Genomic DNA, 57,671 nt, shown 5'->3' with positions numbered 1-57,671 from the left:
CGTTGGCCTGCAGTGCCGAGGACACGCCGTTGCCACGACGCTCGCCCAGGGCCTGGTTGTACGCGCGCGAACCGCGCTCGTCGGTGTGGCCCTGCAGGGTCATGCGCGAGGACGGACGGTCGCGCAGGTACTTGGCGTGGCAAGCCATGATGGCCTGGAATTCCGGCTTCACGTCTTCCTTGTCCAGGTCGAAGTACACCACGCGCTGGCGCAGGCAGGAATCGGTATCCAGGTCGCCCGGGCCGTACAGGCCGGAGGTCGACGGACCGGTCGGGGTGGTGGTCGAGGAGCCGGAATCGACCGGGGCGACCGGCGTTTCCTTCACCTTCTTTGCGCAACCGGCCAGGGCGGCCACGGACAGCAGGGAGACAAGCAGAACTCGGGTGGACTTGTTCATGGCGATACCTTTGAGGCTCCTAAAGCCGGATGTGGGATGAATACGTTGGAAATCTTAACACTCTGTTAGCGCTTTGTACGGTAAGGCGACCAAGAAGGCTCGCGGACGTCACCGTCTGCCAGTACCAGCCGCTGGCGCACGCGCGCATCGGCCGAGACGGCATACAACACTCCACGGCCACCCTCGCGGGCGGCATACAGCACCATGCTTGCGTTGGGCGCAAAGCTCGGCGACTCGTCCAGCGAACCCGGCGACAGCGTGCTCCAGCGGGCCGAGCCCAGGCTGCTGTCCATCATCGCGATCTTGTAGGTATTGCCGCTGCCCTGGGCCACCACCAGCTTCTTGCCGTCATAGGACAGGCTCGGAGTGGCGTTGTAGTTGCCCTGGAAGGTCACCCGCGAGGCGCTGCCGCCACTGGCCGGCACCTGGTAGATCTGCGGGCGGCCGCCGCGGTCGGAGGTGAAGTAGATGCTGCCGCCATCGGCGTTCCAGGTCGGCTCGGTATCGATGGCGAAGTGGTTGGTCAGCTGGGTCAGCTGCTTGCTGCCCAAGTCCATCACGTAGATTTCCGGGTTGCCGCTGCGCGACAGCGACAGCGCCAGGCGGCGGCCGTCCGGGGAGAACGAGGGGGCGCTGTTGATGCCGCGGAAGCTGGTGACCAGCTCACGGGCGCCGGTGGAGATGTTCTGGATGTAGATGGCCGAATTGCCACGCTCGAAGCTGACGTAGGCCAGGCGGTTGCCGTCCGGGCTCCACGACGGCGACAGCAGCGGCTCGGCCGAACGCACGATGGTCTGCGGGTTGAAGCCGTCCGAATCGGCCACCATCAGCGCATAGCGCATGGCATCGCCCTTGCCGCTGGCGGTGACATAGGCGATGCGGGTCCAGAAGGCGCCGCGCACCCCGGTGATCTTCTCGTAGATGGCATCGGCCATCTGGTGGGCGACATCGCGCATGGCAGTGCCACGGGCGGTCATCGCCAGGCCCAGCAGGCGCTCGCCCTTGGGCACGTCATACAGTTCGTACTCCACCCGGTAGGCGCCGGCGCCGGCGTCCATGACCCGGCCGACCACGATGTAGTTCTGCTTCAGCGCGCGCCAGGTGGCGAACTGGATCTCGCTGCCACGGGCGGGCTTTTCGACGATCTGCGCTTCGGGCAGGGTGCGGAACTGGCCGGACCGCTCCAGGTCGGCGCGGACCACAGCGGCCACGTCGGTCTGCGGCGCAGCGGCCGAGCCCTGGTACGGCATCGGCACCACGGTAATGGGCGTGGCCGAGGCGTTGCCGCCGATGATGTCGATATCCAAGCCCTTCTGCTGCGCCATGGCAGCAAAGGGCAGCAACAGAGCCGCAAACACGGCAAGCCAGCGAGGCATCTTCTTCATGGAGCACTCAATAGGGGGAAAACCGGAACGAGGGATAACAGCACTGTGGTGAACAGTTTCGCAATCATGAACCAACGGTGCGTGAAAGCAGAGTCACCGCGCAATCAAAACTCACAGACCGTTAACGAATTAGTCGGGCAGCCGCACCCCCGCCGGCAGCCCTCGCAGCGAGGGGCCGGCCGGCCGCCGATCAGTCCTGGGCGGTGAAGGTGAAATTGATGGTGCGCTGGTAAACCGACTCGAAGCCGCGATACGGCAGCGGCTGGGCATTGAGCACGGCCGCCTCGATGGACCGCTTGCCAGCCTCATCGAAGGCACAGCTGCCCACCACTTTGGCCTGGATCACCTGGCCACCCGGAATCTGGGTGATGGAGACCTGACACTTCTGGCCCAACGGCACCGAATCCGGACGCGTCCACTGCCCCTTCACCTTCTGCTGGATCGCCGCGGCGTACTTGGCGCTGAGGTCGTCGCTGGTGCCACCGGCACCGGCGGCCGGCCTGGCCGCTCCGGTGGCGCCGGCGGTGGAGGCGGTGGCGCTGGCGGCACGGGCGGCGCTGACCTGGCGCAGCTTCTGCTCGGCCAGCTTGGCCTCGTTTTCGGCCTGGGCGCGCTGGCGGCGGATCTCGGCGATCTTCTTCTGGCGCTCGGCCTCGGCCTTGGTGTCGTTGGCCTTCTGTTCCTGTTCGGCCAGCTTCTTCTTCTGCTCGTCCGCTTCCTGCTGCTTGGCCAGGCGCAGCTTCTGCTCGGCCTGCTCCTGGCGCTGGCGCTCGGTCAGGTCGATCTGTTCCTGGCGGCGCTTGGCTTCCTGTTCCTGCTTGGCCCTCTCGGCCGAGATCGCCAGCGCGCTGACCGCGTCCTGGTCGATCTTGTCCGGCTGGGCGACGCGCTCCTGGGCCTGTTGCTGCTGCGGGGTAGGCGCATCCTGCGGGCGCGGCTCCTCGATCGGCTGCGGCGGCGGCACGGTGTCTTCGGGGACCGGCTCGGGCTGGGCAACAGGTTCGGGCAGGTCGGGCAGCTTTTCCGCGGCGCGCAGCGCCTGGCGCGCCGCGGCCGCCTCGGAGGCGGACAACTGCAGGCTGGCCTCGATCGCCGGGTCGCCGGCGGCGGCCTCGGTACTGCGCTGCGGCGACCACAGCCAGGCGGCGATGAACACCAGCGCCAACAACAGGTGCACGCCCAGCGCCAGCGCGATCGGCAGACCCCACTTCTCTTCCGGCTGGCGCTGCGGTGGCAGGGCGTCAGTGTGCATCGGTCGCCAGGCCCACCTTTTCCACGTTGGCGCGCTTGATCACGTCCATCGCCGCGATCACCTTGTCATAGGCCACGGCGCGGTCGGCCGCGACGATCACGCGCAGGTTCTTGTCCTGCGCCGAAAGCGCGCCCAGGCGGGCCTCCAGCTCGGCCGCCGGCATCGCCACCGGCTCCTTCGCCTCGGGCAGGGTGAGCGCGAGCTGGCCGTCCAGGCGCACCGAGACCACCACCGGGTCCTGTTTGCTCTCCAGCGCCTTGGCCCGGGAGTTGGGCAGGTCCACATCGAAGCTCAGGGTGAGCAGCGGCGCGGTGACCATGAAGATGATCAGCAGCACCAGCATCACGTCGATGTAGGGCACCACGTTGATTTCGGATTTGAGCTTGCGGCGCTTGCGGCGGCCGATGGCAGCAGTCATGGCAGTGTCCTTGTGCTGGGCGCTTACTCGTCGCCCGCGGTCTGGCGCTGCAGGATCGAGCTGAACTCTTCTGCGAAGGTTTCAAAACGGACCGACATGCGCTCCACGCGGGTGGTGAAGCGGTTGTAGGCCCATACCGCCGGGATCGCCACGAACAGGCCGATCGCGGTGGCGAACAGGGCTTCGGAGATGCCCGGGGCCACCGAGGCGATGCCGGCCTGCTCGCCGCTGTTGATCATGTCGTGCATGGTCACCATGATGCCGAACACGGTACCGACCAGGCCCACGTACGGGGCGGTCGAGCCGATGTTGGCCAGCAGCTCCAGGCTGCGCTCCATCTGGTCCACTTCGCGGGTGTAGGTGGTGCGCATGGCGCGCTGGGCGCCTTCGAGCTGGGCGCGGCCGTCCAGCCGGCGCTTGTCGCGCAGGCGGGTGAATTCGCGGAAGCCGGCTTCGAAGATCGCCTCCAGGCCGCCCACCTTGCGGTTGCGGTCGGTGGCCGCGCTGTACAGCTTGCCCAGGTCGGCGCCGGACCAGAAGCGGCTTTCGAACTCGTCGGCCTCGCGGTTGGCCGCGTTGAACACGCGCGCCTTGCGGAAGATGATCACCCAGCTGATGAACGAGCCGGCCAGCAGCAGCAGCACGATGATCTTCACCGGGATGCTGGCCTTGATCATCAGGTCCAGGTAGTTGATGCCACCGCCATGGGCGGCCTGCGCCACCGTCTGCGCCGCGGCGCTGGTGACTTCCTGCGGCAGCGCCTCGGTCACCGTGGCCTGCAGGGCCAGGAGCATTGCGATCATCCGTTGTTCCTCATTGTGCCGATACTTGAAGTTCGTAGGGTTTCAACGCGGCCAGCAGTGCATCGCCCATGCCGCGCGGTTTGAAAGTGGCCGCATCCAATGCGGCGATCCTGACCTGGGCCGTCAGCAGCGTTTCATCGCCGCGACACACCCGTTGGTCGAACACCATGCTGGCGCGCTTGCACTGCACCAGCGTGGCGGTCACATCCAGCGCATCGTCCAGTCGCGCCGGCTTGAGAAAGTCCATGGTCATCGCGCGGACCGCGAATACCAGGCCGTGCTCGCTGCGCATGCGTTCCTGGCCATGGCCCAGGGCCCGCATCCATTCGGTCCGTGCCCGTTCCATGAAGGCCACGTAGCGGGCGTGGTAGACCACCCCGCCAGCGTCGGTATCTTCCCAGTAAATGCGTGTCGGCCAACTGAACCGGGGCTCAATTTCCATCGATCGCCTCGGCAAACAGGTCCGCAGGCGGGTTCTTCGGCTTCAGGCCCATGTGCCGGTAGGCCTTGTGCGTGCACATCCGGCCACGCGCGGTGCGGATCAGGAAGCCCTGCTGGATCAGGTACGGCTCGACCACGTCTTCCAGCGTGCCGCGCTCTTCGGACAGTGCCGCGGCCAGCGACTCGATGCCCACCGGGCCGCCGTCGAAGTAGTCGACCATGGTCCGCAGCATGCGCCGGTCCAGCTCGTCGAAGCCTTCCGGGTCGACCTTGAGCATCTGCATGGCCGCCTGCGCCACGTCCTGGTCGATATGCCCGGCGGCCTTGACCTGGGCATAGTCGCGCACCCGCCGCAGCAGCCGGTTGGCGATCCGCGGGGTGCCGCGCGAGCGCCGCGCGATCTCGGCCGCGCCCTCGGCGGTGCAGTCGATGTTGAGGATGGCCGCCGAACGGCGGACGATCTTCGTCAGTTCTTCGGGGGTATAGAACTCCAGCCGGTGCACGATGCCGAAGCGGTCGCGCAGCGGCGCGGTCAGCAGGCCGGCCCGGGTGGTGGCCCCGATCAGGGTGAACGGCGGCAGGTCGATCTTGATCGAGCGGGCCGCCGGGCCCTCGCCGATCATGATGTCGATCTGGAAATCCTCCATCGCCGGGTACAGCACTTCCTCGACCACCGGCGAGAGGCGGTGGATTTCGTCGATGAACAGCACATCGTGCGGCTGCAGGTTGGTCAGCAGCGCGGCCAGGTCGCCGGCCTTCTCGATCACCGGGCCGGAGGTGACCCGCAGCGCCACCCCCAGTTCGTTGGCAATCACATGGCTCAGGGTGGTCTTGCCCAGCCCGGGCGGGCCGAAGATCAGCACGTGGTCCAGGGCGTCGCCGCGGGCCTTGGTCGCCTCGATATAGATCGACAGCTGCTCGCGCACCGGCGCCTGGCCCAGGTAATCGGCCATGCGCTTGGGGCGGATGCTGGCGTCGGTGCCCTCGTCTTCACGGGTGGCACCGGCGGCGATGATGCGGTCGTCGGTCATCCCGCGATTATGCGGCAAAAGCGTGACGACCAACGGTCGTCACCTACTACCCTTCCGGCGCCGCCTGGTTGCCGGCCAGCGGCCGGCACTACCGCTCCGTGCATGCCGACCCGGTGTCGAGGGTCGGGGTGCATGGGTTGGCGGGACCCTCCACCGCATGGATGCGGTGGCGGAGCCTACAAGGACGTACTTGCGGCGTGTCCCGACGGCCCATGCGCCCCGACCCACCCCGCAGCAATCGTCGAGCGCTCCGGCTTTTGCATGGTTGCTAGCCAGCGGCCGCCCCTACTGCACCCGGGGGCCACGATTTGCGCAGCAAACCGTGGGCCGGAGCCCAGGTAGAGAGCTGACGCAGTCAGATCTCTACCTGGGCGCCCAGTTCTACCAGCCGGTTACCCGGAATCCGGAAGAACCCGGTCGCCGGCGCCGCATTGCGGTGCATCAGCGCGAACAGCTTGTCGCGCCAGATCGGCATGCCGCGGTTGGCGGTGGCCACGATGGTCTCGCGGCTGGCGAAGAAGGTGGTGTCCATCGGGTCGAAATAGATCCCGCCGTGGTCGCACGAGCGCATCAGCGCCAACGGCACGTCCGGGGTCTCCATGAAGCCGAAGCGCACGTAGATGCGGTAGAACTCATCGCCCACCGACTCGATCTTCAGGCGCTGGCCCTCCGGCGCATACGGCACCGGCAGGGTCACCACGTGCAGGAACACATTGCGCTCATGCAGCACCTTGTTGTGCTTGAGGTTGTGCATCAGCGCATGCGGGGCCACCGAGGGGTCGGCGGTCAGGAACACCGCCGTGCCCGGCACCCGCACCGGCGGGGCCAGCATCAGCCCGGGCAGGAAGGTGTCGATACGGATACCATCCTTGCGGATCTCGTCGCGCAGCAGCTCGCGGCCACGCCGCCAGGTGCGCATCATGGTGAACAGCACCAGGCCCAGCACCACCGGGAACCACGCGCCCTGCATCAGTTTGGCGCCGTTGGCGATCACAAAGCCCAGGTCGATCACGAAGAAGACCGCGCACAGCGGAATGATCCAGTAGCGCGAAGTCGGCCACAGCGCGCGCGCCACCAGGGCCAGCAGCAGGGTATCGATGAGCATCGTCGCCGACACCGAGATGCCATAGGCCACCGCCAGGTTGGACGAGCTGCGGAACGCCAGCACCAGCCCGATCACCATCACCGCGATGCCCCAGTTGATGCCGGGGATGTAGATCTGGCCGATGGTGTCGTGCGAGGTATGGGTGATGCGCATGCGCGGGATATAGCCCAGCTGCATGGCCTGGCGCGACACCGAGAACGCACCGGTGATCACCGACTGCGAGGCGATCACCGCGGCCATCGTGGCCAGGATGATCATCGGGTACAGCGCCCACTCCGGCACCGCCTCGAAGAACGGGTTCTTGACCGCCTCGGGGTGGTTGAGCACCAGCGCGCCCTGCCCCAGGTAGTTCAGCACCAGGCACGGCAACACGAAGAAGTACCAGGCGTGGCGGATCGGCTTGGCCCCGAAGTGGCCCATGTCCGCGTACAGCGCCTCGCCGCCGGTGACCGCCAGCACCACCGCACCGAGGATGAACACCCCGTGCCAGCCGTGCTCCATGAAGAAGCGCAACGCCCACATCGGGTTGAAGGCCTTGAGCACTTCGGGGGCATCGACGATGTTCCAGATGCCGATCGCGGCCAGCGAAATGAACCAGATCGAGGTGATCGGGCCGAACAGCTTGCCGATCTTCTCGGTGCCAAAACGCTGCACGGCAAACACCGCCAGCAGCACCACCACCGTGATCGGCACGATGAAGGCATGCAGGCCCGGCGCGGCCACCTCCAGGCCCTCGACCGCACCCAGCACCGAGATGGCCGGGGTGATCACCCCGTCGCCGAAGAACAGCGAAGCGCCGAAGATGCCCAGGATGCCCACCACGTAGGCCGAGCGCGAGCCGTGGCGCAGGGTGCGCTGGGTCAGCGCCATCAGCGCCATGATGCCGCCTTCGCCTTCGTTGTCGGCACGCATGATGATGGTGACGTACTTGAGCGTGACCACGATGTTCAGCGCCCAGAACGCCAGCGACAGCACGCCCAGCACCGTGTCATGATCGCTGTTGAGGCCGTAGTGCGGCGAGAACGCTTCCTTGAGCGTGTACAGCGGGCTGGTGCCGATGTCGCCGAACACCACGCCGATGGCGCCGATCATCAACGCCATGCCGCCGGCCGCCGGGGCGTGGCCGTGCGCGGAATGGCCGTTGTCGTGCGGGGTGGAAGAAGTGGACATGGGGCTCCGGGGCAACGCGGTCGGTATCAGTGGGCAGGCAGCGCGCGGGTCAGCGCAGCGCGGCCTGCAGGGCCTTGCGGATCACGATGGCGACATCGTCGCCCTCGGCATTGGCCTCGCGCGCCATACGCGCGGCCTCGGCCGGCTTGTAGCCCAGCTGCTGCAGCGCCACGGTGGCCTCCGACACCGGGTCGGTGGCCGGCGCGGCACCGGCGATCGCCGCCCCGCCGCCGCCGAAGTTGGCCGCGCGGTCGCGCAGTTCCAGCACCATGCGCTCGGCGGTCTTCTTGCCGATCCCGGGGATGCGGGTCAGCGCGGTGATGTCGCCGGCCTGCAGCATCCGCGCGAACTCGTCCACGCTCACGCCGGACAGCACCGCCAGCGCGATCTTGGCGCCGATCCCGCTGACCTTCTGCACATCGCGGAACAGCCGGCGCTCGCCCTCGCGCAGGAAGCCGTACAGCGACACGCTGTCTTCCTTCTGCGCGTAATGGGTGAACAGGGTGACCTCGCGGCCCAGCTCGGGCAGGTCGTAGAAGGTGCTCATCGGCGCCTCCAGTTCGTAACCGACGCCATTGACGTCGATCAGCAGCCACGGCGGCGCCTTGTAGGCCACGATCCCGCGCAGACGACCAATCATGCTGTTTTCCTCATTTCCGGCTCCAGGCCATGCGGGCGTTGACGCCGAGGCGCTGCGCCGTGGCCCGTACATGGGCGTGGGTGATGGCCACCGCCAACGCGTCGGCGGCGTCGGCCTGCAGCTTGGTTTTCAGGTTGAGCATAAGCCCGACCATGTGTTGCACCTGTTGCTTTTCCGCGCCACCGCGGCCGACCACGGCCAGCTTGATCTCGGTGGCCGCGTACTCGCTGACCGGCAGGTCGCGCATCACCACCGCCGAGATCGCCGCGCCACGGGCCTGGCCCAGCTTCAGCGCCGAATCCGGGTTGCGCGCCATGAACACCTTTTCGATGGCGACCTCGTCGGGCCGGTACTCCTCCACCAGCGCGTTCAGGCCCAGCACCAGCAGCTTCATCCGCTGCGGGAAGTCGTCGGCGCCCAGCAGTATCAGCGGCAGGTGGTGGACGTGCACCACCTTGCCGGCGGCGTCCACATCGATGATGCCCACCCCGGTGCGCTGCGAACCGGGGTCGATGCCGAGGATGCGGGTCATGCGGCACACGCGCGGCCGGGCAGAGCCCGGGACGGACGGCTGCGGCGACGAGGGCGGGGAACGGCTGGAGTCATCATGGTCCGCATTGTCCGCCCACCGGTCGCGCAAAGCGACCGGCCAGGCGTACCTCAGGCGTAGGCGTCCGCGCCGAGGTCGGCATTGGAGAACACATCCTGCACATCGTCCAGGTCTTCGAGCATGTCCAGCAGCTTCTTGACCTGGGCGGCGGTGTCGCCCTCGACCTTGATGTCGTTGTCGGCGCGGAAAGTGAGCTCGGCATGGTCCGGGACGAACCCGGCCGCGGCCATCGCATCCTTGACCGCGTGGTAGCTGTCGGCGGCGGTGAGCACGTCGATCGCGCCGTCCTCCGGGTACACCACGATATCGTCGGCGCCGGCCTCGATGGCCGCCTCGGTGACGGCTTCCTCGTTGGCGCCGGCGGCGAAGTGCAGCACGCCCACGCGCTTGAACATGAACGACACCGAGCCTTCGGTGCCCATGTTGCCGCCGCATTTGCTGAACGCATGGCGGACATCGGCCACGGTGCGCACCCGGTTGTCGGTCAGGCAGTCCACGATCACGGCCACGCCACCGGGGGCATAGCCCTCGTAGCGGATCTCTTCGTATTCCACCCCTTCCAGTTCACCGGTGGCCTTCTTGATGGCGCGCTCGATCACGTCCTTGGACATGTTCGAGGACAGCCCCTTGTCCATGGCCACGCGCAGCCGCGGGTTGTTGTTGGGGTCGCCTCCACCGCCGCGCGCGGCAACGCCGATCTCGCGGATGATCTTGGTGAAAATCTTGCCGCGCTTCGCGTCGGACGCGTTTTTGCGGTTCTCGATCGAGGGACCTCTACCCATGGGTGTTTCCGTGCTTGCGTCAGGAACAGGGCGCGGATTCTACCTGATCGGCCGCCGCGACCGTGTTAGTCGCGTCCGGGCCGGTGGCCGGTGGCCGGGGCTCCGGCGGCCAGGCTCAGGCGGCATGGGCGGCGCGGTCGTCGCGGAAGCGGCCTTCGCGCAGGAACGCGGCGGTCTGCCGGGCCGCCTCCGGCGAAAACACCAGCCCGCTGTGGCTGGCCGGAACCACGCAATGGTCGGCCAGGCCGGGCAGCTGGGTCTCATCCAGCGCCACGGTGCCGTCGGAAGCCTCGCCGATCGCGCCGAGCAGGCTGCCCAGCCCGTGCGGCACCGAGCCGGCGATCAGGCCGACCCGGGCCCTGCCCTCCCAGGCCGGCAGGCCATCGCGCAGCAGCTCGCCGCTGCGGCCCAGCGCCAGCGCCCAGCCATGTTCGGCCAGCGAACGGGCGGTGCCGCTGCCGCGCAGCGGCGAGCCCAGGCAGACCACCCGCGACACCGGCAGCTCCGGCTGCCGGCGCAGGGCCTCCAACGCCACCAGGCCGCCCAGGCTGTGCCCGACCAGCGACACCGGGCCGCTGCCCTGCAGCCGCTCCAGCAGCTGCGGCACGGCCACGTCCGGGCCGCCGAACACGCTGGAATAGCCGAAGGTATCGACCGTGAAGCCACGGGCGCGCAGCCGCCAGGCCAGCGGGCCGACCCAGGCGCGCGCATTCCAGATGCCGTGTAGCAGTAAAACGGGGGGATTCATGCACTCAGCCTAGCGGGTTGGCTTGGGACCTGCGGTAAAAAGCGGCTTCATTAGACAAATAGACCGGCCAACGGCGGGTGAAGCCGCCGTTGCCGATCCATGTCAATGAAGGGGATGCCCGGTGGCTCAGCGCGCCGGGCCGGCAGGACGGCGCAGGATGAATTCCAGGTCGCGCACGCCGCCGACCGGGAACTCGTAGGTGCCCACCTTGCTGAACCCGTAGCGGGCGTAGAACCGCTGCGCGCCGAAGTTCTCCGACCACACGCCCAGCCACAGCGTGCGCGGGCCGTCACGTTCCAGCCAGTCCAGCGCGGTTTCCAGCAGGCGGCTGCCCCAACCGCAGCTCTGTTCGTCCTTGATCAGGTACAGGCGCTTGAGTTCGCCGTCGCCGGGCTGGACGTCGGCATGCGGCAGGCCGCAGGGGCCGGCCGCGGCATGGCCGACGGCCACCCCGTCGCGCTCCAGCAGCCACACCGCGTACTCGGGGTGGGCCAGGATGATGCGCTGGCGGTCCACGGCATAGGCTTCATCGAGGAAGCCCCGCAGGTCGGCGGCCGGGTACAGGTGGCCGAAGGTTTCCACGAAGGTACGCGTGGCCAGCACCGACAGGGTCGGTGCATCCTCCACGCCGGCACGGCGGATGGTGTACATGGGCAGGTACGCGGCAGGCCTCAGGCCTGCCCTCCGCGGGGGGCGTCGGCTTCCTCGTCGCCCTCCTCTTCTTCCTCGTCCTCGTCCTCGTACTCTTCCTCGTCGTCCTCGTCGCCGTCTTCGTCTTCTTCCTCGTCCTCGTCGAGCTCTTCCTCGTCGTCTTCGTAGTCTTCCACGCCGAAGTCCTCGCCATCCCAGCGGCCTTCGCCATCCTGGACGAAGGTCAGCGCCATCGCGGCCGGGTTGGTGCCCACCCGCACCAGCCAGCCACCGAACACGCGCGCGCGTTCGGTCACCAGGTTGGCATCGGCGCCTTCATTGCCCAGCTTTTCCCACTCCAGCGAAAACGCAAACTCGGTCATTGCCTGGATCTCCTGGTTGGTGTGTATGGATCAGTTCTTGCGCGGGCGTACCTGGACGTGCACTTCGGCCAGCTGCTCGTCCGGGATCGGCGATGGCGCGCCGGTCATCAGGCACTGCGCGCCGGTGGTCTTGGGGAACGGGATGACGTCGCGGATCGACTCGGTGCCGGCCATCAGCGCGGCGATGCGGTCGATGCCGAAGGCGATGCCACCGTGCGGCGGCGCGCCGAAACGCAGCGCATCGAGCAGGAAGCCGAACTTGGCCTCGGCTTCCTCGGCACCGATGCCGAGCAGCTCGAACACCGCACTCTGCATGTCCGAACGGTGGATACGGATCGAGCCACCGCCAATCTCGTTGCCGTTGAGCACCATGTCATAACCGCGCGACACGGCGGTTCTGGCATTGGCGCGCAGGTCGGCGATGTCGTCCACCGCCGGCGCGGTAAAGGGGTGGTGCAGGGCGACGTAGCGCTGGGCCTCGTCGTCGTATTCGAACATCGGGAAGTCGGTGACCCACAGCGGTGCCCAGCCGGCGGTGACCAGGCCGAAGTCCTTGCCGGCCTTCAGGCGCAGGGCGCCCATGAAATCGGACACCTTGTTGTAGCCACCGGCGCCGAAGAACACGATGTCGCCGTTGCCGGCACCGACATGGGCCACCAGGGCGGCGAAGGACTCTTCGCTGAAGAACTTGGCGATCGGCGAGCTGACCTCGCCGTTGTCGGCGATCTTGATGTAGGCCAGGCCCTTGGCGCCGTACTTGGCGGCATGCGCGGCGTAGTCGTCGATCTGCTTGCGGCTCAGGCTGGCGCCGCCGGGAATGCGCAGCGCGGCCACACGGCCATCGGCATCGTTGGCGGCGGCGGTGAACACCGGGAACTCGCTGGTCTTGACCAGTTCGGCCACGTCCACCAGTTCCAGTGCGATGCGCAGGTCCGGCTTGTCCGAACCATAGCGACGCATCGCCTCGGCCCAGGTCATGCGCGGGAAGCTGGCGGCCAGCTCCACGTCCACCACTTCCTTGAAGATGGCGCGGATCATGTTCTCGACGAAATCCTGCACGTCGCGCTCGCGCACGAAGGCGAATTCCATGTCCAGCTGGGTGAATTCCAGCTGGCGGTCGGCGCGCAGGGCCTCGTCGCGGAAGCAGCGCGCGATCTGGTAGTAGCGGTCGAAGCCGGCCACCATCAGGATCTGCTTGAACAGCTGCGGGCTCTGCGGCAGGGCGTAGAACTCGCCCGGGTGCATGCGCGCCGGGACCAGGAAGTCGCGGGCGCCTTCCGGGGTGGCCTTGGTCAGAATCGGGGTTTCGATGTCCTGGAAGCCGGTGGCGTCCAGGTGGCGGCGCAGCGCCTGCACCAGCTTGATGCGGGTGCGCTGCATGCGCTGCATTTCCGGACGGCGCAGGTCCAGGTAACGGTACTTCAGGCGGGTTTCCTCGCCCGGGTTCTCATGGGCGTGGAACGGCAGCGGCTCGGCTTTGTTGAGGATGGTGATGGCCGTGGCGATCACTTCCACCTTGCCGGTGCGGAGCTTGTCGTTGGCCGCATGGCGCGCGCGCACCACGCCTTCCACCTGCAGCACGTCCTCGTAGCCCAGGCTGGCGGCCACGGCGAACACGGCCGCGTTGTCGACTTCCACCGTCACCTGCACGATGCCTTCATGATCGCGCAGATCGATGAAGCACACCCCGCCCTGGTTGCGGGCAACGTCGGTCCAGCCGGCGAGGGTAACGGTTTGGCCAATCAGGGTCTCATCGACCAGGCCACAGAAGTGGGTACGCATGGGGGTAAAGCTCCGCAGGAGAGTGCCGGCGCAAGCTGCACCGGAAAGCCCGTTATTCTGCGGCCCAGACCCGGCCGGGGCAAATGTCGCCCGCCGCCCCTGCCCGGCCGGGGCCCGGCCCGGCGGCATCACGCCTTTTGAACCCCGCCCGCTCCTATAGTCCGCGCACCAACGACTGCAAGGGATGCCGCCATGAACCGCCGCCTGACCATTGCCTGCCTGACCATCCTGCTGGCCTGCGCCGCCCCGGCCAGCCAGGCCCAGATCAGCACCCGCGCCTATGCCCCGGAGAACCTGTCCCAGCTGTCGACACCTGACCGCAGCCGGGTCATCGCCCAGGAATATGCCGACCAGTCCAATGGCCGGCGCATTCCCGACGACCAGCTGCGTTTCTACCTGGCCCAGGTCAACTCCGGCTGGGGCTTCTCCCGGATCAAGCAGGACATCGCCACCTCGCTGCGCGGCAGCGGCAACGGCGGGGGCTGGAATGGCGGCGGGGGCGGCTGGAATGGCGGTGGCGGCAGCCACACCAGCGTGGTGCGCTGCGAAAGCCAGAAGAACCGCAACCAGACCTGCAACACCGGCTGGCGCAGCGCGCGCCTGTCCCGGCAGATTTCCGGCACCCAATGCGTGGAAGGCCGCAACTGGGGGTCCCGTAACGGCACGGTGTGGGTCAGCGGCGGCTGCCGCGCCGAGTTCGTCGAAGGCCGCGGCAACAGCGGCGGCGGCTGGGGCGGCGGCAACAGCAACTACAGCGTGACCTGCAGCAGCAACAACAACCGCCAGCAGACCTGCGCCTGGGAAGCCCGCCGGGGCCGCCCGGTGCTGCTGCAGCAGCTGTCCGGCAGTGCCTGCATGGAAGGCCGCAGCTGGGGTTATACCAACGGCAGCCTGTGGGTCAGCAACGGCTGCCGCGCCCGCTTCGGGGTGCGGTAGTGCCGGCCGCTGGCCGGCAACCCGGACCGCTGGCCGGCCGCTTGCGGGCGCCGGCCAGCCCATTGTTGAACGCATGACAGCGGCACAGCGGGGTAGAACCCCGCTCTACGGCGTGGTGCTGCCCCACGGCGCTGGCGGCAACGCCACCGGCTTGCTGAGGTCGAACGCCACCTGGAACCGGCGTCCGTCCGGGCGGGTCAGCTCGTAGACAAAGCGCTGATCCGGCTCGATCTCCATCGCCCAGCTGTTGTGCACCGACGGCAGCATGCCGGCCTTGCGGAACATCGCCACCGAATCGGCGTCGACCGGGAAGACCTGGCGCTGGGCGGTACCTGGCGGCGCGCTGTCGCCGCCGTACAGGGTTACCGCATCGGGGCTGCCGTCGCGGTGGCGGTGGTCGTGCTTGAGCCGCAGGCCGCGGTCGGTGCGGCTGATCACCCAGGTCCGCGAATGATCATCGCCGACATGGAACGGGATCCGCAGTTCGTGCGCCGGATCGTCGCAACCGCGCACATGCATCACCAGGCGCTTGCCGTCGAACGGGTCGGGACCATCGCTGCGCGGCTCATTGGCGATCACCCGGCCTTCATAGGCCTTGCCGCAATGGGCAGCTACTGCCGCCAGGAACGCATCGGCCGGCGCATTGGCGATGTCGTGCGACACCGCATCAGGGTGACGGGCACAGCCGGCCAGGGCCAGCGCAAGCACAACGGGAAACAGCGGGGCAGCATTCATGACCCCACCCTAGCGGCCCGATCCGGCCGGTGCAAATGGCGGCGTGGCCGGCCCGGCAACGACATGCCCCATCGCCCGGGCAGGCCCTGCACGCTGTCGACGTCACGCTCAGGCCGGCTGCACGCCCTTGTCGGCATGCTCGGCGGCCACCGGGGCTGCTGCTGACACGTCGGTTGCCGCCACCGCCTCGCCCGCCGCTTCCTGCTCGACCGGATCGACATCGAACGGGGTGCGGAACACCAGCGACGGCAACAAGGTGGTCAGCGCGGCATACAGCAGCAACCCGCCGAACAATGCCGGTGCGATCTCGAAGCGTTCGCGCATGATCGCAGCCAGCACCAGGGTGAAGATCAGCGTCGGCGCCAATGCCAGCGACACCCGCAGGCTGCTGCGGAAGCTCTCGCCGAACAAAACCCGGCGCTGCAGCCATACCACCCCGATCCGCAGCGGCAACACCACCAACGTCAGCAGCAGGCCCAATCCCAATGCCTGGAAACTGAGCGCCTCGCCGGGCACCTTGGTGCCGGCATTGAAAAAGTAGAAGGGTACGAAGAACGAGGCGAACAGGCGCAGCGCGTGCAGGTTGTCGTGCGAGGCCAGCAGCGGCATCCGCTGATGCAGCAGTCGCGCCACCAGTCCGGCGATGAACGCACCGACCAGGTAGTACACGCCCAGCGAATATGTGATGTAGGCGGCCACCATGCCGACCATCACCAGCAGCGAAAATTCCGAACCCGGCGCATGCGGCGCCACCCAGCGGCCCAGGGCGATGAACGCCAGCGGCAGCCCGACCAGCATTGCCAGCAGGGCCAGGCTGGATAACGCCATATGCCCCGGATCGCCGGCCTGCAGCAGCACAAACAACGCCGCCAGCGCCAGCAGTTCCCCGGCAATGGCCTTGCTGGTCACCCAGAAGCGCTCGTCATCGCTCAAGCCAAGCCGCGACAGCGAGTCCATGATGAAGCCGGTGGACGGGGTCAGCAGGGCCAGCGCCAGCAGCCCGGCCGCCTGCCAGGACAGGCCGGCGTAACGCCATGCCAGCCAGCCGACCCCGAACAGGGAGGCGGTACGGATCAGCAGGTGCACCAACAGCGGCCACAGGCTGCGGCGCAATGCGGCCAGGTCCACTTCCAGCCCGGCAAACAGGAACAGCGAGGAAATACCCAGCGTGGCCAGCAGGCCGATCACCGGATCATGCGCCCGGTCGCCCAGCCACAACATCGCGATGATGCCGAACAGCAGACAGGTCAACGGGGCCGGCAGGCTGTAGCGCTGCAGCGCGCGGGGAATGACCAACAACGCGAAGATCAACAGCAGATAGACCGGTTCGTTGCTCATTGTCGGGGCTGCAAGGGATTGACGCGCGGATGGTGCAGTGCGCCAACGCGCACTGCAATAGTGGTGCGGCTCAAACAAAGGCGTGGTCTGGCCTGTGTTATGGTCGCTACGTGACGTTTTCGCCTTCTTCCCCACGAAGGTCGCGCGCATGCTGCGGCTGACCGCCCTGCTTACGGGCGTGGCATTGCTGCTGACCGGTAGCGGGCTTCTGGGTACCTTGCTGGCGGTGCGTGGCGGGCAGGCCGGCTTTTCGGCCGGCACGCTGGGGCTGGTGATGTCCGGGTATTTCGCCGGCTTCTTCCTCGGCACCTTCTTCGCACCTTCACTGATCGGCCGCATCGGGCATATCCGTGCGTTCGCGTTCTTTGCCGCGCTGGCCGCCATCGCCGTGCTGCTGCATCCACTGTGGCTCAACCCGCTGGGCTGGGGCGTGCTGCGCATCGCCACCGGCATCGCTCTGGTCGGCCTGTATACGGTGATCGAAAGCTGGCTCAACGCCGAGCCCGAGCCGGCCCGACGCAGCCGCGCGTTCTCGCTGTACATGGTGGTCAACCTGTCGGCGCTGGCCCTGGGCCAGGTCCTGCTGATGCTCGGGGACGCCAGCGCAGTGGCGATGTTCATGCTCACCGCGATCCTGATCTGCGCCGCCGTGCTGCCGGTCACCGCCACCCGGTTGCGCCAGCCGGAAATGCCGGTGGTCAGCCGGCTGAAGCTGGCCCGGCTGTATGCGATGGCGCCGGTGGCCACGGTTGCCGCCGGCTTGTCGGGGCTGGCGATGGGCGCGTTCTGGGGCCTGTTGCCGGTGTATGCCGGCCAGGTCGGCCTGGACGACAACGGCGTTGCGCTGTTCATGCTCACCGCGATCGGCGGCGGCGCGTTGCTGCAATGGCCGCTGGGCCACATCAGCGACGGCCACGACCGCCGCAGCGGGCTGGTGGCCCTGAGCCTGGCCGCTGCCGGCATCGCGGTGGTGGCCTCGTTGCCGATGATCCAGTTGCAGACCCACCTGCTGTTCGGGCTGTTCTTCTTCTACGGCGGGCTGGCATTCTCGCTGTACCCCTTCGCGGTGGCGCACATGCTCGACTACCTGCCGCGCCAGCACCTGCTGTCGGGCTGCTCCAGCCTGCTGCTGGTGCACGGCGTGGGCGCCGCGCTCGGCCCGGCCCTGGCCGGCGTGGCGATGCAGCGTTTCGGCGCGCCGGCGCTGCCGCTTTACTTCGCGGTGGTGCTGATGCTGCTGGCGTTGTTCACCACCGCGCGCCTGCTCAGCTTCCAGCGGCTGCGCACGCATCCAGTGGGGTTCCGGCTGATGCTGCGCACCACGCCTTCAGCGCTGGAACTGATGCCCGAGACCGATATCGCGCCGCCGGATCCCGCCCCGCTCCTCCCCTCTGACTCCGATAAGGAAGTGCATTGACTGTTTCGACACCGACCACCCTCACGCCAACCCGTACACCGCCGGCCCCGCCGGCACCGCAACTGATCCTGGCCACCGATCTGGATGGCACCTTCCTGGCCGGCGATGCCGCCGCGCGCCACCGGCTGTACCGGCTGGTCGACCAGCACCCCGGCATCGCCCTGATCTTCATCACCGGCCGCGGACTGGAAGCGGTGATGCCGCTGCTCTCCGATCCGGCCATCCCGCGCCCGGACTACGTGGTCTGCGATGTCGGCGCCACCGTGGTCGATGGCCGCACCCTGCAGCCATTGCAGCCGCTGCAATCGATGATCGACGCGCACTGGCCCGGCGAGCAGGTGGTGGCCGCGGCGATGCGCGCATTCCCCGCGCTGCAGCGCCAGGACGTGCCACAGGAACGCCGCTGCTCGTACTTCTGCGATCCCCAGACGCTGGCGCCGCTGCGCGCGCAGATCCAGGCCGCCGCACAGGCGCTGGGCTGCGATGTGCTGTATTCGGCCGACCGCTACCTGGACATCCTGCCGCCGGACACCGACAAGGGCCGCACCCTGGCCGCGCTGTCGCGCCTGCTGGACCTGCCGCGCGAGCGCATCCTGGTGGCCGGCGACACCCTCAACGACCTGTCGATGTACACCGCCGGTTTCCGCGGGGTGTGCGTGGGCGACTCGGAGCCGGCGCTGACCGCGGCCACCGCCACGCTGGCCCATACCTACCACGCGCAGGCGCCCGGTTGCGGCGGCATCCTCGAGGCGATCGAACAGCTCGGCCTGCTCGCCGCCGATGACGTCTACCTGTATCCGCCGGTGCAGGCGCGTGCCGATGGCGCCGACCTGGTGATGGTCTACCACCGGCTGCCGTTCGACGAGGTCATGGAAGACGGCGTGCTGGTGCAGCGCCCGCCGCGCTCGCCGAACGGCATCATTCCCTCGCTGCTGAGCTTCTTCGACGGCGGCCAGAAGGGCTCCTGGGTGGCCTGGGGCATCGACGAGCCCAAGCGCGGCCCGTTCCAGACCCACCTGGCCGTGGATGCGGCCCGCTACCCGACCCTGACCGCCGCGCGCGTGCCATTGAGCAGGCAGGAAGTGGACATCTTCTACAAGCGGTTTTCCAAGGAAGCGTTCTGGCCGATGCTGCACGTGTTCTGGGAGCGCGCGAAGTTCCGCGAGGACGACTGGCAGGTGTTCCTGAAGGTCAACCGCAAGTTCGCCCATGCCACCGCCGCCGAGGCCGCGCACGGGGCCACCGTGTGGATCCACGACTACAACCTGTGGATGGTGCCGGCCACCCTGCGCGAACTGCGCCCGGACCTGAAGATCGCCTTCTTCCACCACACCTACTTCCCGTCCGCCGACGTATTCAACGTGGTGCCATGGCGGCGCGAGATCATCGGCAGCCTGCTCAGCTGCGACTACATCGGCTTCCATATCCCGCGCCAGGTGGAGAACTTCGTGGACGTGGTGCGCGGGGCGATGCCGGCCGAACGCCTGGCCTGGGAAAGCTGCGCGCCGCGCTTTCTGACCTACGGCTGCGCGGTCGGCCTGGACACCATGACCACCCGGCTGCGGGTGGGCGACCGGGAAGTGGCGCTGGGCGCGCATCCGGTCGGCACCGACCTGCGCCGCATCCACAACGTGCTGGCGCGCGCCGATGTACGCAACGATATCTTCAAGCTGCGCCGCGAGATCGGCGCACGCCAGCTGGTGCTGTCGGTGGAACGGCTGGACTACACCAAGGGCACGCTGGCCAAGCTGGAAGCCTTCGAGCGCCTGCTCGAGCAGCATCCCGAGCGCCAGGGCAAGGTCACCCTGCTGATGATCTGCGTGCCGGCCGCGCGCGAGATGACCGTCTACCGCACCCTGCAGAACCAGATCGAGCAGGCGGTGGGCCGCATCAACGGGCGCTTCTCGCGGCTGGACTGGACCCCGGTGCGCTTCTTCGCCCAGGCCCTGCCGTTCGAGCAGGTGGTGGCGCACTACGCCGCCGCGCAGGTGATGTGGATCACCCCGCTGCGCGATGGCTTGAACCTGGTGTCCAAGGAGTTCGTGGCCACCCAGGGCATCGAAGGCAGCAGCGGCGTGCTGGTGCTGAGCGAGTTCGCCGGGGCCGCGGCCGAACTCAAGGGCGCGGTGCTGACCAACCCGCACGACCCGGCCGACCTGACCGCCGGGCTGCTGCAGGCGCTGTCGATGCCCGAGGACGAAGCCAGCGGACGCATGCGCCAGCTGTTTGGCAGCGTGGAGTACTACGACGTGGACCGCTGGGGGCGCGAGTTCCTGGACGCGGTACGCAACAGCCATCCAGAGACCTGACAGCCCACCGCGCCGGGCGATACAACGCATCGGGTAGTGCCGGCCGCTGGCCGGCTCCACGCGATATCCCATCTCCGGTAGTGCCGGCCGCTGGCCGGCTCCAGGCGATGCCCCATTCCCGGTAGTGCCGGCCGCTGGCCGGCTCCAGGCAATGCCAAGTTCAGGAGGAGCCGGCCAGCGGCCGGCACTACCTACCAAGGCGGTCGGTGCCTGCCGGGCTGCATGGCCTACCGGGCGGACCGCATGATGCCTTCGGCGATCACCGCCACCTGGCGCAGCACATCGTTGCGACCGGCATCGTCGACCGTGGCGCCCTGCAGGTAGCTGGTCAGCACCCAGGGCGCGCCACCGGCCAGCGGCCACAGGATGGCGATGTCGTTGGTGGTGTCCTTGCCGTTGCTGCCGGTCTTGTCGCCCACCCGCCACGCCTTGGACAGCCCGGCGCGCAGGCGCGCATCACCGGTTTCGTTGTCGATCAGCCAATCGGCCAGCTGCTGTTTCGACGCGGGCTTGAGTACGTCGCCCAACACGAAGCGCTGCAGGCTGGCGGCCATCGCCGCCGGGCTGGTGGTATCGCGCGGATCGCCCGGGGCGAAGCGGTTCATCTCCGGCTCGATGCGGTCGTTGCGGGTCACTGCATCGCCATTGGCGCGCAGGAAGGCGGTCACCCCGGCCGGGCCACCAACCACCCCCAACAGCAGATTGGCGGCCGGATTGTCGCTGGTGACCATGGTCGCCCGGCACAGGTCGCGAACGCTGAGGTCCTTGCCGACATGACGGCTGCTGACCGGCGCATGGGCGATCATGTCCTGCGCGCGCACGGCGATGCGCTGATCGAGCGCGAGCCTGCCCTGCTCCACTTGGCGCAGCACGGCCGCGCACAGCACGAACTTGAAGGTGCTGCACATCGGGAACCGCTCGTCCTGGCGGTGACCGATCCGCATGCCGCTGCCGGTGTCCAGCAGGGTCACCCCCAGCCGGCCGCCACTGGCCGCCTCAAGGGTGGCAAAGTCGCCGGCGGCCGGGCGCGCGGCGGCTACCACGGCCGGGGTCTTGGCGAACGCGCTGGCGGCCAGCGCCGAAGCGGCGGCGGCCCCGGTCCATTGCAGGAATTGACGTCGAGCGAGCATGCGGATCCTCCGTGGTGAGGCCCGAGTATTGCCAGCGCAGCGGCCGGCCACCAGCAACCATTTTCAGCGGAAGCCATTAGCCTGACTAATGCGTGCCGTGCACGCCATTCACTGACGCCTTTGAAACATCGGGGGCGTACTGCCATTCAGCGCCCAGGCCCGCGCGACAATGCGATGATTCCATCATTACAGCTCACGGCTCCCCACATGCTCCGCCCCCAGCTGCCGCTCAATGCCCTGCGCGCCTTCGAGGCCGCCGCCCGCCACCAGAACTTCACCCGCGCCGCGCTGGAGCTGTGCGTCAGCCAGGCCGCGCTCAGCCACCAGATCCGGGCACTGGAGGACCGGCTGGGGGTAGCGCTGTTCAACCGGCTGCCGCGCGGGGTGGCGCTGACCGATGAAGGCGCGCGCCTGTATCCGGTGCTCAACGAGGCCTTCGACCGTATCGCGGTGAGCCTGGACCGCTTTGTCGGCGGCCATTTCCGCGAGGTGCTCAGCATCGGCGTGGTGGGCACCTTCGCCACCGGCTGGCTGCTGCCGCGGCTGGCGGACTTTTCGGCGCGCCACGCCGACATCGAGTTGCGCCTGCAGACCCACAACAACCGCATCGACTTGGCCGGCGAAGGCCTGGACCTGGCGATCCGCTTCGGCGATGGCGACTGGCAGGGCCAGCACTGCACCGCGGTGCTGGACGCGCCCTTTGCGCCGTTGTGCGCACCGGCGCTGGCGCGCGGCCTGCGCCACCCGCGCGACCTGGCCAACACGCCGCTGCTGCGCTCCTACCGCAGCGACGAGTGGCCGCGCTGGCTGCAGGCGGCCGGCGCCCCGGAACTTGACGCGCGCGGGCCGGTATTCGATTCCTCGCTGACCCTGGCCAGCGCCGCGGCGGCGGGCGCGGGGGTGGCGCTGCTGCCCTTGAAGATGTTCGAGCAGGACCTGGCGCAGGGCCGCCTGATCCAGCCGTTTGCGCAGACCCTGGACCTGGGCCGGTACTGGCTGACCCGGCTGCGCTCGCGTACCGAGAGCGATGCGGCGCGCCGGTTCCGCGAGTGGCTGCAAACCCGGTAAATGCACGCCATGCGTGGATGACGCAACACCGAACGTAGATCCACGCCATGCGTGGATAACGCAAAACCGGACGGAGAGCATCCACGCAGGGCGTGGATCCAAACGGATGTGGGGCGGCACGCATGCGTGCGGCACCACACCTGCCGGCGATCAGGCCTCCAGCAACTCCATCCACGCCTGCTCGGCCTTGCTGAGCAGGCTGGCGGTAGCTTCGCGGTCGCGGCCGAGCACGGCCATGCGGGTCGCATCGGCGTAGTTGGACGGATCGGCCAGCTGGCGATCCAGATCGGCCAGCAGCGCCTCCAATTCGCCCACCTTGGCTTCGGCGGCGGCCAGCTTGTGGGGATTGACCGGCTTCTTCGGCGGCAGCGGCGGGGTCGGCGGCAGCGGTTCGGGCGCAGCGGCGGCCATCTTCTGCTTGGTGCCCTGCGCGGCCGGGCGCGAACGCAACCAGGCCGCATAGGCGTCCAGGTCGCCATCGAACGGCTCGACCACGCCGTCGGCCACGCGCCAGAACGTATCGCAGACCAGTCCGATCAGGTGGCGGTCATGGGACACCATCACGATCGCGCCCTCGAAGTCGGCCAAGGCCTCGGCCAGCGCCTCGCGCATCTCCAGGTCCAGATGGTTGGTCGGTTCGTCGAGCAGCAGCACGTTCGGCTGCTGGTAGGCGATCAGCGCCAGCGCCAGACGCGCACGCTCGCCACCGGAGAAGCCGTCCACCGGCTCGAAGGCACGGTCGCCGGCGAAGTTCCACTTGCCGAGGAAATCGCGGAAGGACTGGTTCGGTGCGTCCGGGGCCAGGTCGCGGAAATGCTCCATCGGCGACTGCCCTTCGTGCAGCGATTCCACCGTGTGCTGGGCGAAGTAACCGATCCGCAGATCCGGGTGCGCGGCGCGCTCGCCGCTGATCGGGTCCAGTTCGCCCACCAGGGTCTTGACCAGGGTGGTCTTGCCGGCGCCGTTGGGGCCGAGCAGGCCGATCCGCTGGCCGGCTTCCAGGCCGAAGCCCACGTCGTGCAGGATCACCGCATCGGCGCCGTAACCGGCATCGACGCCATTGAGGCGGATCAGCGAAAACGGCAGCTTGGCCGGCGGCGAGAACTCGATGCGGAATTCGCGCTCGGCGCGCACCGCCTCGGTGCCGGCCAGCTTGGCCAGCCGCTTCATCCGGCTCTGCGCCTGCGCGGCCTTGCTGGCCTGGGCCTTGAAGCGGTCGATGAAGCTCTGCAGGTGGGCCCGCTCGGCCTGTTCCTTGTCGTGGGCCAGCTGCTGCTGGCGCAGCTGTTCGGCGCGCTGGCGCTCGAAATCGGTATAGCCGCCGGGATACAGCTTGGCGCCACCGCCGTGCAGGTGCAGGGTGTGGGTGGCCACGTTGTCCAGGAACTCGCGGTCATGGGAGATCAGCAGCAGCGTGCCCGGGTACTTGAGCAGCCACTGTTCCAGCCAGAACACCGCGTCCAGATCCAGATGGTTGGTCGGTTCGTCCAGCAGCAGCAGGTCGCTGGGCATCATCAGCGCGCGCGCCAGATTCAGGCGCACCCGCCAGCCGCCGGAGAACGAGGACACCGCCCGCGAATGGGTCTCGGCCGGGAAGCCCAGGCCGTGCAGCAGCTTGCCGGCACGCGCCTCGGCATCGTAGGCGCCGATCTCGGCCATCTTCTGGTGCGCGCTGGCCACCGCCTCCCAGTCTTCACGCGCGGCGGCCGCGGCCTCCTCGCGCATGACCGCGGCCACCTCGGTGTCGCCCTCCAGCACGAACTGCAGCGCCGGATCGGGCAGCGACGGGGTTTCCTGGGCCACGCTGGCGATACGGACCCGGCCGGGCAGGTCGAGATCGCCCTTGTCCGCCTCCAGTTCGCCCTTCACGGCGGCAAACAGGCTGGACTTGCCGGCACCGTTGCGGCCGACCACGCCGACGCGGTACCCCGCGTGCAGAGTCAGGTCGACGTTGGACAACAGCAGCCGCTCGCCACGGCGCAAGGCGAAGTTACGAAGGGAAATCATCTTGGGGGTCCATATAACGGAATGGAATGTGCTGGTGAGCACCTTTCCTGCGACGCAATTCTAGCGTTAACGAATACTTGACGGGCCCCGGGATGCGCGGCGGGCCGCGTTCCTCTCTCCCACGCCCCCGCCTGCGCCTTCCCGGGACCCTCGTCTCGCCCGTTGTGATTTACGTAAATGGTTGCTGCTGCAACGTTTTTTACGGATGTGGCGAGTATTTGACAAGTGATGAATATCCCGTTAATTCGTTATTGCGCACCGCAACACCCCGCCTTCGCCGACCTGCCTGCCGCTGTCGTGATGTCGTTCCGGTGCCGCGCCATTCCTACCGGAGCCACATCCTGATGAACCGCAAGACCAGTACGCTCGCCGCCGCCGTAGCGGTCGCCCTCGGTATCTCCAGCCTGTCCGCCTCCGCCCAGGACGCCCCGGCGCGCACCGCCGCCAACACGCTGGACACGGTCATCGTCACCGGCACCCGGGTCGCCGACCGTACCGTGGCCGAGTCGCAGTCGCCGATCGACATCATCACCCCCGAGGTGCTGCAGTCCACCGGCACCACCGAGCTGGCCACCGCCCTGGCGCGCGCCCTGCCCTCGCTGAACTTCCCGCGCCCGGCGCTGACCGACGGCACCAGCGGCATCCGCCCGGCGCAGCTGCGCGGGCTGTCGCCGGACCAGGTGCTGGTGCTGGTCAATGGCAAGCGCCGCCACACCTCGGCGCAGATCAACGTCAACGGCAGCATCGGCCGCGGCTCTTCGGCGGTGGACATCAACGCGATCCCGATCGCGGCGATCGAGCGGGTGGAAGTACTGCGCGACGGCGCCTCGGCCCAGTACGGCTCGGACGCCATCGCCGGGGTGGTCAACATCGTGCTCAAGGGCTCGGCCGCCGGCGGCAGCCTGGCCTTGGACGCGGGCCAGTACTCGGCCGGCGACGGCAACAAGTACCAGCTCTCCGGCGATGCCGGGATCGGCTTCGCCGACGGCCGCGGCAGCGTGCACGTGGCCGGCCAGATCAGCCAGCAAGACGAGAGCAATCGCGCCGGCCCCTACCAGGGCACCACGCCGAACACCGGCAACTTCCCCAGCATCGGCCAGACCACCTTCGTCGTCGGCGATCCGCAGGTCGATGCCACCGCCGCCTCGGTCAATGCCAGTTTCCAGTTCAGCGACCATGTCTCGGCCTATGCCACCGCGATGGCCAGCAACCGCGACATCACCTCCTTCGCCTTCTACCGCTCGCGCACCAACAGCGGCCAGGGCGCGCTGCTGGCGCAGACCTACCCCGATGGCTTCGTGCCGCAGATCCACCAGTACTCCAAGGACCGCTCGCTGGTGGCCGGGGTCAAGGGTGACACCGACGGCGGCTGGACCTGGGACGTGAGCGCCAACCATGGCGAAAACACCATCGACTTCCACACCCGCAACAGCATCAACTACAGCCTCGGGCTGCCCAGCCCGCGCGCCTTCTACGACGGCACGCTCAAGTACCGGCAGAACATCGTCAACGCCGACCTGACCAAGACCCTGGACTGGGGCCTGGCCTATCCGGTCACGCTGTCCTTCGGTGGCGAGTACCGCAAGGAGAAGTGGGAGCAGTCGGCCGGCGAGCCCGCTTCCTACTTCGGCAGCGGCGCGCAGGGTTTCGGCGGCTTCACCCCGCTCAATGCGGTGGACGCCGACCGCGACAACTACGCCGTCTACGCCGGGCTGGAAGCGGACCTCACCGACAAGTTCTCCGCCGGCGTGACCGGCCGCTACGAGGACTACTCGGACTTCGGCGACAAGTTCTCCGGCAAGCTGTCGGCGCGTTATGCATTCACCGACAAGATCGCGCTGCGCGCCACCGCCTCCTCCGGCTTCCGCGCACCGTCGCTGGCCCAGCAGAGCTACCAGGCGGTGACCAGCACGATCATCAACGGAACCTTCGTCGAACGCGGCACCTTCCCCACCACCAGCGCGGCCGCCCAGGCCCTGGGCGCCAGCCCGCTGAAGGCCGAAAGCTCCACCTCCTACAGCGTGGGCCTGGTGCTGCAGCCGGTGGACCGGCTGTACCTGACCGTGGATGCGTACCAGATCGACATCGACGACCGCATCGTGCTGTCCACCAACATCACCACCAACGCGGCGGCCAATTCGCTGCTGGGCGGGCTGGGGCTGCCGGGCGTCACCGCGTTCTCCTACTTCACCAACGGCGTGGATACCCGCACCCGCGGCGTGGATGCGGTGTCCAGCTATACCTTCCCCTTCGCCGCCAGCTCGCTGGAACTGACCGCCGCCTACAGCTACAACGACACCGAGGTGAAGAAGTTCATCGCCACCCCGCCGGTGTTCGGCACGCTGGGCATCACCCAGTCGCTGATCGGCCGCGACGAAATCGGCCGCATCGAGGACAGCTATCCGCACAACAAGACCATCCTCAGCGGCACCTGGCGCAGCGACCACTGGAACCTGAACCTGGCCGCCACCCGCTATGGCAGCTTCACCGTGCGCAACTCGGCCACCGCGCTGCGCGACCAGACCTATGACGCCTCGTGGGTGCTGGATGCCTCGGTCAGCTACAAGCCCAGCGACAACTGGACCCTGACCCTGGGCGCGGACAACCTGCTGGATGAGTACCCCGACCGCACCGTGGACCTGCAGAACTCCACCTGGGGCATGCTGCCGTACAGCAACTACTCGCCGTACGGCTTCAATGGCGCTTACGTATACGGGCGCATCGGCTACAAGTGGTAACCCGGTAGGTCCGAGCCACGCTCGGACACACCCAGGTGCCGGAATGGAGCAGGTCCAACGATGCGTCGGACCTGGCCCCTCCAAGGTAGTGCCGGCCAACGGCCGGCACTACTGTGCGCCCCAACACGTATTTCACACGCGGCGCCATGCCAGAATCCAGGCATGAATCGCCAAGACCTCCCACTGAACCTCTCCAGCAGCGCACGCCGCGTGGTGCGCCGTGCCATCGCGTGGGCGGCGCTGGCGGCGGTCCCGCTTTCCGGATGTGCAGGAAATCACGTGAAACCGAGCTATTCCAAGTCAAGCGTCGAGCCGGTCGTCGTGACCAAGGTGTCAGACTCTACTCTTCGAGTACAGTTCAATGATCCCCTCGAAAGCATGTACTACGCAGCGGGAATCAGCTACGCCGTGGAAGCTGGCGTCATGAAAATCGTCATCGACCGGTGCCCGATTTCCGGCAACTGCACGACCATGCTGCGCCGTCACGTCGTGCCCGGCCCACCGGAACCTGCGGTGCAGGAAATTCCCCTGCTGGCGCCTATCGTTGTAATGGTCTTCGCCGACGGCGAAGAACAGGTCTTTCCTTTGACCACCGCTCCAGCGAACGGCCCGACCGGCGCTAGCCTGAAGCAGGCCGAGTAGGCCAGGAACGAGGCCACCTGCGCGGGCAAACCACGCCACGGTTTGCCGTATCCAGCCGCATCGGTGAAAATCGGGGTATCCCCCACATTGCGAGCCCCGATGCACCATGACACCGACCTGATCAACATCGTGGCCGTTGGCCTTGGGCTCGCCTTCATCCTTGGCGCGCTGGCCAACAAGCTGCGGTTGTCCCCGCTGGTCGGTTACCTGGTTGCTGGCATCTGCGTAGGCCCGTTCACCCCCGGCTTCGTCGCCGACCAGGCGCTGGCCAACCAGCTGGCCGAAATCGGCGTGATGCTGCTGATGTTCGGGGTCGGCCTGCATTTTTCGCTGAAGGACCTGATCGCGGTCAAGGCGATCGCCATCCCCGGTGCGATCGGCCAGATCCTGGTCGCCACCCTGCTCGGCTGGGGCCTGGCCACCTGGATGGGCTGGCCGGTGATCCACGGAGTGGTGTTCGGCTTCGCCCTGGCCACCGCCAGTACCGTGGTGCTGCTGCGCGCGATGGAAGAACGCCGGCTGCTGGAAACCCAGCGCGGCAAGATCGCGGTGGGCTGGCTGATCGTCGAGGACCTGGCCTGCGTGCTGGCGCTGGTGATGATGCCGGTGCTGGCCGGGGTGTTCGGGCCGGCATCGGCCAATGAAACCCATACCGTCGGCAGCGTGCTGGCCAGCATCGGCTGGACCTTCGTGCAGCTGGGCCTGTTCGTGGCGGTGATGCTGGTGGTCGGGCGGCGGTTGATCCCATGGATCCTCGAACGCATCGCCAGCACCGGTTCGCGCGAACTGTTCACCCTGGCGGTGCTGGCGATCGCGCTGGGCGTGGCGTTCGGCTCGGCCATGTTGTTCGGGGTGTCGTTCGCGCTGGGCGCGTTCTTTGCCGGCATGCTGCTCAACGAATCCGAACTCAGCCACAAGGCCGCCAACGATTCGCTGCCGCTGCGCGATGCGTTCGCGGTGCTGTTCTTCGTCTCGGTGGGCATGCTGTTCGACCCCAGCATCCTGCTCGAACATCCCTGGCAGGTACTGGCCACCGCGGCGATCATCATGTTCGGCAAGTCCGCGGCCGCGTTCGTGATCGTGCGTGCGTTCGGCCACCCCACCGGCACCGCGCTGACCATTTCGGCCAGCCTGGCCCAGATCGGCGAGTTCGCCTTCATCATCGCCGGCCTCGGGGTCACGCTGAAGATCCTGCCGCCCACCGGCCAGGCGCTGGTGCTGGCCGGCGCGCTGATCTCGATCATGCTCAACCCGCTGGTATTCGGCCTGCTCGACCGTTGGTTGGCCAAGCACCAGGAAACCACCCCGACCGTGGTGGAAACCGACCTGCCGCCGGGCCCGTCGCTGGACCTGCACGACCACGCCATCGTGATCGGCTACGGGCGGGTCGGCAGCGCGCTGGCGCAGGTGCTGCGCGACCGCGGCGTGCCGGTGCTGGTGATCGACGACAACAAGGAACACGTGGCCGCCGCGCATGCCGCCGGCCTGCCCGGCATCCGCGGCAGCGCGGCCGCGGACAAGGTGCTGGCCGAAGCCCACCCCGAGCGCGCCAAGATCGCGGTGCTGGCCATTCCGCAACCGCTGGAAGCCGGTGAAACCCTGGCCAAGCTGCGCGCGCTCAACCCGGGCCTGACCCTGCTGGCGCGCGCGCACAGCGATGCCGAGGTCAAGCACCTGCTCGAACACGGCGCCGACGGCACGGTGATGGCCGAGCGCGAACTGGCCTATTCGCTGGCCGAGATGGTGATGGCCACCCCGCCCTACCGCAGCATGGGCAAGCACAGCATCCCGGTGGTGTAAGCGGCCGCGCACGCGCTTGCGGATGGGCCGCATCCACGCATGGCGTGGATCTACCCTTGCGCGCACGATGCAATGCCCGTTTGATACGCCGATACGGTCGTAGATCCACGCCATGCGTGGATGCGCGATCTCAGCGCAACGGCACGCAGATGTCCGCGCGCAGGATCGCCTCGGGTACGTCTTCGGGATCGTCCAGGTAGTGGTAGTACAGCGGCGCATCGCGCAATGCGCGCCCGCTGTCCGGCAGCCACTGGCGCAGCAGCGCGTCGGTGGCCTCTTCCAGCCCGGCATAGCTGCCTACATGGCGCAGCACGGCGTACTCGCCACCGCCCAGGGTCAACGCACGCAATGGCGCCGGGACGCCGGCCAGCGCGTGCCCAAAGCCCATCCCGCACTCGAACTCGCACGCATCGGCCGGCACATCGCGGTGGTCGTTGAGCGCAATCCCGACCAGTTGCTGCAGGTGCTCGGCCAGCCCCTGTTCGGCCGCCCAGGCGAATACCTGGCCGAACGCCTGGTCGAGATCATCGAAGGCGCCGCGCTTGCGCAGCACAACCACGTCGAACGGCTCCAGCGTGGTCACCCGTACCTGCAGCGGCACGTCCATGGCGTCGGCATCGCCGGCCGGCAGCGACAACCGCTGCTGCCAGTGCGCGCGCAGCTGCGCATCCGCGCGCAGCGCACTGGGGGTGGCATCGAGCGCCTGCCGGCAGGCGCGCGCCAGGCCCTGCGGGCTCTCATAGCCCACGCTCAGCGCCACCTCGGTGACCCGGCTGTCGGCCTGGCTCAGCAGTTGCAGGGCGTGCAGCAGGCGCAGCCGCGCCACGGTGCGCCCGGGGGTCTCGCCGGTCAGCGCGCGGTACAGCCGATGGAAATGGAACGGCGACTGGTGCGCCACTGCCGCCAGCGCGTCCAGGTCGGGCAGCGGCTGGCCGGCGCGCAGGCACTGCTGCAGATGGGCGATGACCCGGTCGATACCGTGGCGCTGGCGCAGCTGGGTGATGCGGCTCATGACAGGCTCCATGTCGGGGTGGGGTCCAGCATGCGCCGGGCGCCGAGACGGCGCGTGGCCGATCTTGCGCCATTGGCCGGCTGCGGTCGATCCGGCACGGGCCGCCGGCAGCGCCCGGACCAGGGGCCAGGCGGCGGTGGAATCGCAAACGAGGGTATAGCTCCACCGCCGCGGCTGCCGCGCCATCGAATGCTGCCCGCCGGTCAACAGCACAGGGGGCTCTGTCTCCCGCATGATCACGGAACTGCAAAGTAATCTTAACTCTGTGACAGGCAAATATAGAGCGCCCCTATCGCATCACCAGGTTGGATTGATTTGCAAGTAAATGGGACATGGCACGCACTCTTCGTGCCATAACGCAGGGAAAAACCCTTCTATACTCCCGTTGTCACCTCCTTGCGCGCCCGCCTTCCGAACTTCCATGCCAGGCTTCCCCGTGAGCGGGAGGGCCTGAAGGGACTTGATCATGAAAGGAAACACACAGATCCCGCGCTCCGGTGCCCGCCGCATCGCTGCAGTGCTTGCAGCGGCAGTCCTGCTGGGTGGCTGCTCCCGCCCGGACTATCCGCAATATCAGCTCAACCCTGCCCCCAAGGATGCGCTGGAGGTGATGATCAAGCTCAACAACGCACCGGCCGGACTGGACGCAAGCGAGGCGTATGCGTCCTATCGCATCGTCAACCAGACCTGCCTGCCGAAGGTCACCAATCTCCAGGGCGTGCAGCCTGCACCCAAGACGCACACCGTACGTACGCCGCTCAGGAAAGTGGACGAATCCACCTACGAATTTACCGTGTATCTCGACCAGATGGCACTTCGGGACTACTACGGCAGGGGTGAATGCAGGTGGGAGTTTAGTCATGCAGGTAGCGCACCCAGTCTCGCCAATGCCCCGAACCGCGTTTATTTCCCGATTTCAGGCGGCCTTGCCGGCATGCAGGGCGCCGGTGGAGAAACTTACTTCTACGCCATAGACACAACATCTCCAGGATTTGATGGACATCCCTACGTCTCCGCTGGACTGATCAAGGACGCCTTCGACACAATTCCAGCAGAACGCAGAGCCCAATCGTTCTCCATGACCATACTTTCATCCAAGGAAGGCGTTTCCCAATGAACACACGCACGTATGCGGGGTTGTCTTCGCTGGCCTATGAGACGCCAGTGAGGCAACCGAACGGCAAGTACGACTCGATGCGCCTGGACGGAGTCGATTACGACGTACTGGCGCACTTGGATTGCCGCAGCGGCTATCAGGGAACGGTCTTCCAGAATCGTTACACCAAAGAAGTCATCGTCGCCCATCGCGGCACCGAATTTGACCGACAACCATTGAAGGACGGCGCTATTGACCTTGGCATGGTCACCCGTCGCATCAATGCGCAGGCGGACGATGCGATTGCACTTACCGAGCTCGCACTTAGTAAGGCTCATGAGGTTGGTGCAACAGTCTCGGTCACCGGCCACTCTCTGGGTGGCGCCCTGGCGCAGATCACCGCCCACCGGTTCAACCTGCCCGGCGAAGCCTTCAATCCCTACGGCGCCGCCGGCCTGGGCTATCGCGTGCCGCAGGGGGTGCCTGCCGGTGCCGCGCCGTTCACCAGCCATGTGATGGCCGGCGACGTGGTCAGTGCGGCGAGCCCGCACTACGGCACGGTCCAGGTGTATGCACTGCAGTCCGAACTGGACATCCTGCGGCAGTCCGAATCGCTGCATGGCTCCCCATTGACCACTGTGATGCCTGTGCTGGGTGGCGCGTTACAGCTGACCGAAGTGGTGCGCCTGGCCGATTCCCACCGCATGCACCACTTCCTGGATGTGGATGGCAACGGCCAGCCGGACCGCTCGGTACTGGACGATCCGAATGCGCGGCTGCGCACGGCCGAAGACCGTCAACGGGTACAGGATTTCCGCGAGCGGGTCGCCGACAGTCGGATCGTAGCAACCCTGGTCGCCGGCGGCGCGCCGGGGCTGGTGTCGGACCTGAGCGACCGCATCCGCGGCCCCGAAGTGCCCGGCGCCGGGCTACCGCAGCCCGCCCGCGAGTCCGCTGCACCATGGGTTCCTCCCCGTCTTCGCGCTGGCGGCGATACAGCACCGGAGCCGCATGTCGGCGCCGGATCGCTGGAGCCGAACGTGGCATCGTTCACCCCGCGCCAGCCAACGTTGAGTACGCAACTGGACCAGATGCTGCAGGCCGCCCGCCAGGACGACCCGCAGGGCTTCCTCCGCCTCAACGGCCAGATGGCCGCGCAGCAGGCAGGCATGGAACTGCGCGAAGCAGCCAGCACACAGGTGGACCAGCACGAACGCCAGGCCGCCGCCGAGCGCGATCGTCAGCAGCAGACGCAGGAAACCGCAACCCGTGCCATGCACCGCTGAGCGGGGCCGGCGCGGAACGAACGGAATGAAATCGCATGAATGAGACGGAACTGGCCACGCTGATCAGCAAGACCGCCGCACTGATGGAGCACTACCAGCGCCTGTGCGCGCAGATGGAACAGCAGCAGAAGCAGGCCTCGGCCCTGCTGCAGACGCTGGCCCGGCAAATCCCCGCGCAGCTGAGCGAAAGCGCGCAAGCCGCCTTCAGGCCGCTGGCCATCGATGCCTCCGCAAGCCTGCACGGCGCGTTGAAGATACCGTTGCAGCAGCATGAGCAGCAGATGGCGCAGGCAACCCGCCAGCTCGGCGAAGGCGCGCAGGCACTGTCCGCCGAACTGCGCCGGTATCAACTGGCCTCACGCGCGGTACTGTGGAAGAGCATGGCAACGGCAGTATCGGCCGTGCTCATTCTGGGCGCCGGTGCCCTCTGGCTGGGCGGACACTATCGCCAGGAAATCCAGCGCAACCGGATCGAGGCGGACGTGCTGCGGGTCTACAACCAGGCCGATCTGGTGATGTGCGGCGAAGGAAAGTTGTGCGCGAACGTGGATACCCGCGCACGTCCGACCGGTGCCAATGGCCAGTACCGGCCGGTACGCCCCCGCCCGTAACAGGCGCGTCCGGTCGCGTTGCGCCCGCGCACCGGTCGGGGCGCCGCTACACCTTGGCCAGCGCCTGCGCCAGGTCGGCCAGCAGGTCGTCGATATGCTCGATGCCCACCGACAGCCGTACCGTGTCTTCGCTGACCCCGGCCCGCTCCAGTTCGGCCGCATCGAGCTGGCGGTGCGTGGTCGAGGCCGGATGGGTGGCCAGCGATTTGGCATCGCCCAGGTTGACCAGCCGGGTGAACAGCTGCAGCGCATCGAGGAAGCGCGCGCCGGCCACGCGCCCGCCGGGCAGGCCGAAGGTCAGCACGCCCGAGCCGTGGCCGCGCAGGTACTTGCGCGCCAGCGCGTGCTCGGGATGATCGGGCAGCGCGGCATAGTTGACCCAGTCCACCGCGGGGTGGTCGCGCAGGTAACCGGCCACCGCCAGCGTGTTGGCGTTGATCCGGTCCATGCGCAGCGCCAGGGTCTCGATGCCCTGCAGGATCAGGAAGGCATTGAACGGCGAGATCGCCGCGCCGGTGTTGCGCAACGGCACCACCCGCGCCCGGCCGATGTACGCCGCCGGCCCCAGCGCCTCGGTGTAGACCACGCCGTGGTAGCTCACATCCGGCTCGTTCAAGCGGCGGAAACGCTGCTTGTGTTCGGCCCAGGGGAAGCGCCCGGAATCGACGATCGCCCCGCCCAGGCTGGTGCCGTGGCCGCCCAGGTACTTGGTCAGCGAATGCACCACGATGTCGGCGCCGAAGTCGAACGAACGCTGCAGATACGGCGTGGCCACGGTGTTGTCGACGATCACCGGCACGCCGTGCGCATGGGCGATCTCCGCCACCGCTTCAAGATCGGTGATGTTGCCGCGCGGGTTGCCGATCGACTCGACGAACACTGCCTTGGTGCGCTCGTCTATCAGCGCGGCGAACGCCTGCGGGTCGCGGTAGTCGGCAAAGCGGGTGTGGATGCCGAACTGCGGCAGGGTGTGCGCGAACAGGTTGTAGGTGCCGCCATACAACGCGCTGGAGGAAACGATGTTGTCGCCGGCTTCGGCGATGGTCTGGATCGCATAGGTGATCGCCGCCTGGCCCGAGGCCAGCGCCAGCGCCCCGATCCCGCCTTCCAGCGCGGCGATACGTTGCTCCAGTACATCGGTGGTGGGGTTCATGATGCGGGTGTAGATGTTGCCCGGCACCTTCAGGTCGAACAGGTCGGCGCCGTGCTGGGTGTCATCGAAGGAATAGGCCACGGTCTGGTAGATCGGCACCGCCACCGCACGGGTGGTTGGGTCGGGCCGGTAGCCGCCATGCACGGCGATGGTTTCGGCCTTCCAATGCGGGGCCTGCGGGGACTGCTGCTGCGGGTGGTTGCCGTGCTCTGCCATTGCGCCTGCTCCGGTTGAGCAGCCGACCATACCGCAGTGGTGCGCGCCGGCTCATGCCGTTTGCGCATGGGCTCAGGCCGCATCGTGATTTGTCCTGGCCGCGCACCGCACGCCCGCGCATGGTGACCGTTGCCCGGGGTTCAGCGATTCCGGCACGGGCCATTGCTAGTCTTCGCCGCCACAGGACGATATTCGCCTCCCACCACCGGCAAGGAACCCCGGACCATGTTCGCAGCCCAATGGATGCCCGGCAGCCTGCCCACCGCACTGCCGAAGGTATTGCTGGTGGAGGACGACCGCCGCCTTGGCGAACTGGTGCAGCACTACCTGGGCGAGCATGGCTTTGCGGTGCAGTCGGTACACCGCGGCGACCTGGCGGTGGAAGCCTGCCGCCAGCTGGCACCGCAGGTGGTGGTGCTGGACCTGATGCTGCCCGGCGTGGGCGGCATCGAGGTGTGCCGGCAGATCCGCGCGTTCTCCGAAGTGCCGATCCTGATCCTGACCGCCTGCGAAGACGATGTGGAACAGGTGCTGGGGCTGGAGTCCGGTGCCGACGACTACGTGCTCAAACCGATCGAACCGCGCCTGCTGCTGGCGCGCCTGCGCGCATTGCTGCGGCGCCAGCAACCGGCCGGCGGCAACCGCAGCAAGGCCAGCTTCGGCAGCCTGTGCATCGACCGCGCCGAGCGCGAAGTCAGTCACCGGCAGCAGCGCATCGAACTGAGCACCACCGAGTTCGAGATCCTGTGGCTGCTGGCCAGCCAGCCCGGGCAGATCCTGTCGCGCGACCAGATCCTGCTGGCGGTGCGCGGGATCGGCTTTGACGGTCTGGACCGCAGCGTGGACGTATGCATCGGCAAGCTGCGCCGCAAGCTGGGCGACGACCCGCGCGAACCGCGCCGGATCAAGACCATCTGGGGCCGCGGCTATCAGTTCAACCCGGCCGGCTGGTAAACCATGACACGGCTGTTCCTGCGCCTGTGGCTGATCACCAGCGCCTGTTTCGTGCTGTCGGTGCTGGGCTTGAACCTGATCCTGGACCGGTTCTACTCGCCTAGGCTGGACCAGGTATTCGTGCAACAGATACGCGGGCAGGTATACGCACTGCGCGATGGCCTGGCCGGCCGCAGCATCGAGCAGCAACGCCGTCAGCTGGCGCGGTGGCAGCCGCACTACGGCATCGGGCTGGCCCTGCTGGATACGCCACCGGTGCTCGATGCCGCCGAGCGCGCCATGTTGCTTGCGCAAGGCTTCGTCGCACGCGACACCTACCAGTGGGTGCTGCTGCCGGTCGATGCCGACGACGGCCGCTGGCTCAGCCTGCGCCTGCCCGGTGAAGTGTCGATGACCATGCACATGACCGTGCTTGCCTACCTGGGCATCGTAGCGTTGCTGGGCGCCAGCATCTTCATCTGGGTGCGCCTGCTGTGGCGCGATCTGGAGATCCTGCGTGGCCATGCCGACCGCATCGGCGCCGGCGACCTGCACGCGCGTGCGAAGGTATCGCCCCGTTCGCAGATCCGGGTGATCGTGGAGCATTCCAACCGCATGGCCGCCCGCGTGGCCGACCTGGTGCAGGGCCAGCGCGACCTCACCCATGCGGTGTCGCACGAACTGCGCACGCCGGTGGCGCGGCTGGCCTTCGGCCTGGACCTGGTCGAGCAGGCCAGCGATGAGCGCCGCACGGCCCTGCTGCACGGCATGCGCAGCGACCTGGCCGAACTCAACCGCTTGGTCAGCGAACTGCTGGCCTACGAGCGGCTGGAGCACCGCGGCGAGTCCTGCCACTGGCCCAGGGTCGATGCCCTGCCCTGGCTGCAGCAGAGCCTGGCCGACCCGTTGCGCCAGGCGGCCGCCACCGGCATCGGGCTGGCCCTGCGCCGCTGCGAGCCGGCCTGCCTGCACATCGACGGGCGGCTGATGCAGCTGGCCTTGAGCAACCTGGTCTGCAATGCGTTGCGGCATGCGCGCAGCCAGGTGCAGGTCAGCCTGCTGCAGATCGATGGTGCCTGCTGCCTGCGCGTGGACGACGACGGCGAAGGCATCGCCGAAGCCGACCGGGTGCGCGTGCTGCAACCGTTCACCCGCCTGGACGACAGCCGCAGCCGCGATACCGGTGGCTTCGGCCTGGGCCTGGCCATCGTGCGCCGCATCGCCGAACGCCACGGTGGCCAGGCGGTGGTGTCGCGCGCATCGCTGGGCGGGGCACGGCTGGAAATCCGCTGGCCATGCGCGCCGGCCTGAACCGCGGCCATCCCCGGTTACATCTGTTTACAACTCTCCAACAAATACCGAAAGAACCGCTGCAACGGGATCGCCAAGATGGCATCCCTGCAGTCGTCTCCCCGCCGCCCCTGGGCAGGCCGGTGCCGCTCTGCAGTCGTCATCCCCTTGCAGAGAACCCCGCATGAATTCGATTTGCCTGATCCTGGCCGTGGCCCCGTTGAGCCTGGCCTCCATCGCTACCGCCCATGCCGCCAACGAGAACCCCGACCCGGACCGCTGGGGCCTGGAGGTCATGCTCGGCGCTGGCGTGGCGCCGCGTTACAGCGGCAGCGAGGACTACACTGCGGTACCGCAGCTGGGCTTTGAAGTCAGCGCGCCGGGTGGCTGGTTTCTCGGCAGCAGTGGGTTGGGCTGGGGCACCACGCTGGGCGAGCATGGCAACCTCCGCGCCTACCTCGGCGGCAGCGGCAGCCGCCGCGACAAGGACTCGCTGCTGGGCGGCTCGGACCATCTTCGCGGTATGGGTGACATCCGCACACGGCTGCTGGTCGGCGTGGGTGGCAGTGTCTCGATCGGGCCGACGGTGCTGAGCGCCACCGCACAGTACGCACCCAAGGACAAGGACCGCGGCGACACCGGGCTGGCCACCAAACAGCTGCAGCTGTCGCTGGAGGTGCCGCTGTTCGATGTTGCCGGCGGCAGCCTCAGCGCCAGCGTGTCCACCGAATACGGCGATGCCGGCTATATGCAGACCTGGTACGGGGTCAGCGCGGCGCAGGCCGCGCGCAGCGGCTTTGCCCGGCATACCGCGTCGGCGGGCCTGACCAGCGCCGGGCTGGGCCTGAAATGGGTACGTCCGATCAACGCCAGCAGCAGCTGGCTCATCGGCGTGGAAGGCAACCGCCTGCTCGGCGACGCGGCCGACAGCCCGATCGTGCAGAAGCAGACCCAGCTCGGCGCGATGAGCGGCTACCAGTACCGTTGGTGAACCCGGTCCGACCATGTCCGACCATGGGTCGGACCTACCGTCGTGATTCCGGCATGCCGGCAGGTCCGAGCCGCGCCCGGACGGCGCAGGGACGGGCGGGCCGCGCATGAGAGGCCCGGTGGCAACCGCCACCGGGCCCTGGTGCATCGCACGCTCGAGGCTCAGCCCTTGGTGAAGACCAGATGGCCTTCAGCCGCATCGACCGTGATCACATCGCCGCTGAGGAACTGCCCGGACAGGATCTTCTGCGCCAGCGGATTTTCCAGCTGCGACTGGATCGCACGCTTCAGCGGGCGGGCCCCGTAAATCGGATCGAAACCGACGTTGCCCAGCAACTGGAACGCCGCATCGCTGACCTCGATCCGCAGGCCGCGCTCGGCCAGCCGCTTCTCCAGGCCGTGCATCTGGATGCGCGCGATCTGCTTGATCTGCGCCTTGTCCAGCGGGTGGAACACCACGATGTCGTCCAGCCGGTTGATGAACTCCGGGCGGAAGTGCGCCTGCACCACGCCCATCACCGCGGCCTTCATCTGCGTGTAGGCCTCCGGGCTGTCGTCGCTGCCCATGTCCTGGATCTGGTGCGAGCCCAGGTTGGAGGTCATCACGATCACCGTATTGCGGAAATCCACGGTACGGCCCTGGCCATCGGTAAGACGGCCATCGTCGAGCACCTGCAGCAGGATGTTGAACACATCGGTATGCGCCTTCTCGACCTCGTCGAGCAGGATCAGCGAATACGGCCGGCGGCGTACCGCTTCGGTCAGGTAGCCGCCTTCCTCGTAGCCGACATACCCCGGCGGGGCACCGATCAGGCGCGCCACGCTGTGCTTTTCCATGAACTCGCTCATGTCGATGCGGATCATCGCATCGCTGCTGTCGAACAGGAATTCGGCCAGCGCCTTGCACAGTTCGGTCTTGCCCACGCCGGTCGGGCCCAGGAACAGGAACGATCCGCTGGGCCGGTCCGGATCGGACAGCCCGGCGCGCGAACGCCGCACCGCATCGGAGACCACCTTGATCGCCTCTTCCTGGCCGACCACGCGCTCATGCAGCATCTGCTCCATGCGCAGCAGCTTGTCGCGCTCACCTTCCAGCATGCGGTTGACCGGAATGCCGGTCCAGCGCGATACCACCTCGGCAATTTCCTCGGCGGTGACCCGGTCCTGGACCAGCTTGAAGTCGGTGCTTTCCGCTTCCTGCGCGGCGGCCAGCTGCTTTTCCAGCTGCGGCAGCTGCCCGTACTGGATCTCGCTCATGCGGCCGAAATCCTGGCGGCGCTGCGCCGCCTCCAGCTCCAGCCTGGCCTGCTCGATCTGTTCCTTGATCCGGGTCGTGCCCTGCAGCGCGGCCTTCTCCGCCTTCCAGACCTCGTTGAGATCGGAGAATTCGCGCTCCAGGCCGTCGATATCCGCTTCCAGGTCGGCCAGGCGCTGGCGCGACGCATCGTCCTTCTCTTTCTTCAGCATTTCACGCTGGATCTTCAGCTGGATCAGCCGGCGTTCCAGGCGGTCCAGTTCCTCCGGTTTGGAGTCGATTTCCATCCGGATCCGCGAGGCGGCCTCGTCCATCAGGTCGATGGCCTTGTCCGGCAGCTGGCGGTCGGCGATGTAGCGGTGCGACAACGTCGCCGCCGCCACGATCGCCGGATCGGTGATTTCCACCCCGTGGTGCACGGCATACTTTTCCTTCAGCCCGCGCAGGATCGCGATGGTGTCCTCCACGCTGGGTTCGCCGACCAGCACCTTCTGGAAGCGGCGCTCCAGCGCGGCGTCCTTCTCGATGTACTTGCGGTACTCATCCAGCGTGGTGGCGCCCACGCAGTGCAGCTCGCCGCGGGCCAGCGCCGGCTTGAGCATGTTGCCGGCATCCATCGCGCCATCGGCCTTGCCGGCACCGACCATGGTGTGCAGCTCGTCGATGAACAGGATCACCTGCCCTTCGCTCTTGGCCAGGTCGTTGAGCACGCCCTTCAGGCGTTCCTCGAACTCGCCGCGGAACTTGGCGCCGGCGATCAACGCGCCCATGTCCAGCGACAGCACGCGCTTGCCGCGCAGGCCCTCGGGCACTTCGTCGTTGATGATGCGCTGGGCCAGCCCCTCGACGATGGCGGTCTTGCCCACCCCGGGTTCGCCGATCAGCACCGGGTTGTTCTTGGTCCGGCGCTGCAGCACCTGGATGGTGCGGCGGATCTCCTCATCGCGGCCGATCACCGGGTCCAGCTTGCCGCTCTCGGCACGCGCGGTCAGGTCGATGGTGTACTTCTCCAGCGCCTGCCGCTGATCTTCGGCATTTTCCGACTGCACGCTCTCGCCGCCGCGGATCTTGTCGATCGCCGCGTCGATGCGGGCCTTGTCGGCCCCGGCGGCGCGCAGCGCCATGCCCAGGGTGCCGCCGTCATCCAGTGCGGCCAGCACGAACCACTCGCTGGCGATGAACGCATCGCCGTGCTGCTGGGCCAGCTTGTCGGTGTTGTTGAGCAGGCGGTTGAGATCGTTGCCGATGGACAGGTTGCCCTCCTGCCCGGACACCTTGGGCAACGCCTCCAGCGCCTCGTTGAGGCGCTCGCGCAGCACCGGCACATTGACCCCGGCCTGGGACAGCAGCGGGCGCGTGCTGCCGCCCTGCTGGTCCAGCAGCGCAGTGAACACGTGCACCGGTTCGATGATGTTGTGGTCGCGGCCAACGGCCAGCGACTGCGCGTCGGCCAGCGCCTGCTGGAAACGCGAGGTGAGCTTGTCCATCCGCATGGTGTGATCCTCGATAGAAACCCGCTGGCCGGGCCAGCACTATCCATCAGATGCGGTTAGCCCGGCGTGTTTCAAGGGGCCATGAGATGGCATTCAGCCGCTGGCGAGGCCGGCCGTGCACCGCACGGCGCCCCGACGCCGCGATCACGCCCGCTTCCCGCCCCGACGGCGATGCTGGCCGCTGGTGGACCGGGAAGCGCACGCATGCACTACGAACTGTATTACTGGACCGGCATCCAGGGGCGCGGCGAGTTCATCCGGCTGGCGCTGGAAGATGCCGCGGCCGCCTACACCGACATGGCGCGGGTACACGGCGATGCGGTCATGCAGCCCTACCTGGACGGCAAGGTGGAAGGCCTGCAGCCGTTCGCGCCGCCATTCGTGCGCACCGGCAAGCAGGTAGTGGCGCAGGTGGCGGCGATCCTGGACCTGATCGGACCGGAACTTGGCCTGGTGCCGGAGGCTGCCTCACGCCGCCGGCAGGCGCTGCAGCTGCAGTTGACCATCGCCGACCTGGTCGCCGAAGTACACGACACCCACCACCCGATCGCCGCCTCGCAGTACTACCAGGACCAGAAACGCGAAGCCAAGGCACGTGCCGCGACGATGCGCAGCGAGCGCCTGCCGAAATTCCTCGGTTACTTCGAAGGCGTGCTCGCCCACAACGGCGAGCGCCATCCGCTGCGTGAGCACTCGTATGTGGATCTGTCGCTGTTCCAGCTGCTGAGCGGGCTGGAGTACATGTTCCCCCGCCGCATGCAGGCCCTGTGGCCGACGCTGCCGCTGCTGCATGCGCTCAAGGAGCGGGTGGAACGGCGGCCCAACATCGCCGCCTACCTGGCCAGCGAACGCCGCGTGGCGTTCAATACCAACGGCATTTTCCGGCATTACCCGGAACTGGACGGCGACCGGTAGATCACGACCGTTGGTCGTGATCGCCTTGCCGTGGTTTGGTCGTGATCGCCTTGCCGTGATTCGGCACCGGGCAACGATCAATGCGCGCTGCGGTCACGACCGACGCACGCTGCGGTCACGACCAACGGTCGTGACCTACCGTCGGGCCTGGGTAGGCACCGACCGTTGGTCGGTGCCGTCCGTCACCGTTCCTGCTTCTGCAGCGACAACAACGCCAACAACCCGGCCAGCGCCACATAGGCCCCGGCGAACTGCCACATGATGATCTTCGGCAGGCCGTCCAGCTGCCACGGCAGGTAAATGCCACCGCGCGGATCCACCGAGTGGATCAGGCCGAACAGGGTCAGCGCCGCGGCCACCAGCAGCAACGCCGACGCACGCAGCAGCCTGCCGTCGATCATCGCCACCACCGCGGCGATCCACAGCATCGAAGTGATGATGAAACCGTTGCCCAGGGTGAAGATCACCGCCAGCTCGGGCAGGCCGTGGCCATCCAGGGTGGAGGTCATCGCCGCCAGCTGCTCCGGCGCGATCCAGCCCGGTGCCTTGATCGCCAGCAGGTAGGCCACCGACGGCAGGAAGCCCAGCACCATCGCCCCGGCATGTTCGCGCGGGGTGGCCTGGAAGGCCTGGGTGGTGATGTCGATGGCCACGTACACGATGATCGGCGCCAGCACCGCCAGCGGCAGCCACTGCACCAGCCCGGAAATCACCCCGAGCATGCCGCCGACGCCGACGAACAGGCCGGTCAGCAAGGTGTAGCCGCTGCGCGCGCCCATGTGCTTGTAGGCCGGCTGCCCGATATACGGGGTGGTCTGCGCCACGCCGCCGCAGAACCCGGCCACCAGCGTGGCCACCGCCTCCACCAGCAGGATGTCGCGGGTACGGTAGTCGTCGCCGGCCGCGCGCGCGCTTTCGGAAACGTTGATGCCGCCCACCACCATCAGCAGGCCGAACGGCAGCAGCAACGGCAGGTAGGTGATCGCCGTGGGCAGGCCGTCGATGAAGCCCAGCGTCGGCCATGGCAGCACCACTTGCGGCGGTACCCACTCGGGCACCTTGAAGCCCGGTGCACCCAGCCCGGCCAGACCCAGCCCGTAGTACAGGATCGTGCCGAACACGAAGGCGACCAGCACGCCCGGCGCGCGGATCGGCAGCTTGCGCTTGGCGATCAGCACGTACAGCAGCAGGCCAAGGGTGACAAAGCCGACGATCGGCGAACGCAGGGTTTCCAGCAGCGGCAGGAAGCCCATCAGCACGATCGCGATGCCGGCGATCGAGCCCAGCAGCGACGCCCGCGGCAGCGCGCGGGTGACCGCTTCGCCGAAGAACGACAGGATCACCTTGAGTACGCCCATGATCACCAGCGAGGCCATGCCCAGCTGCCAAGTGGCGATGGCCGCATCGTGCGGGGCCAGCCCCTGCGCCTTGAAGGCCAGGAACGCCGGGCCCAGCACCAGCAGCGCCATGCCGATGCTGGTCGGCGCATCCAGGCCCAGCGGCATCGCGGTGACATCGTCGCGGCCGGTGCGCGCGGCCAGCCGGCGCGCCATCCAGGTGTACAGCACGTTGCCGACCAGCACGCCGAAGGCGGTGCCCGGGAACATCCGGCCGAACACCACGTCCGCCGGGAACTGGAAGATGCCGACCAGGGCCATCGCGATGAAGCCCAGGATCGACAGGTTGTCGACCACCAGGCCGAAGAAGCCATTGAGATCGCCGGCGACGAACCAGCGGGGTGGTGCGGAGCGGCCAGGAGCGGAGGCGGACATGCGCGGGCACTGCCATGGGAGGGGGTAGCCGATGGTAGGGCCTCACCGCCGCCAGTAACAGGCGCATGGATGGAACGCCGGAGGTATACGCGTCGATGGAACACCACCGGTAGTGCCGGCCGCTGGCCGGCTCCACGGGATGCTTCTGGTGCTGTCGGGAGCCGGCCAGCGGCCGGCACCCTGGGATGCTTCAGGGCTGTCGGGAGCCGGCCAGCAGCCGGCAACCTGGGATGCTTCAGGGCTGTCGGGAGCCGGCCAGCGGCCGGCACTACGGCTTGTTCAAAAAGTTGTTCGCCAGCAGGTCGCGCACATCGCCCACCCGCCCGCTCAGCAATGCCTTGGCCGCATACAGCGCGGTGCCGGCCACCTGCTTGGCCTCCACCTGGGGCGGCATCACCAGTTCGGTGGGGCTGGTATGCACGTCCAGCAGCGCCGGGCCGGGATGGGCCAGGAAGTCCTTTACCGCCTGCTCCAGCTCCTCCGAATGGGTCACGGTGCGCCCATGGAAGCCGATCACCTCGGCCAGCCGGCCGAAATCGGGGTTCTTCAGGCCGGTGTAGTTATCCAGCAGGCCTTCCACCTTCTGCTCCAGCTCGACGAAGTTGAGCGAGCTGTTGTTGTAGACCACCACCTTGATCGGCAGCTGCTCCTGCACGGCGGTGAGCAGGTCGCCCAGCAGCATCGCGATGCCGCCGTCGCCGGACAGCGAGATCACCTGGCGCCCGGGATAGGCCTTCTGCAGGCCCAGCGCCTGCGGCATGGCGTTGGCCATCGTGCCGTGCAGCAGACTGGTCAGGGTGCGGCGGCGGCCATTGGCGCGGATATGGCGCAGGATCCACACCATCGGCGAGCCGCCGTCGGCGGTGAACAGCGCATCGTCGCTGGCATGGCGGTCGATCAGCGCGGTCAGGTGCTGCGGGTGGATCAGCGTCCCCTCGCCCGGTTCCTCTTCCCTGGCACGCTTGGCCAAGGCCTTGTCGCGATGGCCGATGCACTCGTCCAGGAAGCTGCGGTCCTCGCGCGCCGGCAACAGCGGCAGCAGTGCCTGCAAGGTCGGCCCGATATCGCCGACCACGCCCAGGTCCACCGGGTGGCGGCGGCCCAGGTGGCTGCCGTCGCGGTCCACCTGGATCAACGTGGCCTTGTCCGGGTAGTACTGGCCCCAGGCGAAGTCCGCGCCGAGCAGCAACAGCGTGTCGCAGGCCATCAGCGTGTGGTAGCCCGATTCGATCCCGAAGATGCCGGTCATACCCATGTTGTAGGGGTTGTCGTACTCGACGAAATCCTTGGCCCGCGAGGTATGCGCGATCGGCGCCTGCAGCCGATCGCCCAGTGCCACCAGCGCATCGTGGGCATGCTCGCAGCCGGCGCCGGCATAGATGCCGATGCGCTTGCCCTGCCCGATCAGCGCAGCGATGCGCTGCAGTTCATCATCGCTGGGGCGCAACACCGGCTGGGTGTAATGCACCGAGAACGGCACATCATCGCCCACCATCGCCTCGCTGATGTCGGCCGGCAGGATCACCACCGCCACCCCGCGCCGGCTGATCGCGGCCTGGCAGGCCAGCGCCACCACCCGGCGCGCCTGCTGCGGGCTGTGCACCTGCTCGCAGAACACGCTGCAGCTGGCGTACACCGCCTTGAAATCGACCTCCTGCGGAAACTCCATGCCCAGTTCGGCGGTGACCACCTGGCTGGCGATCAGCACCATCGGCGCACGGTTGCGGTTGGTCTCGAACACGCCGTTGATGAAGTGCAGCCCGCCCGGCCCGCACGAGCCGGCGCAGGCAGTCAGCCGCCCGCTGACCAGCGATTCGGCGCCAGCGGCGAACGCGGCCACTTCCTCATGGCGCATGTGCACCCAGGCGATGTCGCTGCGGTGGATGGCATCGGTGACGTAGTTGAGGGTGTCGCCGACGATGCCGTAGCAATGACGGACACCGGCGGTCTGCAGGGTTTCAACCACGATCTCGGCAACGCGCTTGCTCATGTCAGGGGTTCCTCGAAGCGGGACCTTCGAGCCTAGCGATGCGCGGGTGATACCGATGTGCGCGGCGCGGCGGTACCGCATATCGAGCCAGCCGGCCGTAGATCCACGCCATGCGTGGATGCACGTGTGATGACCCTGCCGGGCGTCGCCAGGCGCCATGGATGCGCACCCTGGGCGGGGCTTCCCGCCCTGGCATCGCGTGCAGCCGGCCAGCGGCCGGCACTACCGGCCGTGCACGTTCACCCAGCCCAGCACCGCGCCGCGCCGGGGGTTGTTGTAACGCACCTTTATCCAGCCATCGGCTTCATCCAGCAGCTCCACCCGGTCATCCTGCAGCAGATAGCGCCGGGTCGTTGTGTCACCGGGCTTGGCGTACAGCGGCAGCCGCGCCGGCACCACCTGGCCACTGACCGCCAGCAGGGGCGCGCGGCCACGCGGCGCCACCAGACCATCGGCGATGGCCGTTTCCACTACCTTGCCGGCCACATCGAACGTGCTCCAGACCGCCAGCGGCCCGCTCTCGGCGGTCTGCCTGACCAGCACGAACGCCTCCAGTGCGTCGCCCACCATCAACATGCGCTCGGCGCGGTACAGGTACAGGCGCGCGCCGTCGAAGCGGTACTGGTCCACGTACCACATCGGCCCACTGCGGCAGGTACTGCTCAACAGGCGGTTGCCTGCATCCACGGTCAGGCCCATCAGGTTGCCGCACTGGTCGTTGCCATGGGTGATCGCGCGCAACGCCACCAGTTGCTGCTGGCCGGGGTCATAGCGGTACACCGCCACCGCCTCGTTGACCATGCCCACCTGTGCCCGCGCGACCAACTCGGGGCTGCCGTCGAAATCGATGTCCTCGGCACTCAACCACGCGGCGCCGTCGGCATCGGCCACCCCGGCCAGGCGCTGCTGCCGGCCCGACGGCAGCTGCACCACGATGCCGCCATCGGGCTGCACCCGCGCGCTGGCGGCCTGGCCCGGCGCGACACTGAGCTGCAGCGCAGCGTCGGGGGCGGCATCGGGCGACGCTGCGGCCGCCGGCGCACACGCGCCCAGCAGCAGCCAACCCCGCATCGCATAGCGCAACGAATCGATCCGGTTCATGCCTGCATCCTGCCGCGCCACCCTGGCGCCCTGGCTCAGAACGATACTTCAACCGCCTGCTGCGCCCACAGTACCGACTGGTGGCCGGTGGCCTGCTTCCAGGCCAGCCGGATCGCTTCGATGTCGGCGCGGCGCTGCGGGGTGTTCTCGTGCAGCACCACCAGCACCTTGGTGCGCAGGCGGTTGGGCTCGGCCGCGCCGCGGAACAGCCACTGGCCATAGGCGTCGAACACGGTCAGCCCGTCGGGAAAGCGCGGGGTGACCTGCTTGTCGAGGAAGGCACGCCACTGCGTGTCGGTAATCGCGTCGGTCTGCCTGCGCTCGGAGGCGCCGCTTTCCTCGCCCACGCCGAAGTACAGCTCGCTGCGCACCCACCCGGCGGCGGCATCCGGGCGGGCGGCATCGCCCTGCAGGGTGGCGGTGGCCGTGGCCGGCGGGGCCGGCTTGGCGGTGGGCGCGGCGGTGGCGCAGCCGCTGGCGGCCAGCACCAGGGCGAACAGAACAGCGTAGGACTTCATCGAAAGGCTCCAGGAAAGCAGGCGTACGGGGGAAGAAGGGTGCAGGACATCCATGCCTGCATGGATCACCAGCGGTTATCTGCTGATGACCATAGGCGATGGGACTTGCATCACATCGGCCGTCACGCCAAGATAATATATCGCTTCATCCGGATAGATTGGTAGTACCGACCATTGGTCGGCAACACCAACTCTCCTCCCCTCCCCCCCTCGTCGTCCCGCTGGAGTCCGCATGTCCCGTCCGTCCGCGTCGCGCCTTGGCCTTGCCATCGCGCTCGTCCTCTCCTCCCCCCTGCTCGCCCAGGGCGTACTTGCGCAGGACGCGCCCGGCTCGGCCACCACGCTGGACACGGTGATCGTCACCGGCACCCGGGCGGTGGACCGCACCGTACTCGAATCGACCTCGCCGGTGGACGTGCTCAGCGCCGAGGACATCCGCAAGGCCGGCGTGGTCAACGGTGAACTGGGCAGCGCGCTGCAGGCGCTGCTGCCCTCGTTCAACTTCCCGCGCCAGTCCAACTCCGGCGGCGCCGACCACATCCGCGCCGCGCAGCTGCGCGGGCTCTCGCCCGACCAGGTGCTGGTCCTGGTCAACGGCAAGCGCCGCCACAGCAGCGCGCTGGTCAATACCGACAGCAAGATCGGCAAGGGCACCACCCCGGTCGACTTCAATGCCATTCCGGTCAGCGCGATCAAGCGCATCGAGGTGCTGCGCGACGGCGCCGGCGCGTTGTACGGCTCGGACGCGGTGGCCGGGGTGATCAATGTGATCCTCGATGACGCCCCCGAGGGCGGCGCGTTCGAAGCCAGCTTCGGCGCCAACCACACCGACCTCAAGCCGATCGACCGTACCCTCACCGACGGCCAGACCAGCTATGCCAGCGCCAAGGTCGGCACCCGGCTGGGCGAGGACGGCGGCTTCCTGCGCGTGGGCCTGGAGCTGAAGAACCACGAAGGCACCAACCGCGCCGGCTTCGACCAGATCCCGCCGTGGGACCAGAGCGACACCAACCTGGCCCTGCAGGGCAAGCGCAACTACGTGCTGGGCGACGGCAAGACCCGGGACCTCAACGCCTGGATCAACACCGAGCTGCCGTTCGGTGAAACCTCCAAGTTCTATTTCTTCAGCACCTTCAACCAGCGCGACAGCGAAGGCGCCAACTACTTCCGCTACCCCGACAGCGACGCCAACTGGGCACAGGTCTATCCCAACGGCTACCGTCCGATTTCCATCGGTGAGAACCGCGACGTGCAGGCCGTGGCCGGCGCGAAGGGGCAATGGGGCGAGTGGAACTACGACGCCAGCCTGGATTACGGCAGCAACAGCTTCACCTACCGCCTGCGCGATTCGCTCAACGCCTCGCTGGGCCCGACCAGCCCGACCCGCTTCAAGACCGGCGACTACCGCAACGAACTGACCGTGGCCAACCTCGACCTGGGCCGGGTGTTCAACCAGGGCGACAACACCACCCACAGCCTGGGCCTGGGCGTGGAAGCACGCCGCGACCACTACCAGACCCGTCCGGGCGATCCCAACAGCTACGCGGCCGGCCCGTTCACCGACCGCCCGACCGGCTCGCAGGCCGGTGGCGGGCTGACCCCGCAGGATGCCACCAGCCTGTCGCGCGACGTGGCCAGCGCCTATGCCAGCCTGTCCAGCCAGTACGGCGAGCACTTCTCCAGCGACCTGGCCGCACGCTACGAACACAGCGATGACTTCGGCGGCGAGCTCACCGGCAAGCTCGGCCTGCGCTATGAGTTCACCCCGGCCTTTGCGCTGCGCGGCGCCATCTCCAACAATTTCCGCGCGCCGTCGCTGGCCCAGATCGGCTATGAATCCACCTCCACCGGCTACAACGCCGCCGGCCAGCTGGTGCAGGGCCGGGTGCTGTCGGTCAACAATCCCATCGCCCGTGGCCTGGGCGCGTCCAACCTGAAGCCGGAGAAGTCGCTCAACACCAGCCTGGGCTTCACCAGCCGTATCGGCTCGCACTTCGACCTGTCGCTGGATTTCTTCCAGATCGACATCGACGACCGCATCGCGTTGTCGGAAAGCATCACCGGCGACGCCCTCACCGACAACGTGCAGCAGCAGTTCGGCGTGGCCGGCCTGCAAAGCGCCAGCTTCTTCGTCAACGCTGCCGACACCCGCACCCGCGGCGCCGAACTGGTGAGCAACTGGCGGCAGTCGCTGGGCGATGGCGAGCTGGTCCTGACCGGCACCTACGCCTACACCAAGACCACGCTGAAGAACGTGCTGGCCACCCCGGCCAGTCTGCTGGCACTGGACCCGGACTACGTGCTGTTCGGCGTGGAGGAAACCAATACCCTCACCGACGCCACCCCGCGTACCCGCGCCGCGCTGGCCGCCAGCTGGAGCAACGACCGCTGGGCGCTGAGCAGCCGGGTCAACCGCTATGGCAGGGTGACCCGCGTGTTCAACTTCGGCGACGGCTACATTCCGCGCCAGACCTATGGCGCCGAATGGCAGCTGGATGCGGAAGTGGAGTTCAAGATCACCCCGCAGTGGAGCGTGGCCATCGGTGGGCAGAACCTCACCGACAACTACTCCGATCCATCCAACGAAGACATCCACTACTTCGGCAACCTGCCGTATGACGTGCTGTCGCCGATCGGCAGCAACGGCGCGTATTACTACGGTCGCATGCGGTATACGTTCTGATCATGGGTGCAGCCGACCCACGGTCGGCTGCACCGCCATGACCTGACGATCACGCCCACGCTGGCATCGTGGTGGGCATGGCACACGACCTCCCCACACGTCCGTCGCCACCGCTGCTGGACGATGCCTGCGCGTTGTTCCTCGATGTGGATGGCACCCTGATCGAGTTCGAACAGGACCCCGACGCCGTCACCCTGCTGCCCGAAGTCCGCGAGGCGATCGGGCGGATCAGCGATCGCCTGGAAGGCGCCGTGGCGTTGATCAGCGGCCGGCCACTGGACCAGCTCGACGCCTTGTTCCGCCCCCTGCACCTGCCTGCCGCCGGGCTGCACGGCCATCAGCTGCGCCGCGCCGATGGGCAGCTGGACAGCCCGGCCAGCAGTACCGACACCAGCCAATGGCTGCATGCAGTGCACCAACAGGCAATGCGCTTTGCCCATGGCACCCCCGGCGTCCTGGTCGAAGACAAGGGCAGCAGCCTGGCCCTGCACTGGCGCGCTGCGCCGCATGCCGCCCAGGAGGTGCATGCATTCGCCGAACGGCATATCCGCGGCCACGCCGGCTACCGGCTGCAACCGGGCGACCATGTGGTCGAATTCGTTCCCGAGGGCAGCGACAAGGGCCGCGCACTGCGGCAATTGATGCAGCAGGCGCCGTTCCGTGGGCGGCTGCCGGTATTCCTGGGCGACGATCTCACCGACGAGTTCGGGTTCGACGCCGCCAACGCCCTGCACGGCTGGAGCGTGCTGGTCGGTTCGCGCGCACCCAGCGCGGCGGTGTTCGCATTGCCGCACATACGCAGCGTGCATGCCTGGCTGCGCGAAAATGCCTACTGAGGCCAGCCCGTTGAAACCGGCCGGTTGGACCTGGCCCGCAAACACCGCAGGCCCGGCAGCGCGCCGGCCTGCACCGGCCTCCCGGCGGAGGCCCCCGACGCCGCCGAGCCCTGCGCAGCGCGCAATGCCGCGGCATGACACGAGATGTTGTGCACCATGAGCGAATCCGATCTGAATCTTGGCGTGGTTGGCAATGGCAGCTTCGGCGCATTGATCGACCAGCATGCCCGCGTGGTCTGGAGCTGCCTGCCCACCTTCGATGGCGACCCCACTTTCTGCGCGCTGCTGCGCCCCAACCAGCACGAGGGCGGCGATTTCGCCATCGAGCTGGAAGACATGGTGGGCAGCGAGCAGGCCTACCTGACCAACACCGCGATCCTGCGCACGGTGCTGCACGACAAGCACGGCGGTGCGCTGGAAATCATCGACTTCGCCCCGCGCTGGCGCCAGAACGACCGCTTCTACCGCCCGGTCAGCCTGATCCGCCAGGTACGGCCGCTGGCGGGCAATCCGCGCATCATCGTGCGGGCCCGCCCGCTGGCCGACTGGGGCGCGCGCGTGCCCGACGGCACCTGGGGCAGCAACCACATCCGCTGGGTACTGCCCAACCATGTGCTGCGGCTGACCACCGATGTGCCGCTGCGGCTGGTTCGCGATGGGTTGCCGTTCGTGCTCAACCACCCGATGCACCTGGTGCTGGGCGTGGATGAATCGCTCAACCGCTCGCTCAGCGGCTATGTGCAGGAGGCCCTGCAACGTACCGGCGACTACTGGCGCGAGTGGGTGCGCTACCTGTCCATTCCGCTGGAATGGCAGGACGCGGTGATCCGCAGCGCGATCACCCTGAAACTGTGCCAGTACGAAGACAGCGGCGCGATCATCGCCGCGATGACCACCTCCATCCCGGAGGCGCCGGGCAGCATCCGCAACTGGGACTACCGCTACTGCTGGCTGCGCGACGCGGCCTTCGTGGTGCGCACGCTCAACCGCCTGGGCGCCACCCGCACGATGGAACAGTTCCTCGGCTACATCTTCAACCTGGCCACCGCCGATGGCAGCCTGCAGCCGCTGTACGGCATCGGTTTTGAAGCCAAGCTGGATGAAACCGAAGTGGCCTCGCTGTCCGGCTACCGCGGCATGGGGCCGGTACGGCGCGGCAACCTGGCCTGGGTGCAACGCCAGCACGATGTGTACGGCAGCGTGGTGCTGGCGTCCACCCAGCTGTTCTTCGACCGCCGCCTGCAGGACCCCGGCGATGCGCATACCTTCGCGCGGCTGGAGCCGCTGGGCGAACAGGCCTTCGCCCTGCACGACGTGCCCGACGCGGGGCTGTGGGAATTCCGCGGCCGCACCGAAGTGCACACCTACACCAGCGCGATGTGCTGGGCCGCCTGCGACCGCCTGTGCAAGATCGCCGTGCGGCTGAAGCTGGACGACCGCGCCGAATACTGGCGCGGGCGCGCCAACACCATCCACGCACGGATCCTGCGCGAAGCGTGGAGCGAGCAACTGGGCCACTTCACCGACACCTACGGCGGCCACCGCCTGGATGCGTCGCTGCTGCTGCTGGCCGACATCGGCTTCATCGAGGCCAGCGACGCGCGATTTGTCGCCACCGTCGAGGCGATCGGCCGCGACCTCAAGCATGGCAACGCGCTGTACCGCTACGTGGCGCCGGACGACTTCGGCGAACCGGAAACCAGCTTCACCATCTGCACCTTCTGGTACATCGACGCACTGGCCGCCATCGGCCGCCTGGACGAGGCCCGGGAGATGTTCGAGGAGCTGCTGGCGCGCCGCAACCACCTGGGCCTGCTCTCCGAAGACCTGGCCTTCGATACCGGCGAGGCCTGGGGCAACTTCCCGCAGACCTATTCGCACGTGGGCCTGATCACCGCGGCGATGCGGCTGTCGCGCAGCTGGCAGGAGGCATCATGAGCCGTCTGGTAGTGGTTTCCAATCGGGTCGCCGTCCCCGGCGAAACCCGCGCCGGCGGGCTGGCGGTGGGCCTGCTGGCCGCGCTCCGGGAACGCGGCGGGGTGTGGTTCGGCTGGAGCGGCAAATCGGTCCGCGACGACAGCGGCACCGTGCACGAGCAGGTCGACGGCGATATCCGCTACATCACCATGGACCTCAACAAGCGCGACGTCGACGGCTACTACAACGGCTTTGCCAACCGCACGCTGTGGCCGCTGCTGCATTTCCGCCTGGACCTGGTCGACTACGACCGCGCCACCCGCGAAACCTATCGCCGGGTCAATGCGCTGTTCGCCGAAAAGCTGGCGCCGCTGCTGCGCGAGGACGACATCGTCTGGATCCACGACTATCACCTGATCCCGCTGGCATCGCTGCTGCGCGAGCGTGGCATCGGCTGCCGGATCGGCTTCTTCCTGCACGTGCCGATGCCCTCGGCCGACCTGCTGCAGGCCATGCCCGACCACCTGCGGCTGTTCTCCAGCCTGTATGCCTACGACCTGGTCGGCTTCCAGACCCAGCGCGACGCCGACCGCTTCCAGTCCTACCTGCGCCTGTTCGGCGGCGGGCGGGTGCTGGCCGATGGCCAACTGGAAGCCCCGGGCGGGCGCCGTTTCCGCGCGGCGGCATTCCCGATCGGCATCGATACCGAACACATCGTGCGCCAGGCCAAGGCCGGCGCCAACAAGCCGGCCGTGCGCGACCTGCGCAACAGCCTGCGCGACCGCCAACTGGCGATCGGCGTGGACCGGCTGGATTATTCCAAGGGCCTGCCGGAGCGCTTCCTGGGTTTTGAACGCTACCTGGAGCGCCATCCCGACCAGCACGGCAGCCTGACCTACCTGCAGATCGCACCGGTCTCGCGCGGGGATGTCACCGAGTACCGCCAGCTGCGCAGCCAGCTGGAGCAGATCGCCGGGCATATCAACGGCGGCCACGCCGCCCCGGACTGGACCCCGCTGCGCTACGTCAACCAGAACTTCACCCACGCCACCCTGACCGGCTTCTACCGCGCCGCCGCGGTCGGGCTGGTCACCCCGCTGCGCGACGGCATGAACCTGGTCGCCAAGGAATACGTGGCCTCGCAGGACCCGCAGAATCCGGGCGTGCTGGTGCTGTCGCTGCTGGCCGGTGCGGCCGACGAACTCAAGCAGGCCCTGCTGGTCAATCCGCATGACCTGGACGGGGTCGCCGATGCGATCGCCACCGCGGCGACGATGCCGTTGAAGAAGCGCGTGGAGCGTTGGCAGGCGATGATGGAGCACCTGCGCACCTACGACATCAATCATTGGCGACGGACGTATCTGCAGGCGCTGGAAGGATGATGCCGGCCAGCGGCCGGCAGCGCCGGGATAGCCCACGGTAGTGCCGGCCGCTGGCCGGCCATGCACCTTCCCATCGTCAATCCAGAAACCGCGCCGCCTGCTCCGCTGTCGGTAAAAAACACGTGTCATGACGGCCAAACCACCGATACCGGTTGCGCGCCAGCGCGCGATACGCGCGGTCACGCAGCCTGCGCGGTAACCAGCCCAGCACGCGCAGCAGACGCCACGCACCGCCCAACCCGACCAGTACGCGCAGGATCGCGTCGGTGTCCGTCCAGGCGCGCCCCTGTTCGAGCAGCAGGAACGACGACGGATCCTCTGGATCCAGACCCTGCGCCTGCAGCAGGGCTCGCCCGTGCGTGCCCTGCATCGCGGCGAAGCGGTAGCGGCCATGCGTGTCGAAACGCAGCAGGAATCGCACCCAGCGGCTGCACAGCGCGCAGACCCCGTCGAACACGATCACGGCTTTCTGCGTTTGATCAACGTCGGTCATGGCAATCATGGAAAGGGGCTAGGTCCGAGCCACGCTCGGACAACGCAATGCCGGACGCCGGCGCCTCCGGCCATTTATTGCATCGGGTCATTCAACGCATCCGACCATTTCAACGCATCCGACCATGGGTCGGATCTACCCCCGATCCAGGCCAGCGTGGCCATGCGCCCGCTGCGGCGATCGCGGCGGTGCGAATAGAACCGCTGCGGGTCGGCGATGGAGCAGTACTGGCCACCGCTGATCCACGCCGGGTCCACCCCCACGCTGTGCAGCCGGCGCCGGGCCAGCGCGTACAGGTCCACCTTCCAATGGCCCGGGCGGGTCGCCACAAAGGCCTGCGCCGCACCGGCATCGCGGTCGACAAAGGCGGCATGCACATCCTCGCCCACCTCGTAATGCGCCGGGCCGGCGGCCGGGCCCAGCCACGCCTGCAGCTGCGCGGCCGGGGTATGCATGGCCACCACGGTGGCCTCCAGCATGCCATCGGCCAGCCCGCGCCAGCCGGCGTGGGCCGCGCCGATTTCACTGCCGTCGCGCGCGGCCAGCACCACCGGCAGGCAGTCGGCGGTCAGGATCGCCAGCACCACCCCGGGCACCGCCGTCACCGCCGCATCGGCGGTGGGTTCCAGCGCCACCCCGGCGGCCAATGGCGGCGCATCCATGCGCAGCACGGTGGTGCCGTGCACCTGGCGCAGCCAGTGCGGCGCCGAAGGCAGGCCCAGCCCGGCCTGGAGCAGGTCGCGGTTGCGCTGCACCTGGTCCGGGTCGTCGCCGTCGGCGGCGTAGCGGTTGCCCATGTTGAACTGGTCGAACGGCGGCAACGAGCCCCCCGCACCGAAGCGCAGCGTGGTGCAGGCCTGCACGCCGGGCGGCGCGGGCCAGTCGGCCATCAGGACCGGGACGGGCGGGCGGCGCTCCATCAGCGGCGGCCGCGCTCCAGCTCGGCGAACTTCCTGCTGTCATCGCGCAGGGCATTGAGCAGCGCCAGCATGTCCGCCGGCGGCGGTGCGCTGTTGCTGATCGTCTCGCCGGTGATCGGGTGCACGAACTCCAGGGTCTCGGCATGCAGCGCCTGGCGCTTGAAACCGCGCAGCGCCGCGACCAGCTCGTCGCTGGCGCCCTTGGGCAGCTTCAGCGCCCCGCCGTACAGCTGGTCGCCGATGATCGGGTGGCGCAGATGCGCCATATGCACGCGGATCTGGTGGGTGCGCCCGGTTTCCAGGCGGCATTCCAGCGCGGTATGGGCGCGGAACCGTTCGCGCAGGCGGTAATGGGTGATCGCATCCTTGCCGTCCTCGCGCACGGCCATGCGCACCCGGTCGCGCGGATGGCGGTCGATGGCGGCATCGGCGGTGCCGCCGGAAACCAGTGCGCCGACCACGATGGCCAGGTACTGGCGGTGGACCTCACGCGCGGACAACTGCTCCACCAGCGCGGTCTGCGCCTGGATCGTGCGTGCGATCACCATCACCCCGCTGGTGTCCTTGTCCAGGCGGTGCACGATGCCCGCGCGCGGCAGCACCGACAGCGACGGGTCGCGGAACAGCAGCGCATTGACCAGGGTACCGGTGGGGTTGCCGGCGCCGGGGTGGACCACCAGGCCGACCGGCTTGTTGATCACGAACAGGTGCTCGTCCTCGTACAGGACCTCCAGCGGGATGTCCTCCGGCTCGGCGTGGGTCTGGGTGTCGAGCACGACATGCAGGCTGGCCACCTCGCCACCGCGGACCGGGTCGCGGCCGCGGACGGTCACCCCATCCAGCAGGACGTCCCCGGACTTGATCCATTCGGTCAGCTTGGAACGGGAGAACTCGGGGAAGAGTTCGGCCAGGACGGCGTCAAAGCGCCGGCCGGCGGCGGTATCGGGCACCACGGCCTGGCGGGGGGATTCGGATTCAGAAACGTTATCGGACATGGGGGCAGCACCGCTGGGAGACAATTTTGGGGTCCTGGCGACCACTTTCAGTCGCAGGACAGGCCACTAGGCTATCATCGACCCCTCGTATTCCAGCCGCGTCCCGCCCTGACCCCATGATCCGACGCTCTTCTTTGCTGTCTGCGCCCGCCCGCACCGCCGCCCTGCTGCTGGTCCTGGCCCTCGTCGCCACCGGCTGCCATCGCGGTACCAAGGGCGATTCTCCGGACGAAGGCCTGCCGGTCGAACAGATCTACGAGAAGAGCCACCGCCTGATGGAAGGCGGCAACTGGAGCGGGGCCGAGGCCAACTTCCGGCGCCTGATCGCCCAGTACCCGTATGGTCCGTACACCGAGCAGGCGATGATCGAAACCGCCTACGCCCAGTACAAGGCCGGCAAGCACGATGACGCGGTGTCCAGCGTCGACCGCTTCATCCGTACCTACCCGACCCACCGCAACATCGCCTACATGTACTACCTGCGGGGCCTGGCCAACGGCAACCGCAACACGGTGTTCCTGCGCCGGGTGTGGTCGCTGGACGCCAGCCGCCGCGATCTGTCCACCCCGCGCCAGGCCTACGCCGATTTCAACATCGTGGTGGACCGCTACCCCAACAGCCGCTACGCCGCCGATGCGCGCCAGCGCATGCTGGAGCTGCGCGACGTGTTCGCCCAGCACGAGCTGGACAACGCCATGTACTACCTGCGCCGCGAGGCCTGGGTATCGGCCGCCGGCCGCGCCAACTTCCTGCTGGAAAACTACCCGCAGAGCGCCTTCCAGTACGACGCCGTGGCGACCCTGGGCGAGGCCTACACCCACCTGGGCAACAAGACCCTGGCCGACGACGCCCGCCGCGTGCTGGAGCTGAACCAGCCCGAGCATCCGTGGCTGCAGGGCAAGTGGCCGAAATACCCGTGGATGGTGCGCAAGCTGAACCCGTTCGCCGGCGAGAAATCGGCCAGCACCGGCCAGCGCAACGCCAAGCTGCAACGGAAATAATCAAAAGGCCCCGAAAGGGGCCTTTTTTTTGGTTCTTCACCGATTTGCGGGGAGTAAGTTGTGTACTAAAGCCTCAGATCAAAGGCAATGACCGACATATGCGCTGACTGGGTTGG

Annotated in this window: 48 protein-coding genes (1 of these 48 running past the window's edge); 19 read left to right on the top strand and 29 right to left on the bottom strand. The window is 67.8% G+C overall.

The window, feature by feature from the left end; all coding sequences use genetic code 11:
• The 15 genes from pal to aspS all read right to left on the bottom strand — a co-directional run.
• Positions 1-397, bottom strand: the 5' portion of a protein-coding gene (gene pal, locus IC535_RS07680; RefSeq protein WP_228884073.1) for a peptidoglycan-associated lipoprotein Pal. The gene continues 122 nt to the left of window position 1, outside the view; the window shows 397 of its 519 coding nt (coding positions 1-397); its start codon is at positions 395-397; the stop codon falls past the left edge of the window.
• 65 nt (positions 398-462) lie between these two features.
• Positions 463-1,782, bottom strand: coding sequence for a Tol-Pal system beta propeller repeat protein TolB (tolB, locus tag IC535_RS07675; protein ID WP_228884072.1), 1,320 nt, complete (start codon positions 1,780-1,782; stop codon positions 463-465).
• Between the two features lie 190 nt (positions 1,783-1,972).
• The gene (tolA, locus tag IC535_RS07670; RefSeq protein ID WP_228884071.1) at positions 1,973-3,034 is read right to left on the bottom strand and encodes a cell envelope integrity protein TolA; all 1,062 of its coding nucleotides are present in this window, start codon (positions 3,032-3,034) and stop codon (positions 1,973-1,975) included.
• Complete coding sequence (gene tolR / locus IC535_RS07665) at positions 3,024-3,452, bottom strand: protein TolR (RefSeq protein WP_228884070.1); 429 nt, start codon at positions 3,450-3,452, stop codon at positions 3,024-3,026. Before tolR ends, tolA begins: the two co-directional genes overlap by 11 nt.
• 23 nt (positions 3,453-3,475) lie before the next feature.
• Positions 3,476-4,255 (bottom strand): protein TolQ, encoded by a 780-nt coding sequence (gene tolQ, locus IC535_RS07660; protein WP_228884069.1) that lies wholly within the window; start codon positions 4,253-4,255, stop codon positions 3,476-3,478.
• A gap of 10 nt (positions 4,256-4,265) precedes the next feature.
• On the bottom strand, positions 4,266-4,697 hold the full coding sequence (ybgC, locus tag IC535_RS07655; protein WP_228884068.1) for a tol-pal system-associated acyl-CoA thioesterase: 432 nt from the start codon (positions 4,695-4,697) through the stop codon (positions 4,266-4,268).
• Positions 4,687-5,727 (bottom strand): Holliday junction branch migration DNA helicase RuvB, encoded by a 1,041-nt coding sequence (gene ruvB, locus IC535_RS07650; RefSeq protein WP_228884067.1) that lies wholly within the window; start codon positions 5,725-5,727, stop codon positions 4,687-4,689. Before ruvB ends, ybgC begins: the two co-directional genes overlap by 11 nt.
• Before the next feature lie 355 nt (positions 5,728-6,082).
• The gene (locus tag IC535_RS07645; protein ID WP_429000307.1) at positions 6,083-8,002 is read right to left on the bottom strand and encodes a potassium transporter Kup; all 1,920 of its coding nucleotides are present in this window, start codon (positions 8,000-8,002) and stop codon (positions 6,083-6,085) included.
• Between the two features lie 49 nt (positions 8,003-8,051).
• Positions 8,052-8,642, bottom strand: a complete 591-nt coding sequence (gene ruvA, locus IC535_RS07640) for a Holliday junction branch migration protein RuvA (protein WP_228884066.1) — start codon at positions 8,640-8,642, stop codon at positions 8,052-8,054.
• Between the two features lie 10 nt (positions 8,643-8,652).
• On the bottom strand, positions 8,653-9,174 hold the full coding sequence (ruvC, locus tag IC535_RS07635) for a crossover junction endodeoxyribonuclease RuvC (protein ID WP_228884065.1): 522 nt from the start codon (positions 9,172-9,174) through the stop codon (positions 8,653-8,655).
• A 128-nt stretch (positions 9,175-9,302) separates the two neighbouring features.
• Entirely contained in the window at positions 9,303-10,034 is a 732-nt protein-coding gene (locus tag IC535_RS07630; protein WP_228884064.1) for a YebC/PmpR family DNA-binding transcriptional regulator, read from the bottom strand.
• A 115-nt stretch (positions 10,035-10,149) separates the two neighbouring features.
• Positions 10,150-10,782 (bottom strand): esterase/lipase family protein, encoded by a 633-nt coding sequence (locus IC535_RS07625; RefSeq protein WP_228884063.1) that lies wholly within the window; start codon positions 10,780-10,782, stop codon positions 10,150-10,152.
• Between the two features lie 126 nt (positions 10,783-10,908).
• On the bottom strand, positions 10,909-11,433 hold the full coding sequence (locus IC535_RS07620) for a GNAT family N-acetyltransferase (RefSeq protein ID WP_228884062.1): 525 nt from the start codon (positions 11,431-11,433) through the stop codon (positions 10,909-10,911).
• A 20-nt stretch (positions 11,434-11,453) separates the two neighbouring features.
• Positions 11,454-11,795, bottom strand: coding sequence for a DNA primase (locus IC535_RS07615; RefSeq protein ID WP_228884061.1), 342 nt, complete (start codon positions 11,793-11,795; stop codon positions 11,454-11,456).
• Positions 11,796-11,825: 30 nt separating this feature from the next.
• Positions 11,826-13,577: an aspartate--tRNA ligase gene (gene aspS, locus IC535_RS07610; RefSeq protein ID WP_228884060.1), complete on the bottom strand. Its 1,752-nt coding sequence runs from the start codon at positions 13,575-13,577 to the stop codon at positions 11,826-11,828.
• Positions 13,578-13,769: 192 nt separating this feature from the next.
• Here aspS and IC535_RS07605 point away from each other — a divergent pair, with 192 nt between their 5' ends.
• Entirely contained in the window at positions 13,770-14,513 is a 744-nt protein-coding gene (locus IC535_RS07605) for a DUF3011 domain-containing protein (protein ID WP_228884059.1), read from the top strand.
• 105 nt (positions 14,514-14,618) lie between these two features.
• Here IC535_RS07605 and IC535_RS07600 read toward each other — a convergent pair whose 3' ends face one another.
• Both IC535_RS07600 and IC535_RS07595 read right to left on the bottom strand, forming a co-directional pair.
• Positions 14,619-15,248 carry a hypothetical protein gene (locus IC535_RS07600; protein WP_228884058.1) on the bottom strand — a complete coding sequence of 210 codons (630 nt, stop codon included), beginning with the start codon at positions 15,246-15,248 and terminating at the stop codon, positions 14,619-14,621.
• Between the two features lie 108 nt (positions 15,249-15,356).
• Positions 15,357-16,586 carry a cation:proton antiporter gene (locus IC535_RS07595; protein WP_228884057.1) on the bottom strand — a complete coding sequence of 410 codons (1,230 nt, stop codon included), beginning with the start codon at positions 16,584-16,586 and terminating at the stop codon, positions 15,357-15,359.
• Positions 16,587-16,734: 148 nt separating this feature from the next.
• Here IC535_RS07595 and IC535_RS07590 point away from each other — a divergent pair, with 148 nt between their 5' ends.
• Together IC535_RS07590 and ggpS are read left to right on the top strand one after the other, a co-directional pair.
• Positions 16,735-18,003 carry an MFS transporter gene (locus IC535_RS07590; RefSeq protein ID WP_228884056.1) on the top strand — a complete coding sequence of 423 codons (1,269 nt, stop codon included), beginning with the start codon at positions 16,735-16,737 and terminating at the stop codon, positions 18,001-18,003.
• Positions 18,004-18,065: 62 nt separating this feature from the next.
• Positions 18,066-20,312 carry a glucosylglycerol-phosphate synthase gene (gene ggpS, locus IC535_RS07585; protein WP_306433050.1) on the top strand — a complete coding sequence of 749 codons (2,247 nt, stop codon included), beginning with the start codon at positions 18,066-18,068 and terminating at the stop codon, positions 20,310-20,312.
• A 227-nt stretch (positions 20,313-20,539) separates the two neighbouring features.
• Here ggpS and blaL2 read toward each other — a convergent pair whose 3' ends face one another.
• Positions 20,540-21,442: a L2 family extended-spectrum class A beta-lactamase gene (gene blaL2, locus IC535_RS07580; RefSeq protein ID WP_228884054.1), complete on the bottom strand. Its 903-nt coding sequence runs from the start codon at positions 21,440-21,442 to the stop codon at positions 20,540-20,542.
• A 207-nt stretch (positions 21,443-21,649) separates the two neighbouring features.
• On the opposite strand from blaL2, the gene IC535_RS07575 reads away from it, so the two are divergent.
• Positions 21,650-22,510 carry a LysR family transcriptional regulator gene (locus IC535_RS07575; protein ID WP_228884053.1) on the top strand — a complete coding sequence of 287 codons (861 nt, stop codon included), beginning with the start codon at positions 21,650-21,652 and terminating at the stop codon, positions 22,508-22,510.
• A gap of 150 nt (positions 22,511-22,660) precedes the next feature.
• Here IC535_RS07575 and IC535_RS07570 read toward each other — a convergent pair whose 3' ends face one another.
• Positions 22,661-24,517: an ABC-F family ATP-binding cassette domain-containing protein gene (locus tag IC535_RS07570; protein ID WP_228884052.1), complete on the bottom strand. Its 1,857-nt coding sequence runs from the start codon at positions 24,515-24,517 to the stop codon at positions 22,661-22,663.
• Positions 24,518-24,861: 344 nt separating this feature from the next.
• Between IC535_RS07570 and IC535_RS07565 the strand changes: the two genes are divergently transcribed.
• The 3 genes from IC535_RS07565 to ybaL all read left to right on the top strand — a co-directional run bounded on the left by IC535_RS07565 (position 24,862) and on the right by ybaL (position 29,697).
• A complete protein-coding gene (locus IC535_RS07565; protein ID WP_228884051.1) occupies positions 24,862-27,255 on the top strand; it encodes a TonB-dependent receptor plug domain-containing protein in 2,394 nt (797 codons plus the stop codon).
• Positions 27,256-27,417: 162 nt separating this feature from the next.
• Entirely contained in the window at positions 27,418-27,897 is a 480-nt protein-coding gene (locus IC535_RS07560; protein WP_228884050.1) for a hypothetical protein, read from the top strand.
• Positions 27,898-27,996: 99 nt separating this feature from the next.
• A complete protein-coding gene (gene ybaL / locus IC535_RS07555) occupies positions 27,997-29,697 on the top strand; it encodes a YbaL family putative K(+) efflux transporter (RefSeq protein WP_228884049.1) in 1,701 nt (566 codons plus the stop codon).
• 130 nt (positions 29,698-29,827) lie between these two features.
• Here the strand turns inward: ybaL and IC535_RS07550 are convergent, their stop codons facing one another.
• The gene (locus tag IC535_RS07550) at positions 29,828-30,709 is read right to left on the bottom strand and encodes an AraC family transcriptional regulator (RefSeq protein ID WP_228884048.1); all 882 of its coding nucleotides are present in this window, start codon (positions 30,707-30,709) and stop codon (positions 29,828-29,830) included.
• A gap of 466 nt (positions 30,710-31,175) precedes the next feature.
• Here IC535_RS07550 and IC535_RS07545 point away from each other — a divergent pair, with 466 nt between their 5' ends.
• The 3 genes from IC535_RS07545 to IC535_RS07535 are packed head-to-tail and all read left to right on the top strand — an operon-like array spanning position 31,176 to position 33,702.
• On the top strand, positions 31,176-31,826 hold the full coding sequence (locus IC535_RS07545; protein WP_228884047.1) for a hypothetical protein: 651 nt from the start codon (positions 31,176-31,178) through the stop codon (positions 31,824-31,826).
• A gap of 20 nt (positions 31,827-31,846) precedes the next feature.
• Complete coding sequence (locus IC535_RS07540; protein WP_228884046.1) at positions 31,847-33,091, top strand: lipase family protein; 1,245 nt, start codon at positions 31,847-31,849, stop codon at positions 33,089-33,091.
• Positions 33,092-33,126: 35 nt separating this feature from the next.
• Entirely contained in the window at positions 33,127-33,702 is a 576-nt protein-coding gene (locus IC535_RS07535) for a hypothetical protein (protein ID WP_228884045.1), read from the top strand.
• Between the two features lie 46 nt (positions 33,703-33,748).
• Here the strand turns inward: IC535_RS07535 and IC535_RS07530 are convergent, their stop codons facing one another.
• On the bottom strand, positions 33,749-35,071 hold the full coding sequence (locus IC535_RS07530) for an O-acetylhomoserine aminocarboxypropyltransferase/cysteine synthase family protein (protein ID WP_228884044.1): 1,323 nt from the start codon (positions 35,069-35,071) through the stop codon (positions 33,749-33,751).
• Positions 35,072-35,296: 225 nt separating this feature from the next.
• On the opposite strand from IC535_RS07530, the gene IC535_RS07525 reads away from it, so the two are divergent.
• The 3 genes from IC535_RS07525 (at position 35,297) to IC535_RS07515 (ending at position 38,285) form a co-directional block, all read left to right on the top strand.
• Positions 35,297-36,025, top strand: a complete 729-nt coding sequence (locus IC535_RS07525) for a response regulator transcription factor (protein ID WP_228884043.1) — start codon at positions 35,297-35,299, stop codon at positions 36,023-36,025.
• Positions 36,026-36,028: 3 nt separating this feature from the next.
• Entirely contained in the window at positions 36,029-37,315 is a 1,287-nt protein-coding gene (locus tag IC535_RS07520) for an ATP-binding protein (RefSeq protein ID WP_228884042.1), read from the top strand.
• 163 nt (positions 37,316-37,478) lie between these two features.
• A complete protein-coding gene (locus IC535_RS07515) occupies positions 37,479-38,285 on the top strand; it encodes a MipA/OmpV family protein (protein ID WP_228884041.1) in 807 nt (268 codons plus the stop codon).
• A 161-nt stretch (positions 38,286-38,446) separates the two neighbouring features.
• Here IC535_RS07515 and clpB read toward each other — a convergent pair whose 3' ends face one another.
• Positions 38,447-41,032: an ATP-dependent chaperone ClpB gene (gene clpB / locus IC535_RS07510; RefSeq protein WP_228884040.1), complete on the bottom strand. Its 2,586-nt coding sequence runs from the start codon at positions 41,030-41,032 to the stop codon at positions 38,447-38,449.
• A 204-nt stretch (positions 41,033-41,236) separates the two neighbouring features.
• Here clpB and IC535_RS07505 point away from each other — a divergent pair, with 204 nt between their 5' ends.
• Positions 41,237-41,947, top strand: a complete 711-nt coding sequence (locus tag IC535_RS07505) for a glutathione S-transferase (protein ID WP_228884039.1) — start codon at positions 41,237-41,239, stop codon at positions 41,945-41,947.
• A 182-nt stretch (positions 41,948-42,129) separates the two neighbouring features.
• Here IC535_RS07505 and IC535_RS07500 read toward each other — a convergent pair whose 3' ends face one another.
• From IC535_RS07500 to IC535_RS07485, 4 genes are all read right to left on the bottom strand, one after another.
• A complete protein-coding gene (locus IC535_RS07500; RefSeq protein ID WP_228884038.1) occupies positions 42,130-43,719 on the bottom strand; it encodes a hypothetical protein in 1,590 nt (529 codons plus the stop codon).
• Between the two features lie 268 nt (positions 43,720-43,987).
• Positions 43,988-45,709, bottom strand: a complete 1,722-nt coding sequence (locus tag IC535_RS07495; protein WP_228884037.1) for a thiamine pyrophosphate-dependent enzyme — start codon at positions 45,707-45,709, stop codon at positions 43,988-43,990.
• A 222-nt stretch (positions 45,710-45,931) separates the two neighbouring features.
• A complete protein-coding gene (locus IC535_RS07490; RefSeq protein ID WP_228884036.1) occupies positions 45,932-46,810 on the bottom strand; it encodes an XAC2610-related protein in 879 nt (292 codons plus the stop codon).
• A gap of 35 nt (positions 46,811-46,845) precedes the next feature.
• Positions 46,846-47,328 (bottom strand): DUF3574 domain-containing protein, encoded by a 483-nt coding sequence (locus tag IC535_RS07485; protein ID WP_228884035.1) that lies wholly within the window; start codon positions 47,326-47,328, stop codon positions 46,846-46,848.
• Between the two features lie 232 nt (positions 47,329-47,560).
• Between IC535_RS07485 and IC535_RS07480 the strand changes: the two genes are divergently transcribed.
• The 4 genes from IC535_RS07480 to otsA all read left to right on the top strand — a co-directional run bounded on the left by IC535_RS07480 (position 47,561) and on the right by otsA (position 54,146).
• On the top strand, positions 47,561-50,011 hold the full coding sequence (locus IC535_RS07480; RefSeq protein ID WP_228884034.1) for a TonB-dependent receptor plug domain-containing protein: 2,451 nt from the start codon (positions 47,561-47,563) through the stop codon (positions 50,009-50,011).
• Positions 50,012-50,088: 77 nt separating this feature from the next.
• Positions 50,089-50,847, top strand: coding sequence for a trehalose-phosphatase (gene otsB / locus IC535_RS07475; protein ID WP_228884033.1), 759 nt, complete (start codon positions 50,089-50,091; stop codon positions 50,845-50,847).
• Positions 50,848-51,003: 156 nt separating this feature from the next.
• On the top strand, positions 51,004-52,785 hold the full coding sequence (locus tag IC535_RS07470; RefSeq protein ID WP_228884032.1) for a glycoside hydrolase family 15 protein: 1,782 nt from the start codon (positions 51,004-51,006) through the stop codon (positions 52,783-52,785).
• A complete protein-coding gene (otsA, locus tag IC535_RS07465) occupies positions 52,782-54,146 on the top strand; it encodes an alpha,alpha-trehalose-phosphate synthase (UDP-forming) (RefSeq protein ID WP_228884031.1) in 1,365 nt (454 codons plus the stop codon). The genes IC535_RS07470 and otsA overlap by 4 nt, the downstream gene beginning before the upstream one ends.
• A gap of 76 nt (positions 54,147-54,222) precedes the next feature.
• Here the strand turns inward: otsA and IC535_RS07460 are convergent, their stop codons facing one another.
• From IC535_RS07460 to rluD, 3 genes are all read right to left on the bottom strand, one after another.
• Positions 54,223-54,639: a thiol-disulfide oxidoreductase DCC family protein gene (locus IC535_RS07460; RefSeq protein ID WP_228884030.1), complete on the bottom strand. Its 417-nt coding sequence runs from the start codon at positions 54,637-54,639 to the stop codon at positions 54,223-54,225.
• A gap of 74 nt (positions 54,640-54,713) precedes the next feature.
• Positions 54,714-55,529: a peptidoglycan editing factor PgeF gene (pgeF, locus tag IC535_RS07455; RefSeq protein ID WP_228884029.1), complete on the bottom strand. Its 816-nt coding sequence runs from the start codon at positions 55,527-55,529 to the stop codon at positions 54,714-54,716.
• A 29-nt stretch (positions 55,530-55,558) separates the two neighbouring features.
• Positions 55,559-56,554, bottom strand: a complete 996-nt coding sequence (gene rluD / locus IC535_RS07450; RefSeq protein WP_228884028.1) for a 23S rRNA pseudouridine(1911/1915/1917) synthase RluD — start codon at positions 56,552-56,554, stop codon at positions 55,559-55,561.
• Between the two features lie 116 nt (positions 56,555-56,670).
• On the opposite strand from rluD, the gene IC535_RS07445 reads away from it, so the two are divergent.
• Complete coding sequence (locus IC535_RS07445; protein WP_228884027.1) at positions 56,671-57,555, top strand: outer membrane protein assembly factor BamD; 885 nt, start codon at positions 56,671-56,673, stop codon at positions 57,553-57,555.
• Positions 57,556-57,671: the final 116 nt, after the last annotated feature.

The sequence above is a fragment of the Stenotrophomonas rhizophila genome, from assembly GCF_020857975.1.
Classification (GTDB): domain Bacteria; phylum Pseudomonadota; class Gammaproteobacteria; order Xanthomonadales; family Xanthomonadaceae; genus Stenotrophomonas; species Stenotrophomonas rhizophila_C.
This window is presented reverse-complemented; position numbering and strand designations above follow the sequence as displayed.

Bases quoted from the DNA above. Each gene is read 5' to 3' on its own strand.
- IC535_RS07590 (WP_228884056.1), top strand. From the start codon at position 16,735: ATGCTGCGGCTGACCGCCCTGCTTACGGGCGTGGCATTGCTGCTGACC.
- IC535_RS07460 (WP_228884030.1), bottom strand. From the start codon at position 54,639: ATGACCGACGTTGATCAAACGCAGAAAGCCGTGATCGTGTTCGACGGG.
- IC535_RS07500 (WP_228884038.1), bottom strand. From the start codon at position 43,719: ATGTCCGCCTCCGCTCCTGGCCGCTCCGCACCACCCCGCTGGTTCGTC.
- IC535_RS07645 (WP_429000307.1), bottom strand. From the start codon at position 8,002: ATGTCCACTTCTTCCACCCCGCACGACAACGGCCATTCCGCGCACGGC.
- IC535_RS07570 (WP_228884052.1), bottom strand. From the start codon at position 24,517: ATGATTTCCCTTCGTAACTTCGCCTTGCGCCGTGGCGAGCGGCTGCTG.
- rluD (WP_228884028.1), bottom strand. From the start codon at position 56,554: ATGTCCGATAACGTTTCTGAATCCGAATCCCCCCGCCAGGCCGTGGTG.
- pgeF (WP_228884029.1), bottom strand. From the start codon at position 55,529: ATGGCCGACTGGCCCGCGCCGCCCGGCGTGCAGGCCTGCACCACGCTG.
- IC535_RS07445 (WP_228884027.1), top strand. From the start codon at position 56,671: ATGATCCGACGCTCTTCTTTGCTGTCTGCGCCCGCCCGCACCGCCGCC.
- IC535_RS07565 (WP_228884051.1), top strand. From the start codon at position 24,862: ATGAACCGCAAGACCAGTACGCTCGCCGCCGCCGTAGCGGTCGCCCTC.
- IC535_RS07525 (WP_228884043.1), top strand. From the start codon at position 35,297: ATGTTCGCAGCCCAATGGATGCCCGGCAGCCTGCCCACCGCACTGCCG.
- IC535_RS07615 (WP_228884061.1), bottom strand. From the start codon at position 11,795: ATGACCGAGTTTGCGTTTTCGCTGGAGTGGGAAAAGCTGGGCAATGAA.
- IC535_RS07495 (WP_228884037.1), bottom strand. From the start codon at position 45,709: ATGAGCAAGCGCGTTGCCGAGATCGTGGTTGAAACCCTGCAGACCGCC.
- tolQ (WP_228884069.1), bottom strand. From the start codon at position 4,255: ATGATCGCAATGCTCCTGGCCCTGCAGGCCACGGTGACCGAGGCGCTG.
- otsB (WP_228884033.1), top strand. From the start codon at position 50,089: ATGGCACACGACCTCCCCACACGTCCGTCGCCACCGCTGCTGGACGAT.
- IC535_RS07550 (WP_228884048.1), bottom strand. From the start codon at position 30,709: ATGAGCCGCATCACCCAGCTGCGCCAGCGCCACGGTATCGACCGGGTC.
- clpB (WP_228884040.1), bottom strand. From the start codon at position 41,032: ATGCGGATGGACAAGCTCACCTCGCGTTTCCAGCAGGCGCTGGCCGAC.
- IC535_RS07545 (WP_228884047.1), top strand. From the start codon at position 31,176: ATGAAAGGAAACACACAGATCCCGCGCTCCGGTGCCCGCCGCATCGCT.
- IC535_RS07575 (WP_228884053.1), top strand. From the start codon at position 21,650: ATGCTCCGCCCCCAGCTGCCGCTCAATGCCCTGCGCGCCTTCGAGGCC.
- tolR (WP_228884070.1), bottom strand. From the start codon at position 3,452: ATGACTGCTGCCATCGGCCGCCGCAAGCGCCGCAAGCTCAAATCCGAA.
- IC535_RS07560 (WP_228884050.1), top strand. From the start codon at position 27,418: ATGAATCGCCAAGACCTCCCACTGAACCTCTCCAGCAGCGCACGCCGC.
- ruvC (WP_228884065.1), bottom strand. From the start codon at position 9,174: ATGACCCGCATCCTCGGCATCGACCCCGGTTCGCAGCGCACCGGGGTG.
- IC535_RS07605 (WP_228884059.1), top strand. From the start codon at position 13,770: ATGAACCGCCGCCTGACCATTGCCTGCCTGACCATCCTGCTGGCCTGC.
- IC535_RS07480 (WP_228884034.1), top strand. From the start codon at position 47,561: ATGTCCCGTCCGTCCGCGTCGCGCCTTGGCCTTGCCATCGCGCTCGTC.
- tolB (WP_228884072.1), bottom strand. From the start codon at position 1,782: ATGAAGAAGATGCCTCGCTGGCTTGCCGTGTTTGCGGCTCTGTTGCTG.
- IC535_RS07630 (WP_228884064.1), bottom strand. From the start codon at position 10,034: ATGGGTAGAGGTCCCTCGATCGAGAACCGCAAAAACGCGTCCGACGCG.
- IC535_RS07515 (WP_228884041.1), top strand. From the start codon at position 37,479: ATGAATTCGATTTGCCTGATCCTGGCCGTGGCCCCGTTGAGCCTGGCC.
- IC535_RS07505 (WP_228884039.1), top strand. From the start codon at position 41,237: ATGCACTACGAACTGTATTACTGGACCGGCATCCAGGGGCGCGGCGAG.
- IC535_RS07530 (WP_228884044.1), bottom strand. From the start codon at position 35,071: ATGGCAGAGCACGGCAACCACCCGCAGCAGCAGTCCCCGCAGGCCCCG.
- IC535_RS07595 (WP_228884057.1), bottom strand. From the start codon at position 16,586: ATGAGCAACGAACCGGTCTATCTGCTGTTGATCTTCGCGTTGTTGGTC.
- ybaL (WP_228884049.1), top strand. From the start codon at position 27,997: ATGCACCATGACACCGACCTGATCAACATCGTGGCCGTTGGCCTTGGG.
- IC535_RS07535 (WP_228884045.1), top strand. From the start codon at position 33,127: ATGAATGAGACGGAACTGGCCACGCTGATCAGCAAGACCGCCGCACTG.
- IC535_RS07620 (WP_228884062.1), bottom strand. From the start codon at position 11,433: ATGTACACCATCCGCCGTGCCGGCGTGGAGGATGCACCGACCCTGTCG.
- ybgC (WP_228884068.1), bottom strand. From the start codon at position 4,697: ATGGAAATTGAGCCCCGGTTCAGTTGGCCGACACGCATTTACTGGGAA.
- IC535_RS07520 (WP_228884042.1), top strand. From the start codon at position 36,029: ATGACACGGCTGTTCCTGCGCCTGTGGCTGATCACCAGCGCCTGTTTC.
- IC535_RS07490 (WP_228884036.1), bottom strand. From the start codon at position 46,810: ATGAACCGGATCGATTCGTTGCGCTATGCGATGCGGGGTTGGCTGCTG.
- otsA (WP_228884031.1), top strand. From the start codon at position 52,782: ATGAGCCGTCTGGTAGTGGTTTCCAATCGGGTCGCCGTCCCCGGCGAA.
- IC535_RS07485 (WP_228884035.1), bottom strand. From the start codon at position 47,328: ATGAAGTCCTACGCTGTTCTGTTCGCCCTGGTGCTGGCCGCCAGCGGC.
- ruvA (WP_228884066.1), bottom strand. From the start codon at position 8,642: ATGATTGGTCGTCTGCGCGGGATCGTGGCCTACAAGGCGCCGCCGTGG.
- IC535_RS07470 (WP_228884032.1), top strand. From the start codon at position 51,004: ATGAGCGAATCCGATCTGAATCTTGGCGTGGTTGGCAATGGCAGCTTC.
- IC535_RS07600 (WP_228884058.1), bottom strand. From the start codon at position 15,248: ATGAATGCTGCCCCGCTGTTTCCCGTTGTGCTTGCGCTGGCCCTGGCC.
- IC535_RS07625 (WP_228884063.1), bottom strand. From the start codon at position 10,782: ATGAATCCCCCCGTTTTACTGCTACACGGCATCTGGAATGCGCGCGCC.
- blaL2 (WP_228884054.1), bottom strand. From the start codon at position 21,442: ATGCTCGCTCGACGTCAATTCCTGCAATGGACCGGGGCCGCCGCCGCT.
- tolA (WP_228884071.1), bottom strand. From the start codon at position 3,034: ATGCACACTGACGCCCTGCCACCGCAGCGCCAGCCGGAAGAGAAGTGG.
- ruvB (WP_228884067.1), bottom strand. From the start codon at position 5,727: ATGACCGACGACCGCATCATCGCCGCCGGTGCCACCCGTGAAGACGAG.
- aspS (WP_228884060.1), bottom strand. From the start codon at position 13,577: ATGCGTACCCACTTCTGTGGCCTGGTCGATGAGACCCTGATTGGCCAA.